The sequence below is a fragment of the Frankia sp. CcMO1 genome, from assembly GCF_977945845.1.
On sequence record NZ_CDWTMG010000019.1, the window covers coordinates 1 to 41,954 of the forward strand.

The following is a 41,954-nucleotide window of genomic DNA, read 5'->3' on the forward strand; positions in this document are numbered from 1 at the left end:
AACAGGCCCTAGTACGTGCACCCCGAGGTGAGATCCGCGGCCGTCGACGGTGAGGCGGGAGGCGGGTCCGCCGCGGCGGACCCGCCGGTCGCCCCGGCGGCTGTGCCGGTACCACCGGTCGATCCGGCGCCCCCGGCCGCTGGACTCGGGTTCACCCCGTCGTAGGACGTGCCCAGGACGAGGGTGATGTGGCCGGCGGGGACGGAGGCGTCCGCGCGCAACCGGCTGCCGGGCACGTCGGCCTGCACGGCATGGGCGGCGGCCTGTTCGCCCGGGCGATAGCGCACCTGTGTCGTCTCCACCACGCCGGCCTGCCACGTCTGCGGCGGGCCGACCCGGAAACCGGCCTGCCGCAGCTCCCCGGCGGCCGTGGCGGCGAGGCCCCCCACCCCGGCGCCGTTGTAGACGTCGATCAGCACCTGTGCCGGGTCGACCGTCGGGGTCGGGGTAACGGAGGATTCCCGCGTGTCACGGGCCCGCCCGCGCAGCGGAGCGAAGAACTTCTCCAGCGTCTCGGGGTCGTAGAGCTGTACGGAGCCGAACCTCGGCAGCTCCCCCACGGCGTTGCCGCCCTCGGCCGGCGTCGGGGCGTGCACGGGGATCGTCTCGAACCGGATCTGATCGGCGGACATCCCGCGCAGCCGTGTCGCGAGCGCGCGCATGTCGTTCATGCTGGTGCCGTCATCGATGGTGAGCGCCCTGGTCGCGGCCTGAAGCAGGTTCTCCAGCCTGACCGGGTTGGCGAGCACCCCGGTCGTGGTTGCCTGGGTGAAGATGGCGCCGATGAACTGCTGCTGGCGGCGGATGCGATCAAAATCGTTGTCGGGTAGGCCGTGGCGTTGGCGGACGAAGGCGAGTGCCCGCTCTCCGTTGAGATGATTTTTGCCTACCGTGCCCCGCCACTGCGACCACGGATCGTACAGATTGGACTTTCCGCCGTTTGGTAGCGGTTTGACGCAGACGGTGACGCCGCCAATGGCATCGGTCATCTCCTTGAAACCGGCCAGATCGACCGAGACATAGTGGTCGATCTTGATGTCGGTGAGATTCTCGATCGTTCTGATCAGGAGACTGGGCCCGCCGAGGGTGATCGCCGAGTTCAGCTTGCCGAGGCCGTGCCCCGGAATGCGCACGAGGATGTCCCTCGGAAAGGAGACCATCGTCGTGGTCCCGTCCACGTCGAGGTGGGCCAGCATCGTCGTGTCCGACCGTTCGCCGGTCACCGCTCCCTGGCTCTCGTACTCGCCGCCGGTGCCCGCCCTGCTGTCCGATCCGACCAGCAGGAAGTTCCGGGTGCCCTCCGCGGCCTCCGCCGGCCGGTCCCCGCCGAGCCCGAGGCGGATCCGGTTGATCTGGGTGTCAAAATACTCGTAGGCGGTCCAGCCGCCCACCGCGGCAAGGAGTACCACGGCGGCGAGTATTGCTGCGACTACCGTGAGCAGGCGGGATGCCAGAGACCGCTCCCGGCGAGTGTCGTGTTCGCCGTCGCGGTTCTGGTGGTCGTCGCGGTTCTGGTGGTCGTCCCGGGTCGGATACGGGCCTCGATACGCACGGGCAGTAGGATTCAGACGATTTCGTCGCCGCGGGGGCGGGCCCTGGGACCCCGCGGACAGACGCGGCGGCGCGTCGGTCACCGTGTCCCCCTCCCAGGCGGCCCGAGATGTCTCCTGGGTCTGGAACGATCAGATGCGCGGTAAGGTTTCCCGCCGGCTGGCCGCCCCGAACCCTGCGACTACCCAACGTACCCGTATCGGGCGGGGTGTACCTGTCGCCGGCCCGGTGCGCATGGAAATACCTGTTGCACAGGTGGGTGTTCGCGGTGACATGCGGGCAAAGGTGGATCGATCTGCCATGTGATAGGAATCACATTGGCGGTTACTTTCTGTTAGCTCAAAGCGGCACGATAGGGTTTCGGATCATGAAGGCCCTCGTCCTTGCCGGTGGTTCGGGAACCCGTCTGCGGCCAATCACCCACACCTCGGCCAAACAGCTTGTCCCAGTGGCGAACAAGCCGGTGCTTTTCTACGGCTTGGAGGCCATCCGTGACGCCGGTATCACCGATGTCGGGATCATCGTGGGGGAGACGGCCGACGAGATCCAGGCGGCGGTAGGTGACGGCTCGGCATTCGGGATCCAGGTCACCTACATCCGCCAGGACGCGCCGCTCGGATTGGCGCATGCCGTGCTCATCGCCCGCGACTTCCTCGTCGATGAACCGTTTGTCATGTACCTCGGCGACAACCTGATTATCGGTGGGATCTCCAGCCTGGTCGAGGAGTTCCGACGGACCACGCCGGACGCCCTGATCCTGCTGACCAGGGTCGACAACCCCTCCGCCTTCGGTGTCGCCGAGCTCGGTGCGGACCGGAAGATCATTCGACTGGTCGAGAAGCCGCTCGTTCCGCCGAGTGACCTGGCGCTCGTCGGCGTCTACATGTTCGGCACCCCCATCCACGACGCCGTGGGGGCGATCAAACCGTCGGCCCGCGGCGAGCTGGAGATCACCGAGGCGATCCAGTGGCTCGTCGACGGCGGATACGAGGTCGCCTCGCACCTGGTCGAGGGTTACTGGAAGGACACCGGCCGACTCGACGACATGCTCGAGACAAACCGCCACCTCCTCGAGTCGATCGAGCCGGCGATCCGTGGCAGCGTTGACGAGCACAGCACGATCGTCGGCCGTGTGGTGATCGAGGAGGGCGCCTCGCTGGTCCGGTCCACCGTGCGCGGGCCGGCCATCATCGGCCGGGACACCACCCTCGTCGATACCTATGTCGGCCCGTTCACCTCGATCTTTCACTCCTGCACCATCGAACGGACCGAGATCGAGTACTCGATCGTGCTGGAGCGGGCGACGATCCGTGGGATCGGGCGGATCGAGGACTCGTTGATCGGCCGGGATGCCGAGGTCGTCCCCTCCGCGGCCCTGCCCAGGGCGCATCGGCTCATGCTGGGCGACCACTCCCGCGTCTCGGTGGCTACGACGGGGACCTGAGGCCCGCTCGGAGCGGACCTCCCTTGCACATCCGCGACGGACTTCGTGGGGCGGGCGTCGGCCGGTGACCGCCTACGCCCGGACCCGATCCCGGACCCGATCCCGTGACCGCGCCCCCGCCCGCGCGCCCCCGGCTCCGCCCGCCCGCACCGCGACGGCGAGGCAGAGAACGACGAGCACCGCCGACAGCACGAAGACCGTGATCGTGACGCCGACCGGGAACGGCGCCCAGCGGCCGGCCCCCGCGACGACCTCGGGAACGCGAGCCGGGGTGAAGGACACCTGGCGCGGCAACCAGTAGTATGAACAGATCGCCAGCAGCCCCAGACCCTGCATCAGCAGCGCGCTGACCAGCGTGACGGCGGGTGCCAGTCGCTCCCGGCCGCGCAGCGCCGTGCGCAGGCCCAGAGCGAACACCACCCCCAGACCGACCAGTCCCAGGTAGAGATACCGGCCCTGGACGGCAATGCCGCGGGTGTACTGCTGGTACTCCGCCCAGCTGCGCTGCCCGACCATCAGGTAGGCGAAAGCGACCGGGAGCAGCAGTACCGCCGGCCCGGCATCGCTCGCCAGCCGGTCCGGCCGCGCGGCGCGGCGTGGTCCGGCGACCAGCGCGGCCGCGCACAGTCCGACGACCGCCCCGGTCGCCACGACGATGGCGACCGGGGAGAGCTGGGGCGGCTCGAACAGGCCGAGCCCGCCCCAGAAGCGGCTGATCATAGTCCGGAAGAAGTACCAGAACCAGGTGAGAAAGGAGTCCGGAAGCAGCAGTGGTTCCCGCCGCGGCGGGTTCGTCGCCCACCCGTTCGGCTGGACGGCGTCGTACAGGACGTAGTTCCTGATCCACCACCAGCCTCCCAGGGCGAGCCCGAGGCCGACCGCCAGCGTGGCCGGCGTCCATGGCAGGGAGCCAATCGCGCGACGCGACGCGAAAAGTCGGCCGGCCGGATACGCAGACCGCTCCGGTGCATGCCGGCCCGCACGCCGCAGGTGCCACCAGCCGACCAGATAGGCGGCGATGATCACGGCCGGCAGGGCCAGCGCGAACGCCTTGGACAGCAGGGCGATTCCCAACCAGATTCCGGCCCAGGCGGCTGCGCGGCGACGCATGTCGCCGCGCAGCACACCCACGAGGGTGACGGTCAGCCCGCCGGTGGCGAGCATCAGGATGCCGTCATTGTTGAAGGTGGCACCGACCCTGGTGAACCCGGGTACGGCGAGTGGCAGGGCCGCCGCGGCGAGAGCCGATGGTTGATCCAGTCCGAAGCGGCGTGCCGCCAGCCATGCCAGCAGGGGCAGCGGCGCGACCACCAGGATGTTCAACAGACGCAGGACGAAGACCTGCTGGTCATAGGCCCAGTGCTTGGAGCCCGGCAGGGCGTCGAGCAGCCTGGCGCCGACCACGTAGATCAATGGTGGATGCTGCACCATCTGGTTGGAGAGGCGGCCGTCGCCGACGGGGGTAACCCCACCGAGGGCGTCGAACGCCTGGCGCTGGCCGCGTGGCGTCGGATCGATCTCGGCGAAGGACGGGGAGCCCCGCTGTTTCCCACCGGCCTGGAACATGTCCTGGAAGCGGCCGCGGTCGAAGTCGTCAGAGGTCGCGGCTACACCCGTCGAGATGATCTTCTTGCCTGGTGCGGGCCAGCCGACTCCGTGCTGCAGGCCGTAGACCATGTCCACGTGCTGAGCCTCGTCGTATCCCGTCCAGGTCGGATACACGAACGCGTAGCTGAGCAGCAGGCCGAGGTGAACCGCCGTGATGAGGAGCAGTAACACCGGCACGCGCCGCGGACCGGGCATCGACACCGCCTCGGCGGCCTCGCCTCGCGCCTCGGTCGCCGGTTGGGTCCCCGCCGGCCGGGTCCCCGCCGCGGAATCAGGCGCGGGACCGGCGGTGTAGCTACGGTCGATGATCGGCGGTTCTGGGGCGTCCATGGTTGACGCCAGCGTAGACGACCGATGTGAGAGGTTCGGACGAGCTCGGCGTGGGGTAACCGTCGCCTGTCTGTTGCCCTCTTCTCGACACGGGCTGATCCTGGGTGGATCCTGAACCGGGCGGGTCAGGGTGTCTGCGACACTCGGAAGGTGCGTTTTCTCGTGACCGGTGCCGCCGGTCAGCTCGGGGCCGACCTTTGCCGGCTGCTCGAGGCTCGAGCCGCGGAACCGGACTCCGGGGTGTACGGCTGGGCCGGTCTGACCCGGGCGGAGTTCGACATCACCGATTCGGCCCGGGTGCGCGCCGTCCTGCGCGACCAGGCGCGTCCCGCGAAGACCCAGGGTGGGCTGGTCGTCTTCAACACGGCGGCTTGGACAAACGTCGACGCGGCGGAGTCGGACGAGGCTGGCGCCTACGCGGTCAACGCCACGGGGCCGGCGCACCTCGCCGCAGCCTGCGCCGAGGTCGGCGCGACCCTGATCCACATCTCGACTGACTACGTCTTCGACGGGCGGGCCGCCAAGCCCTACGAGGTCGACGATCCTACCGGTCCCGTCTCGGCATACGGCCGGACGAAACTGGCCGGGGAGGAGGCTGTCCGAGGCCTGCTGCCCGATGCCTCGTACGTGGTGCGCACCGCATGGATCTATGGCCGGACCGGCAGCAACTTCGTGAAGACGATCTCGCGACTGGCCCGTGAGCGGGACACGCTGTCCGTTGTGGACGATCAGGTGGGCTCGCCGACCTGGTCGGCCGATCTCGCGTCGGGGCTGATCGAGCTCGCTTCCTCGGCGGCACCGACCGGCGTCTACCACTGCACGAACGCCGGCGAGACCACGTGGTTCGGCTTCGCCCGCGAGATCGTCGCCGCGCTGGGCCAGGACCCGGCCAAGGTGACGCCGACGACGACGGAGGCATTTCCCCGTCCGGCCCGGCGCCCGGCCTACGCGGTGCTCTCCGGGCGGTCGTGGGTGGACGCGGGACTCACTCCTCCGCGGGCCTGGGACGCCGCGCTGTCCGCGACCTTCGTCGCGGCGGGCGACGCGCTGCGCGGCTGATCGTTCTGCCGGGTACCGATCTTTCTGCCGATCGTTGCGCGACCGGCCACCGTCGGCCCACCGCGCCCCCGGCCGCGGGCGGGGGCGGGGGCGTGTCTGACTCTCGCCTGGTTCTCGCCTGCTGTCCGGTCCCCCGCCCGGCCCCGTCTTCCCGATCCGCCCGGCCCTTCGGCGACGGTTCCCGGTGGGCGCCGATCGTGTTGACTGTCACAGTAGAATTTTGCAGGATGAGAATAAGTGCGTATACTACAAAGTTGTAGGGGGGTCCGGGGGAGCGGTGGCGGAGCGCCCTCCCGAGGAGGAGCCGCTGGCGGCGTTGCGGGCGGTCATGCTGGATCGGGCCGCCCTCGTCGCGCCCGATCAGGCCGAGCTGTGGCGCGTCCGGCTTGCGATCATCCGTGCCCATCTGCATCTGACCATGGCCAACGCGGCCAGCTGGAGTTCCTACGAACGCGCTCTCGCCGAGGCGATCGGCCGGCGTTGCGGGCTCGATCCCGATCGTGACCCCCACCCCGTCGTGCTGGTCGCGACGACGTTGGCCGTCGTGCGGACCCTGACCGTGCGGTGGCAGGAGTCCCCGGATGACGCCTCGTTGCCCGACACTCTCGGCCGCGCCTTCGACGCTGTCCAAGGGCTCGATGGCGGCGGGTTGATCATCAGTGTAATAACGATCATCAGTGATCTCGTTCCGCCGCGCGATCGAGGCCGTTACCAGGGGCTGTTCGGCGCGACGTTCGGCGTGTCGTCGGTGGTCGGTCCGCTACTCGGCGGCCTGTTCGTCGATCATCTCTCCTGGCGCTGGGTCTTCTACGTGAACCTGCCGGTGGGCGCGGTCGCCCTGGTGGTGACGGCGTTGGCGCTCCCGGCGACGAGGAACCGCATCAGGCACGTCATCGACTACCTCGGCACCGTGCTCCTGGCCATGGCGACGACCAGCCTCGTGTTGCTGACCAGCCTGGTTGGCACCACCTACGCCTGGGGATCACCGGAGATCATCGGGATGGGCGTCGCGGGAGTTGTGCTCCTCGTCGGGTTCGTGTTCGTCGAACGAGTGGCGGTCGAACCCGTGCTGCCGCTGACCCTGTTCCGGGTCCGGGTGTTCTCGGTGGCCGGCGCGGTCGGCTTCGTCGTCGGCTTCGCGATGTTCGGCGCGATCGTCTTCCTACCGCTGTTCCTCCAGGTGGTGAAGGGAGTCGACCCGACGGACTCCGGCCTGCAGATGCTGCCGGTGATGGGTGGGCTGCTACTCAGCTCGATCATCTCCGGCCGGCTCATCAGCCGGTGGGGCCGTTACAAGATCTTCCCGGTCGTCGGTACCGCGATGATGTCGATCGGCCTGTTCCTGCTGTCGTTCATCAGTCCCGACATCTCTACGCTGCAGCTCACGTTGTCCATGTTCCTTCTCGGGGTCGGGATCGGCGCGGTCCTGCAGGTCCTGGTCATGGCCGTGCAGAACGCTGTCGACTACCGGCAGATGGGCGTGGCCACCTCGGGTGCGACCTTCTTCCGGTTCATCGGCGGGTCGTTCGGTACCGCCGTATTCGGCGCGATCTTCGCGAACCAGCTCAGAGGTAACCTCGCCGAGCGGTTCGCGGGCATCCCGTTGCCACCCGGTCTGTCCGCCTCCGGTTCCAACATCACCCCCCAGGTGCTCCACAGGCTGCCCCCGACGATCCGGGACGGATTCGTCCAGGCGTTCTCGGACGCGATGCAGACCGTCTTCCTGGTGGCGGTGCCGATCGGTCTGTGCGCCTTCGCGCTGGCCTGGTTGCTGCCCGAGATCCGCCTGGGAAACACCGTCGGTGGCGCGCGGCCCGCGGCGCCGGGCTCGGCGGAGTCCGACGAGACCGCGGAGGTCCTCAAGTAGCCGCGATTCCGACCGCGCGTCGGCGCCTGCGCGGGACGCCCCGTCGGCACGCGGTCTTTCTGCTGCTGGTCGCCGCCGGGATCGCTGCCCGGGTCCTGGTGATCGTCACCTACCCGCCCGCGCTGATGTACCTCGGGGATTCGGCGGCCTACCTCGACCAGGCATGGCGGGACATCTGGCCGGGCGACTGGCGGCCGTCGGGCTACCCGATGTTCCTGCGGATCCTCGACGGGCAGGCCCACCTGACGCGGGTCGTCGTCGTCCAGCACCTGCTCACGCTGGGCGCGGTGGTGGCGCTCTATGCGGTGGCGTTGCGGGTTGCTCGCCGGCCGTGGCTCGCTGCCCTCGCCGCCACCCCCGCCTTGCTCTCCCCGTGGGTGCTGGACCTCGGCCAGTTCGTCCTCGCCGACAGCCTGTTCGGGGTTCTCGTCTCGGTCGGCGTGGCGCTGCTCGCGTTACCGGGACGCCCTCGGCCCGTTGCCTGCGCCGCCGCCGGCCTGCTGCTCGGAGCCTGCCTGTGCGTGCGGACGGTGGGCTACGGCCCGCTGGCGGTCGGCCTGGTCGTCCTGCTCGGCACCGTGCTGGCCGACCGGCGGCGCGCGACTTCCCGGGCCGGGTCGGTTGCCGCTCCTCGGGCGGCCCGACCCGTCCTCGCCTTCGCGCTGGCCGCCGCCGCGCCGATCCTGGCCTACTCTGGGTGGAGCGCCTCGGCGGGAGGGGGCTTCGCCGTTTCCGCGCACTCCGGGTTCTTCCTGTACGGGCGGGTGGCGCCGTTCGCGGATTGTTCCGCGCTGTCGCGAGCGGACCTGCGCACCCTGTGCGACCCACGGCCGGTCGACCAGCGCGGTTCGCCGGTTCGCTACCTGTGGCCGGCCGACTCCCCTCTGCGCCAGGGGCACCGGCACATCCCACCGGGACGGGAGGACCTCGCGGCCGAGTTCGCGGGCGAGGTCGTGCGTGACCAGCCGTGGATGCTGGTGACGACGTCGGCCCGGTACCTCGTCGGCTATCTCTCCCCGGTCCGGCATGAGACGACGAAGACCTCGCGGGCGGACACCTGGGAACTGCCGTCCAGCGTGACCAACGTGCTGACCCCGGACGATCCGCATGCCGACGACGGCTATTTCGTCGCGACCGAGGTGCACAACCCCGCGGCGGGCTGGCTGGCCGTCTACTCCCGCCTGGCCTACGCTCCGATGCCGCTCGTCGGCCTGGGCCTGCTGGCGGGTCTCGCGGCAGTACTGCTCGAGGCCGTTCGCCGGGTGCGCAGGAGCGGGGTGACGGCAGCGTGGCCGGGGGTCGGGCGGCTGTTCTGGCTGGCCGCCGGGGCCGGCCTGTCGACCCTTGTGCTGTCCGCGCTGACCTCCGGATTCGACTACCGCTACCTCGCCGCGGTCATCGGGCCGATCGGATCGGCCGCGATCCTGGGCGTGGCCGGATTCGTTGCCGCGCTCCAAACCCGGACCGCCGGAGAGCGCCGGCCGCCGGATAACGGACCGCCGGACAGCTGACGCCAAGCGGACGATACCGTCGTATCCGCCAAACGATCGTCGCTGATGTTCGACGGGCTGACCGGCGTTGTGGCGTGGTAGTCGGGGCGACACCGCCCGGCCGATGCTGAGAGGGTTGCCGACGTGCCTGGCGGGGATGCGTGGCAGGCGGTCGAAACCTCCACGCAGGTGCCTGGGACCGGTGCGGCGCCGGAGGCCTGGCGGGTGTCGGAGGTCCGGCGGGTGTCGGATCCGGGGCGGCGCTGGCTTGTGACCGGGGTGGTCGCGGCCGGCATGGTTTTCTCCGCGCTCGGCGTGCTCGTCGCCGCGGTCGTGCCTCCCTTCACCTCGGCCGACGAGGCACAGCACACCGCCTACGCGTTCGTCGTCGCTGACGGCTCGTTGCCCGTGCTCGACTCGCCCGTGCACTCCCGCATCCCGAGCATGCCGGGACTGCCCGCCGACTGCGTGGTGTCGCCGCAGCAGGCGCGGGCCGCGGTGGCCTCCCACGTCGATCGGCTCTGCGGGGCGCGCCTCGGCCGACCACTGACGAATGTCGACCTCACCTACACCGCGAACCATCCACCGCTGTTCTACGCGGTCGAGGCCGTCCCGCTCCGGACGGGCGTCGCGCTGGATCATCCGCTGGCCGGTTTCCGGGCCGCCCGCCTTCTCAACGTGGCGTTCGGGATCATCGCGGTGATCGCGACCGCGGCGCTGGTCCGCGGTGTGCTGCCGGGGCGGCCCGGTGTCGCCGTCGGCGCGGCGGCGATCGTCGGCGTGGTCGGCATGTTCGTCCTCATCTCCGGCCAGGTCTACAACGACACCCTGGCGGTGGCGACCATTACCGGCCTGCTCGCGGTGGCCGTCGCGATCATCCGCCGGGGACCGGGGCCGCGGACCCTGGCGGCGCTGGCGGTGCTCGGCCCGGCCGCGGCGGCGAGTCGGGCCAGTGGCGCGTTGGCCGTCGCGGTGGTCGTCCCGGCTCTCGGTGCCGCCGTCTCGATGCGGACGTCCGGTGGCCGGCTGCGGCGAGCCGGGCGTGGCCTAACGGCCGCGGTCACGCTCGTCGCGCTGACTTTCGCCGCGACCGGCTGGTTCTACCTGCGTAACGTGCGCCGGTACGGCGATCCCACCGCCTCGGGCCGGGTCGCCGAGATGTTCCCGATCCGCGATGGGCGGACGTCGGCCTGGCAGGTATTACGTGACAGCGACTTCTGGTGGCACGCCTACCGCGGGTTCTTCGGACGTCCCGTCCTGCTGACCGGTCACGCCCGGACGATCGCCGTCGGGGTCGCGGTCGTGACCGGCGCGGGCCTGGTGGCGGCGGGGGTTCGGGTCCTGGGCGCCCGGCTGCGGACCGCTGCACGCCCGGCCGCCCGGATCGCGGGTACCACCGAGGCCCGGCCGGTGGACGACGGGGTGGACGACGGGCACTCCGAGGCGGATCCGCCGGGAGGCCGGCTGGCCGGCAGCGTCGTCATCGGCCTTCTGCTCACCCTGCACTGCCTGCTCGTCGTCGCCACCCTGGTGGGATACGTCGCCGTCGGAGGCGCGCCGTTCACCCGGTACCTGCTGCCGATGCTGCCGATCCTCGCCTTCGTCGTCGCGGCCTGCTGCGGGTCGTTGCCGCTGGGCCGCCGCGGCCTGCCGACGGTCGCGGTCGTCGCCGCGCTGGCGGCGCTCACCGTGGTCATGCTCATCCGTGACCTGGCATTCAAGCGGCCCGCGCTCGCCCCGCTGGCGAACCTGGACCGGCTGCGGGCCGCCTGGGACCAGACGGCCCCGGGCCCGCCCGACCTCGGGCTGTCGTGCCTGGCGGGATGGGCCGTTCTCGGCGGTGTCCTGCTCGTTGTCGCGTTATGGAAGCTCGGTGACCCGGCGGTAGACGGCCGCGGTGAGCTGCGCGGTGCGCCGCCAGGTGAACGTGCGGGCGTGCGCCCGGCCGGCGTCGGTGTCGCCGGGGGAGTCGAGCAGCTCCAGGATCGCCTCGGCGAGGTCGTCGGCGAACGAGTCGCGGTCGGTCTGCCGAACGAGCCGCACCGGACTGCTGGGCCGGGTGATGGCCCGTCCGGGGGCCTGGCCAGGGGTCCGGCCGGCGGGGGCGGCGACGTCGACGAGAGCGGCGGTGACCTCCCGCACGGTCGGGATGTCGGCGGCGACCACCGGAGTCCCGGCGGCGAGCGCCTCCAGGGGGGGTAGACCGAAGCCCTCGTACCGGGACGGGAAGCACAGCACGCTCGCTCCGGCGACGGTCGTCCGCAGCGCCTCGCTGTCGAGGTAACCGGCGGCGACGACGGCGTCGGACGGCAGGTTCGCCAGGTCCAGCGCCGGTCCCCACCCCGGAGGCCCGACGAGCACCAACGGCGGAGCGTCGATTTTCGCCGCGTGCAGTCGGCGGACCGCCTCCAGCAGCGCCGGGAGGTTCTTGCGGGGCTCCACCGAACCGACGAACAGCAGGTACCGCTCGGGCAGGCCACGGGCCCTGCGCCAGGCGAGGCTCGGCTTCGCCGTGGTGAACCAGGCGTCGTCGACGCCGAGCGGCGTCGGGGTCACCAGTGCGGGGTCGAGCCGGTAGGCCGTCACCACCTCGTCGGCCACCGCGCGGCTGGGCGTCAGCACGGCGGACGCCCGGCGCAGGCCGCGGGGGACCAGATCGCTGTAGCGGGCGGACGCCCCCGTCACCGTGTCCGGGGTACGCAGGTAGGACAGGTCATGGATGGTCAGCACACCGCGGGCCCGGCGCAGGGGTGGAAGGACGAAGTTCGTCGCGTGCATGACGTCGGCGGGGCCGGTGAGCCACTCGACGGGCGGGTACTCCGAGCGGGCCCAGGCGTCCTGCAACAGCCGGGCCGGTGCCCGCCGGGCCGCCGTTCGCACCCCGGCCGGCAGCGCGCCCGGGAGCTCGCCCAACCCGCGCCAGGTGAACGCCGTCGCCGCGAGTTCCCACCCGGCCTCGGCTTCCCACCCGGCCCCGGCTTCCCACCCGGCCCCGGCTTCCCACCCGGGCTCGGTGGCGAGCCGGGCGAGCCCGGTCAGCAGATGCTCGGTGTAATGGCCGACCCCGGTGCGTTGCCCGAGCAACGGCGTGCCGTCCAGCATGACCCTCATGCCGGGATCACCCCCTCCTTTCCGGGAGTGCCACGCCACACCGCGCCGCTTCACCGCTCGTACAGCCCGTGCCGGGTGGCGATCTCCCGCCACTGCCGCGCGAACGCCGCATCGGAGAAGGTCTGGGCGCGTTCGATCGCCGCGGCGGCGAGCCGACCGCGCAGACCGTCCTCGGCGGCGAGCCGGCGAGTGAAGGAGGCAACCTGCTCCGAGCCGGTCCATCGGTAGCCGTCGACCCCGTGCCGGACGATTTCTCGCTGGCCGGCCCGGTCGATGACGACGGGAACGCAGCCCCCGGCCATCGCCTCGACGGTGGTCATCCCGAAGTGCTCCGCCGTCCAGGGACGCCGGTCGTCGTCCTCGCCGTACCCGGTGGCCGACCAGAACACCGAGCTGGTCGAGAGCAGCCGTTCGACCTCGGCGCGCGGGGCGTTGGGATGGATCTGCACCGGCAGCCCCGCGCCGGCCGCCCGGACCTGCTCCAGGTAGGGCAGTTGAGAGTCCTCACAGCCGCCGACGACGTGCATCGTCCAGTCGGGCAGGTCGCCCGCGCGGTACAGGTCGCCGAACCACTGCACCATCTCCAGCTGTCGCTTGGCGTGGCCGAGGCCGGGGGCGAAGAACCGGCCGACGGTGACGACGGCCTTCTCCCGCCGCGGCGCCGGATGCAGCCGTTCCACCTGGATGGGGGGGAACAGCAGGTCGGCGTCGCGCTTCCACAACCGGCGGATCCAGCCGCGGGTGAACCGCGAGTTGGCCATGACCACGTTGTAGCCGTCGAGGTAGCCGAGGTCGGCCGGGTCCCGCAGCAGCCAGGGGAAACGCAGCGGGAGCCGGGCGATCGGCCCCTCGCCACCGTCGGTGACCCGGGGCCGGCTCACCGCCACGCCGAGTTCGCGCACGTCCGCCGCGCCCGGCGAGAACGCGTCACTGACCAGGGTGAGCTCGGTACCGTTCGCCGACGGCGGCAGCGATACCTCGAACGGGGTGAAGTCGGTGCCGATCTGCAGCTTGGCCAGCACGCTGCCGTCGGCGTCGAGGAGGCGCAAGGCCGTGCCGACGGGCGCGCCGGGCCGGCCGATATCGGCGCGCAGGGTGCGCCGCTCGCCCGGGCTGACAGCGAGGATGCCCGCCCCGTTCGTCCAGGTCCACTGCCGGCGGCGGCCGCCCTCCGGCGGGTACCAGCCCTGGCCGAAGCTCACCGCCGGGCGAACCCCGCGCAGCAGCGGCCCGGCCGTGCGGACCGCGGCCTTACGCCAGGCCGCCATGTCGTGGTCGAACGGCGTCGGGAAGAAGCACAGGTACGCCGAGTGGCGGGCCTTCGGCATGATCCGGCTCATGTACGAACCGTTCACGAACAGGTCGTAGCGCCCGGAGAGGACGGCGATGGCCTCCTCGCCCCGGTCCGGCAACCGCACGTACCGGCAGCCGGCGAGATCCAGCCCGAGATGCTCGCCGAGCGCCGCGAGGTCGACCTCGGAGTGCCCGAGGAGGTCGACCGCGGCGCCCTCGGCGGCCAGTACCTGGGCGATCATGCCGTTGTGGCGTTCCCCGCCGCCCATGGAGTGCCAGAACCGGTTGTAGACCGCCGCCCGCACCCCGCCGGCCGGTCGGTCGCCCTCGGCCGGTGCGTCGCCGGCCGGTTGGTCGTTCTCGGCCGGTTGGCCGGCTCTCGCGGGATCGTTCATCGGGACACCAGCCAGCTTTGCAGGCTCGCCCGCCGTTGCGCGGCGCTGCGCCCGATCTCGCGCCGGGCCCGCAGCATGTCGGGCAGCAGCCGCAGGTAGGAGCCGTACACTCGCAGCCGCAGCAGGGTCGGTCGGATCGCGGGTCGGCTGCGCGCGCGCTGTGCCTGGCGCAGCGTGCGCACCGCGATCGAGACCGTGGTCAGCGGGTAGCGGATCACGGCGGCCAGCGCCATCGGCGCGGTCGCGTCCTTGGTGAGCATCAGCAGCCGGTTGCGGTCGGTGTGGAAGATGAACAGCGGTGACCATTCGACGCTCGACGCCGAGTGGATGTGACGCAGCACCGCCCCCGGGACGTAGCGGATGCCGTACCCGCGGGCCCGGATCCGCCAGGACAGGTCGGTGTCCTCGTAGTAGAGGAAGAACGCGTCGTCGAACCAGCCGAGCTCGTGGCCGAGCGGCGAGCGGATCGCCATCCCGTTCCCGCAGGCGGTGAACACGTCCTCCGGCTGGTCGAACTGGCCGGCGTCGACCTGCTGGTAACCGCGGTCGGCACCGTAACCGTCGGTCAGGACGATGCCGCCGACGTTGTTGATGACGTCCACCCGCGGCGCCTCACCGCCGACGGTCAGCGACACCGTCGTCGACTCGGGGCCCACCGCGAGGTCCGCCCGCCCTCCGGCCGACGTGCCCGTCGGGCCGTCCCAGCTCAGGGTGACCTGTTTGCGCGATTCCGCCGCCCAGGTGAACCCGAGGGTGACCGGGCCGCCGTCGGGGATCGGCACGCACAGTTCGCCGTCCCCTCGGGTCCAGAAGTACGGCGAGCCGCTCGGTCCCTCGGCACCGTAGGTGAGTTTCTCCCAGAGCACCTCGCGCAGCGCCTCGCGCCCGTTCACCGTCACCGAGGACACCCGCACTCCCAGCTCGCGGGAGTCGTGCGGACCCGGGACGAAGGTCGGCGTGTGCAGCCTGATCCGCAGGAACCGGGGGAGGAAGACGACCTTGCCGGTGGTGGCGCCGAGATGCCGGCCGCCGGGCTCGTCGAACGGCGCCAGCAGCGCGGCGAGCCAGGTGGGCTCGGGGATCGCGTCGTTGTTCACCAGGACCGCGAAGGGCGTCGTGACCTGGCGCAGCGCCAGGTTGTTGCCGCCGGCGAAACCGAGGTTGCGCTCCGCGGGCACCACGCGTACCCAGGGGTATCGCTCGGCGAGCAGCTCCCGTGAGCCGTCGGACGAGGCGTTGTCGACTACCCAGGTTTGGTAGGCGAAATCCGCCTCCTGCTTGGCGATGCCGTCCAGGCAGGCCGGGAGGAGATGTGCGCCGTTCCAGTTGACGATCATGATGGTCGCCAGCGGCTCGGCGGTCTTCGACTCGGCGGCCGATCCCGCCGCCGGCCGGGTCGGGCGTTCCTCGCTCATCCGCGCAACCTCGCATCGTAGTCGACCTTGAGCAGTCCGTCCGCCTGCGCACCACCGACGCCGAACAGCTCCTCGAACCGGCGGGTGGTGACCGGGGCGCCGGTGGCGGCGTCCGAGACGTGCACCTTCACCGCGAAGGCGCCGAGCAGTTCGGGCAGGCGTGGTACCGAGAAGTCGACGATGTGGCGGCCCGGCCCGATGGCGAGCCCGCCGGGTGGCGTCTCCATCATCCAGATCGGTACCTCGCTCTGGCCGACGATGTAGGTGTGCAGGTACACGTGCTCGGGGGCACCCTCGGTGACGTCGAACTCGACGCTGACGGTGAGGGACTCGCCGGGGCCGTACTGCACGGTGGGCAGTCCGCCCGGCTTGTGGCTGAAGGTGACCGACTCCGGCCTGACCGTGGCGTACTGGTAGGAGACCGGTTCCCCCGCGGGCAGGCTGCCCAGCTTCTGCCGCAGCAGTTTGGTACCCACGGCCGGCGGGCCGTCGAAGAACAGCGACCCGGACTCCAGGACCAGGATGCGATCGCACATGTTCTCGATGAGGTCGAGGGAGTGCGTCACGAACAGGATCGTGCGGCCCTGCGCCCGGAATTCGGCGATCTTGGCCAGGCACTTGCGCTGGAACGCCTCGTCCCCGACGGCCAGGACCTCGTCGACGAGCAGCACGTCCGGGTCGACGTGCACGGCGACGGCGAAGCCGAGGCGGACGTACTGGCCCGACGAGTAGTGCTTGACATCATCGTCGATCTTGTGGCGCAGCTCGGAGAAGTCGACGATGGAGTCGAAGAGCTGATCGATCTCCCGTTTGGACAGCCCGAGCAGGGACGCGTTGAGGTAGACGTTGTCCCGGCCGGAAAGCTCGCCGTTGAACCCGGCACCGAGTTCGAGCAGCGAGGCGATCCGACCGTGCACCGCGACCCGTCCGTCCGTCGGGCGCAGGATCCCGGTGAGCACCTTGAGCAGCGTCGACTTGCCCGAGCCGTTCGCACCGGCGAGACCGACCGTCTGGCCTCGCCCGATCGTCACGTCGATGTCGCGCAGTGCCCAGAAGTCGTCCCCGGCGGGGCCGCCCCGACGGACGAACCGTTCCTTCAGACTGGTCGCCCGGTTGTGGTAGGAGACGAATTTCTTGCTCACTCCGGCGGCCTCGATCACCACGGGCGCCTCGCGCGCCGGGCCGGGTGGCGTGGCGGCCTCCCTGCCCTCGGGCGGGGCGGCGGGGCTCGGCGGGTACGCGGACGAGTGTCGGGCCACTACTGCTACTCCTTGCTGGCCGCCTGCGGACGTCCCATCATGATCGCACCGCGGTCGGCGTGCTGGCTCCCGGGGCCTTCGGCGGGCGACGAGGACAGGGCCGGTCCGCCACGGGCCGACTACAGATCCTCGGCGAAGTCCGCCTGCAGGGCGCGGAACACGTGCAGCCCCAGCCACAGCAGGACGAGGGAGATCACTCCGGCGACGGCGAGATGTTCCAGGTAGAACGTGTATCCCGGGTTCGCCAGGATGGGGGCGGAACCCGTCGAGTTACCCGGGGGTGGATCGTAGATCGCCCGCTGGAACGTGATGACCACGACGGCCATCGGGTTGAGCAGGTACACCCAGGTCAGGTCGGCCAACCTGTTCTGGATGAGGCCGAAGGCGTACACCATGGGATTCAGCCAGAACCAGGCGAGCAGCGCCACGTCGAGCAGATGGGCGGTGTCGCGGTAACGCACGTTGAGCGCGCTGACCAGCAGGGACAGCGCCACGGTGAAGGTGAGGGCGACGGCTCCGGCCGGGACGAGCAGCAGCAGCTCGGGGCCGAGCAGGCTGTAGCCGAGCGCGAAGATCACCACGAACAGGACCAGCAGCTGCAGCAGGAAGTGCACCGCGGCGAAGCCGACCGCCGACAGGGGGAGCACGGCGAGGGGAAAGCGGACTTTCTTGACGAGGTTCGCGTTCGCCACGACGCTGCCGCAGGACGCGGACACGCTGCCCGAGAAGGCGTTCCAGACGAGCAGCCCGGACATCAGGTAAATACCGAAGCGGGGGATTCCTGATTTCAGCACGATCTGGAACACGAAGGTATACACGACGAGAAGGAGCATCGGATTCGCCAGTGACCAGGCGAATCCCAGCGTCGATCCCTTGTATTTGATCTTGAGATCCTTGCGGATGAGATTGCGCAGCAGTTCCCAGCGCACCCTCGTCTGGGCCCGGCTGCGACGGGCCAGCCGACTCGAGTCCAGCGCGTGATGGTGCTCCGGCCCGGGCGGCCCGGGCGGACCGGTCTCCGGCTCCGGGGCGGACGGAGCCATCGGCGCCCCCGCCGGCAGCGCGGCGTCAGCCAGATGTGACACGGCCCGCCCTCCCCGTCTCCCGAATGCGCGGGTACCGCTCGCCGCCATGGCGCGACTGGAGCTGCACCTGTCCGCTCCTCCTCGACACTTCGGCTCGACACTCCGGGGACCTGAACACTACCGAGACCGAGGCGTCCCTGGTTCGTCCCACGTCCAAGCGGGTTCCGCGACCCGGCCGGCCGTCTTTTCCGGCTACCGAGAGTATCGCCCTGCTTGTGGATGAATAATCAATGGTGTATAGGGTCGAACTGGCCCGCTTCTCGTCAGAATCGGACGGTACCGTGCCATCGCCGGGCGGGCGACGCCACCCACTCCGGTGGCCGACGGCCAGAGCACGGTTCATAGTATTGATCCGTCCATCTGGCTTCGGCCGGCCGAGGCCGCGCGGGAGAATCCCGACGCACGCCGGCCGTCGTGGCTGACCCGGCGGAGGCGGCCGTAACCGGCCGCATGGAGCGGTCGTAACCGGCCGCACGGAGAGGACGGTCGTGTTCACCGACGTCCGGCTACGCGAAGTGTGGTCGCACCTGGAGTCGGGCGGGGCACAGGCCCTGACTCTGGATGTCTTCGACACCCTCCTGTGGCGCATGGTGCCAGAGCCCGCCCATGCCTTCGTGCTGTTGGGCCGGCGGCTCGCGGACGCGGGCCACCTGCCCGCCAGCGTCTCCCCGGGCGAGTTCGCCCGGCTGCGGGTCCACGCCGAGCAGCTGGCCCGCCTGCACGCCAGGGCCACCCGCGGTACCCATGAGGTGCGGCTGGACGAGATCTGGCAGCTGCTGCTGCCGGCGCTGCCCGGTGCCCCCGGCGTCCAGGACCTCCTGGACGCCGAGGTCGCGGTCGAACGCGAGCTCTGCCGCGCCGACCTCGCCGTGGTGGAGCTCGCCGAGCTCGCCATGACGAAGCTCGGCCTGCCGGTCTACCTGCTGTCCGACACGTACTTCTCGGCCGGCCAGCTCGAACGGCTGCTGAACCGGCCGGAGCTGGCCGGCGTGCCCTTCACCCACATCTTCACCTCCTCCGACGCGGGGACGTCGAAGAGCGACGGGCTGTTCCAGCACATGCTCGCCGCGTCGAACCTGCAGCCGTCCCGGGTCGTGCACCTTGGCGACCACCCCGTCGCCGACGTCGAGGGCGCCCGCGAGCACGGGCTTGTCGCCATCCATTACCCGAAGTACTCCGGGGCGCTGGAGCAGACCCTCGAGCTCGAGGGTCTGCGTAAGGCGCCGAGCGACGACCTCCCGATCGACCCGGTGGACGGCGACTACGGGATGACCGCGTTGCGGGCCCGATCACTGCACCGTGCCGACGCCCTCGCGGTCCCCGCGGGGCTGCGCCGGTACTGGGAGGCCGGCGCGACGGTCTTCGGGCCGGTCTTCACCGGTTTCGCGGAGTGGGCCGTGGAACGGGCCCGTGACTTCGGCGCCGACCACATCCACTGCCTGATGCGGGAGGGTGACTTCCTTTCCCGCCTGCTCGTCGGTCCCGGCGAGGATGTCGGGGTCACCATTTCGACGCTGTGGGCGTCGCGGCAGGTGTGCGCGCTGGCCAACGTCTTCGAGGGCAACCCCGAGGAGCTCAGGAGCTTCCTGGTCCGTCGGCACGCGCCGAGTGTGGGGCAGCTGCTGCGCCAGCTCGGGGTCCGGCTGGAGAACGTCGCCGGCATCTCGGCGCTGGCCGACCGCCGCCTCGACGTGCCCGGCCTGCTCGACGACACCCTCGAGGCGCTCTGTTCCGATGAGCGGATCCGCAGCGAGATCGTGCTGACCGCGTCCCGCCTGCGTGAGCGTTACGTGCGCTACCTCGACAGCCAGCTACCCGAGAGCGGCCGGGTCGTCTTCCTCGACCTGGGCTGGGGCGGGACCATCCAGGCGCTGCTCACCCGGCTGCTCGCCTCCACCGGCCGCGGGCTGGACATCCTCGGCCTGTACCTGGCTACGAACCAGGCGGCGATGACGCACCGGTTGGCCGGTCTGGAGCTGGAGGGATATCTTGCGACAAGCGGTCAGCCCGAGACCCTGGCGAACCAGCTCATGCGTAGCCCCGAGGTACTCGAGCAGCTCTGCATGCCCGACGTCGGGTCACTGGTCTCCTTCGACGAGATGGGTAATCCGGTGCTCAGCATCGACCGGACCTCGCGGACGCAGGTCGCCCAGCGAGCCGCCGTCCAGGACGGCGTCCTGGCCTTCCAGCGGGAATGGCTGCGTTACCGGCGCTCGGAGACCCCGATGCCGTCGCTGGCCTGCGCCGGGGCGCGCCAGGCGGGGCTGCGGACGCTGACCCGCTTCGTCGCCCGGCCGACCGCGGTGGAGGCCGCGGCCTTCGGTGCCTGGGCGCACGACGACAACTTCGGCTCCGACGCCACCGAGGGCCTGCTGCCGCCGGAGCTGGTCCGCCGGATGCCGTACCTCACCCCGGCCGACATCGACCGGATCTCCATGCGTGAGCTCTACTGGCCCGCCGGGGTGGCCGGGGTCGCGAACCGGCCGCTGGCGGTGATCAGCGGGCTGGCCGCCGCCGCGGGCATCCCGCCGGAGGAGGTCTCGCCCGAGGCCGCCGCGGGGCCCGTGGAGGTCTACATCGACACGGGCGGGGACTTCGTCAATGGTCCGAAGGAGACGGCGGTCACCCGGTCGGCCCGCGACGGCCTGTCGATCGTCCGGCTCAGCCTGGAGGCGGTCGGGGCACGCCGGATCCGCATCGACCCGGCGGGTCGGCGCGGTCTGCTCCGCCTGGACTGGCTGACGCTGTCCTTTCATATCAACAACACCCCAGAGCCGGACAAGATAACCATCACCTCGCTGGACGATCCCGCCCAGCGGCTCGCACTCCTCGGCGGCCGGCTGCTCCAGCCGAACCTGGTGGAGATCACCGGGGACGACCCACAGTTCGTCTACACGATCGACCTCGCCACGCAGCCGCAGCTCGCCGGGGTCTACGCCCTCGACGTCGAGCTGGCGTTCGGCTGGATGGGCATCCGGGGTGATCCGCTGGCTCTGCCCGCGGCGGAGCCCGCCCGCGACGGTCTGCCGCTGCGGGCGGCCCGCAAGATCCGGCGCGAGCTCGGGGGACCGCGGTGACGGACCGCCCGGACTCAGAGCGCAGCGAGGTTCGGGACAGTTTCGCCGAGCTCGCCGCCGTCGCCGCCGGAATGGACGCCGGAACGGACCTCGAGGCCCGACCGGGCACCGGACCAGGCACGGCGCTCACCCGGCAGGGCGATCACGCCGTCGAGGTCGGGGACGCCGCCGAACCCACGCTGGCGCCCCTGCTCCTGCACTCCCTGTCCGATCTGCGCGAGATCTGGGTGCCGCTGCTGGAGGCGTCCGGGGCGCGCAGCATCGCGGAGATCGGTTCCGAGAGCGGAGTCACCACCTCGCTCCTCGTCGACCTGCTGCGCCGTGGCGGTGGCGGGCGGTTAGTGGTCATCGATCCCGAGCCCGGGGTGTCGCCGGCCTCCGGCGGGGGCCTCGACGTGCACGTGATCCGGGGGCACAGCCCGCAGGCGCTCGACGGCCACGCGCCGACCGACGCCTACCTCATCGACGGGGACCACAACTACGCCACCGTGCACGGCGAGCTCACCGAGATCGACCGCGCGGTCACCTTGTTCGGCCGGTCCTACTTTCCCTTGGTGATCCTGCACGACGTCGGCTGGCCGGCCGGCCGACGCGACCAGTACTACAACCCCGACCGCATTCCCGAGGACGCCCGGCAGCCGCACTCGTGGGACGTCGGTGTCGAGATCGACAACAGGGAGACGGTTCCCGGGGGATTTCGGGGCATGGGAGCCTTCGCCTGGGCGCTGACCGAGGGCGGTCCGCGTAACGGGGTGCGCACGGCCGTCGAGGACTTCGTCGCCGACCACCCCGACCTGCGTTTCTTCACCGTGGCACCGATCTTCGGGTTGGGCGTGGTGATCGACCGGCGGGCTCCCTGGGCGCGTCGCGTCGCCGACCTGCTCACTCCGTGGATGTCCAACCGGTTACTTTCCCGCCTGGAACGCAACCGCATCGACCTCTACCTGCACGTCCTGCGGTTGCAGGACACCGCGGCCGCGGTCGCCCGGGCGCGGCAGCGGGAGTGGGCGCGCCTGGACGACGAGCGCAGCCGGCTCGCGGCGATCGAGCTTGAGCACCTGCACCGCATCGCCCAGCTCGAGCAGGAGGTCGCCGAGCTCCGCCGGCACGGGCAGGAACGCGAGGAGCGGTGGGCCCAGAGCCACTGGGCGGCCGTGGACGTCGACGAGCCCAAGCTGATGCAGGTCGCGCGGATCGCGAACTCGGTGCTGCGGTCCCGGCTGAGCACCACCGGACAGGACCGCCTGGCGAGGGTGCAGACGCGGATCGCCGAGAGCGGTGTCGCGGGTCGTGGCGCCCTGCCCGCTCTGCGGCGCCGCTCGGCCGCCCCGGCGCCACCCCCGCCGGCAGCGCCGCCGGGCACGCGGCGACCGCCGTGGGACCGGACCTCGGACCGGACCTCGGGTGGTCAGCAGACCGGTTGGTAGGGCACGTCCGAGATGTGGCGCTGCCATTCGGCATCGGTGATCTGCTTCGACGGGTCGGCGCACGCGGCGGCGATCAGGTCGGCGTCACCGATCCGGCTGATGCGCACGGTGTAGTCGTCGCTTGCCGTGGCGATGCCCTGGCTGTCCGGTGTCCACGCCAGGGCCTGGACCCAGTCCCCGTGCCCGGTGATGGTGCCGATCGCCGGCGGCCGGCCCGGTTCGGTGACATCCCACAGGTGCACCGTGGTGTCCCAGCCCGCGGTGGCCAGGGTCCTGCCGTCCGGGCTGAACGCCACGTCGAACACCCATTTCTCGTCGGCAGGGAAGGAGGCGGTGGCCGCCGGCCGGGACGGGTTGGTGATGTCCCAGATTCGGGCCGTACCGTCATAGGCGCCCGTGGCGAGGCGCCGGCCGTCCGGGCTGAAGGCGACCGCCCACACGTAGTCGGTGTGCGCGGTGATGGCCGTGAGCGGTCGCGGCCGGCGCGGATCGGTGACGTCCCACAGCCGGGCCGTCCGGTCGGCGCTGGCGGTCGCCAACAGGTGACCGTTCGGGCTGAACGCGACCTCGTTCACCCAACTGGTGTGGCGGTCGAGCACGGACAGTTGACTGGGGCGGCGCGGATCGGTGACGTCCCACAGCCGGGCCGTGTTGTCATAGCCCGAGGTGGCGAGTACCTTCCCGTCCGGGCTGAACGCGGCGTCGAGCACCCAGCCGTTGTGCCCGAGGATGACGGAGAGTTCGACGGGGCGGCGCGGATCGCTGAGGTTCCACAGGATCACCGACCGGTCGTAGCTGACCGTGGCGAGCAGCCGTCCGTCCGGGCTGAACGCCGCGTCGAGCGTCCACGAGGTGTGCCTGGCCAGGGTGGCGAGCTTCACCGGATGGGAACGCGCGGAGATGTCCCACAGCTGGACGAGGTTGTCGGCACCGGTCGAGGCCAGCAGGCGCCCGTCCCGGCTGATGTCCATACCGAGCGCCGACTGCGTGTGCCCGTCGAGCACCGTCGCCGTCGCGGCGGCGAAGGAGGTGCGCAGCCCGGCGCGGGCCTCCCACACCGGGCTGATGCGGTAGGCCGCCAGGGACAGCCGGGCGGCCAGGTCCGCATCAGAGTTGCGGACGGCCTCGGCGGCCAGAGCGACGCGAGCGGCCGTCTCCTCCCGGCTCGGCCGCCGGTCACTGCCGGTGGTGAGCGCGAATGGCATGAGGGCCGCGATGAGCAGGACCGCGAGGACCGGGGCGGCCAGCAGCACGACGCGGCGCCAGTTCCACCGGCCGCGGTCCCGTGCCGACGGGTCGACGGGCGGCCCGGCGCCGACCGGCTCGCCCGAGGCAGACCCGCCCGGATCAGGGTCGACGGGCGTGAAGCCCCGGTTCGCCCTGCCTCCGGTCGCCGCTAGCCCGGTGGGTTCGTCCCCGGTCTCGTCACGACCCGCGCCGGGCGGTCCCTCCAACTCGGCCTCGGTGGGCGGATCCGATCTCTGTCCGGGCGCGGAGCGGTCCGGGTCGGTCCGTTGCGGGGGCGCGGGCATCGATGCCCCGGCACGGATGACGCGGGTCACCTCCGGGTCGGGATGCGTGGTCGGGCCCATTCCGACCAGACGAAGGAACAGTTCCTGGGCACTCGGCCGGGTGGCCGGGTCCTTGCGCATGGCCTCTTCGACGATCGGCCGCAGGGCTGGAGCGAGACCGTCGAGCAGTGGTTCGCGGTGTACGACGCGGTAGAGCTGCACCGGCGTCGGCCCGTCCCCGAAGGGGAAGGAGCCGGTGCCCGCATAGGTCACCAGGCCACCCCATGCGAAGACGTCCGCCGCCGCCGTCACCGGCTCGCCGTTGGCCTGCTCCGGGGCCATGAACGCCGGTGTACCGATCCGCTGGATCTCCTGGCTGAGCATCGTCGGGGCGTCCAGCGCCCGGGCGATGCCGAAGTCGATGACGCGGGGGCCCAAGGCTGAGAGCAGCACGTTGGACGGCTTGAGATCACGGTGTACGAGGCCGGCGCCGTGGATGGCGGTCAGCGCCGCGGCCACGCTGACCGCGACGCGCTCCAGGTCGGCCGACCGCAGTGGGCCGGCCGCGGCCACCGTCTGGGCGAGGGTGAGGCCGTCGATGTACTCGGTGATGAGGTAGGGCCGCCCGCCCGGCGGATCGACGACATCGAGTACCTCGGCGGTGCAGAAGCGGGCGACCCGGCGCGCGATGTCGGCCTCCCGGCGGAACCTGGCCCGGAACTCGGGCACCCGGGCCAGGTCAGGTCGAATGACCTTGACCGCGACGAGCCGGCCGGCGTACTCGGCGACGTCCGGCCTGCCCCGCCCGAGGAAGACGGTCCCCATCCCGCCCTCCCCGAGGCGCCCCAGCAGTGTGAACTGGCCCAGTTCGGTCGGGTCGCTGCTGTCGAGGGGCTCCATGGGCGGTGCCGTCAGACCGCTGCCGCCCACCGGGTCGAAGTCCGGCGCCGAGGGTGTCCCCCGTCCCGACCGAGCGACGGGCCCGGAGGGCGTCTCGGGCCCCAGGGGGTTCGCCCCGGAGGCGGGGCCGGGTGGAGCGGGCGATGCGGACGGGGGCGCCACCGTCCGCGCGCTGCCCGTCTCCCGCTTGCGGCGCAAGACCCCTCCCGAACCGAGATGGTTGACATCGCGGATCCTATGCGCCTCCGAATCACCATCCGAGGCCCCCGAGCTCCGATGCGCAGCGCCGCCGTGGCCGGTTGCGCCTTGTCCGAGGCTCGGGATTCAGTGTGACTCTCCGTGAGTGAACGCGCACGATGGTCGGATGGTTTCCGGTTCCTTGTCGGCGATGCCGGATCAGGGGGAGTGCGGAGGCCCCGCGGCGGAGGGGCCCTGGCCGGTGGGCTCCGGGCCCGTACCGGCCGCCGGGCCCGAGCCGGTGGTGGCATCCGGCGCGGCGGCGCGCCGCGGCCGTTCCGGCGACGGCAGGTGCGACGGGTACGGCGCGAGCGGTGGAGCCGGTCGCTGTCCCGTCGATGGTGACCGTCCCTTTGACGGGGCCGGACCGCCGGTGACAAGGACCCCGATGCAGCAGGCCAGGGCCGCCACGGCGAGGACGCACACCGCGCCGGCAAGCCATTTCGGGGTGCCCTCCGACCACGGTGCCCACGCCGCCATCGCGTCCCACGCGTCGCCGAGGTCGCCGCCCTCGAGTTGCCAGAAGTGCGGAAACACCATCGAGATCGCCCAGGCCTGCAGGGTGGTCGCGCCGGCCAGGAAGAGCAGCGGCATGATCCGGGAGAGATGGCGGCCGGTCGCCGCCGCGCCCATCCCGACCCCGATCGCCAGCGACGCCAGGCCCGCATACAGGTAGCGGCCGGAGATCCCGCTGACGTGGAAGTACCTGTCGAAGTTCTTCGCGGACTGCAGGGTCATCAGGCCGAACAGCGCCCAGGTGGGCCAGAGCAGGAACAGCAGGTCCACCCGGATGCGTCCGGTCCGGGCCCGGATGAGGGCGAGGGCGAAGAAGACGATGACGACGGCGGTGCCCGTGCGCACCGGGACCGTCGTCAGGTTGACCTCGAACCATCCGAAGGATCCCCACCAGCGCAGGATCGTCCCGTTGATCAGCAGCTCGGTGTAGGCACCCCAGTCGTCGCTCAGATACTGGCCGAGGGGGAATCCCGGCGTCTCCGGTTGGAAGGTGCCGTAACGGACGATGTTGACGATCCACCACCAGCCGCCGAGCGCGATCGCCAGCGCGCCGCCGAGCAGCAGTTGGCGCCAGGGCACGCGAAGCGCGGAGGCGGGTGGTCCCGTGGGTCCGGCCTCGGCGAGCAGGAAGGGCTCCGTCTCGGTGGGGTGAGAGCCGGTTGCATGTGGGCTGGTTGTGCGGGGGCTGGTTGTGCGGGGGTCGGCGGGGGGGTAAGGGGCGGCCGGGTAGGGGGCGATGGCGGCCGGTCCGGTCGCCGCCACGGCGGCCGCTGGTCCCCGCGCCCACGGAGCCCGGGCGTCGCGTCGGGCCCGGCCCCAGGCGACGAGGTAGGCCAGCGCCGCCATGGGGACCAGCATGATCGCCAGTGACTTCGTCAGAAGGGCGAGGCCGACGAAGACCCCCGTCCAGGCCGCGGTGCGCAGGGAGGTGTCCCCGCGCAGCACGTAGACGATCGAGACCGTGGCCAGGCCGCTGGTCAGAACCAGCAGGTTGTCGTTGTTGACGCTGGATCCGATGTGGGTGAGCTGGGGGATCCCGAGCGGTACCAGGGCGGCACAGATCCCCGCCACCCGGCTGCCACCGCTGAGCCGGTTCGCCCCGGCCCAGGCGAGCAACGGCAACGGCGCGACCATTGCCACGCTGACCAGGCGCAGGATCCCGATGATCTCGTCCCAGCGCAGGTGGTCGCCACCGCCGGGGACGGCCTTGAGAATCATGGCGTCAACCCAGTAGTACAGCGGGGGATGCTGCACGAGCTGCTGGATGCCGCCCTTCGGCGCCGGCATCCGGTCCAACTCCTCCCAGCTGGGACGATCGTGGCGGGGGACGGCGTCGGCCGCGGTGAACGGGCCGGCTGACAGGTCGCGGGGCCGCTCCTCGGATCCGTAGGGGGCGGCCATGATCGCCCCTACGCCACCTTGCGTCACGATCGCACGGCCCGGATACGGCCAGCCCTTGCCCTCGACGAGCCGCATCACAGCGTCCACGTGGTTCGGTTCGTCGGGCGCATGGTATTGCGGCATCATCACCGACCAGCCGGCCAGCAGCGCGGTGAAGAGCAGAGTGATCACCCAGATGGCCGCAGGGGTGGTGCGGAGAATCCCCCACGGCCGGAAGCGCGTCCCCATCGGGAACACGTCTCCGCCGGCCTTGGCGTCGGCGCGGGCCGTTGCGGTCGAATCCACAGAGTCACCCACGAGTGGCAGAGTCCCATCGGACGAAGGTGGAGTCATGCTACGGACCCCCGATTCCCCGTCGGCATCATGGGTGCCCTCCTCCAGTCAGCCCTGGTCGCGCACGGTGGTGCGGGTGCTTCCGGGCTGGTGTCCAGACCGTTGTCGCGGTGTTCCCGGACCGGCGGTGTCACAGCCTGCAACCATCATCGTGACCGCTCGAGGGCTGGTTCACCGTTATTGAATCGGGGGATCGAGGCGGATGCCTTCGGCTATCCGGATGCAAAGTCCGCCGGATAGCACGGATAGCAGGATCTGTCGAATAGCAGGATCTGTCGGATTTGGGCGAGGCGAAGATTCCGGTTTTAGGCGTGGCCGCGGAGCTGTCCGCGTGGCACGCGGGCAGCCGAGGCCCGACGTCCGGAGCGCGCGATCCGGGCGCCGGATCAGCGCCAGGAGTCGATGTGGCCGACGATCTTCGCGGGGGATCCGGCGGCGACGGCCTTGGGCGGCACGTCCCGGGTCACCACCGAGCCCGCGGCGACGACGGCGCTCTCGCCGATCGTCACGCCCTTGAGCACGATAGCCCCCGTGCCGATCCAGGCCCGGTCCTCCAGCACGATCGGCCCGCTCATCGGCTGCTCCACGCCGTCGACGACCATCGGATGGAAGTCGTTGTCGAGTAGCTGGGTGTCCCACGAGACGTTGCAGCAGGCGCCGATTGAGACGCGTTCGCGCACGAGGATCTTGGCGAACCCGTTGATGTTCGCCCCGGGGCCGAGTTCCAGTACGCCCGAGTCGACGACGATCCGCACGCCCCGCTGCAGCGACACGACACCTTCGCAGCGCAGGCGGCCCTCGGGATGCACCCGGATGATCGAGGTGTCGCGCCGGGTCGACAGTCCGAACGCGCCGAGCCCCACCCGTAGCGATGCGCCCTCGGCGAACTCGATGCGTTCCCGGCCTTCGATCACGGTGGGGGAACCGGTCCAGATCGGTTGTCTGTACGCGAGCGGGTAACGCAGCCCGGCCACGAACGAGCGGGCCGAGGTCTCCTGCGCCGCCCGCAGCGAACGAACGTGCCGCACATACTCCCGCAGATCACTTCTGAACGCACCCACGGAGCAACAGTAGGCGCTGCCCCGGTGGCCGGGACCGCCCGGCTGTCGGCTCGCCGGGGCGGGCATGCCACTCTAGAGTCGTGCGCGAGCCCTCGACGGAGCGTGCACCATCGCCACGGACCGGCGATCGGGGCGGGAACTGACGACGCCGGGCCGCCAGGACGCCGGCCCGGGACGCCGCTGGGCCGGAACGACGACCGGGAGCCACACCGACGTGAGTGTCAGCGCCATCCACCGACCTGAACATCCGCAGGCCGGCACCCCAGTGCGGGCGGCTTCCGGGGACGGCGTCGCTGCCGCCGGTCCGGACACCCCTTACGTGACCATCGTGCTGCCCTGCTACAACGAGCAGGACCATGTGGTGCTCGAACTCGAGCGCATCACCGCCGCGATGGACGCGAGCGGTTACTCCTACGAAGTCTTGGCGATTGACGACAAGTCGACCGACAACACGCTCGCGGTGCTGCGCGAGGTGGCCCCGCGGTTCCCGTGCATGCGGGTGATGCCGTTCCGCCGCAACGGTGGTTCCGGCACGGCCCGCCGGATCGGGACCCAGGAGGCCCGCGGCAAGATCGTCGTCTGGACCGACGCCGACATGACGTACCCGAACGAGCGCATCCCGGAGTTCGTCCGTTACCTGGACGACAACCTCGACGTCGACCAGGTCGTCGGGGCGCGCCGCACCGAGGAGGGCACTCACAAGTGGGCCCGGGTGCCGGCGAAATGGTTCATCCGGATAATCGCCCAGCGGCTGTCCGGCATGAAGATTCCCGACCTCAACTCCGGGCTTCGCGCCTTCCGCCGGGACGTTTCCCTGCCCTATCTGCGGCTACTGCCCCCCGGTTTCTCCTGCGTCACCACGATCACGATGTCCTTCCTGTCGAACCAGCATCCGGTGGATTACCTCCCGATTGATTACGCAAAACGGTCCGGAACGTCGAAGTTCCATCCCTTCCGGGACGCGCGGCGTTACATCCTTCAGGTGCTGCGGATGGTGATGTACTTCGATCCGATCAAGGTTCTCATGCCGGCCGCCCTGTGGATCATGGGTTTGGGTTTTGTCAAGCTGATCGTGGACGTGATCCGCTACGACTTCCATGTGGCGACGTCGACGCTGCTGGCGATTCTGGTCGGCTTCCAGATCGTCGTGCTGGCGTTGATCGGCGATTTGGTGGCCCGCTCGCGCAGCGACACCTGACCGGCGTGCGCATCGCGATCGTCGGTCCGACCCATCCCTACAAGGGGGGGATCGCGCAGCACACCACCGAGCTTGCGCACCGGCTGTCGGCGCGGGGCCACGAGGTGGCGGTCGAGTCCTGGTCGGCGCAATACCCCGCGCGGCTCTATCCCGGCGTGCAGCGCGTCACCGAGCCCGAGATGGAGCCGTTCGAGGTCACCCGCTACCCGTTGTCGTGGTGCAGACCGGATGGGTGGATCCGGCTCGGCAGGCGCCTGCGGCGGCAGGCCGACGCGGTGATCCTGGTCGTCGTCACCCCCGTGCAGGCCCCGGCCTACCTGGGCGTCCTCGGCGCACTGCGGGCCCCGGGGCTGCGGGCCCGGGGGCTGCGCGGCCGGGGCACGGGTTCCGGGCGAGCGGGTTCCGGAGGCGCGGGTCCCACGGTCGTGGCACTCTGCCACAACGTCCTGCCGCACGAGCGCCGGGCCGTGGACGAACCGCTGACCAGTGCGGTGCTGCGCCGGTCGTCGGCTGTTCTCGTCCACACGCCGGCCCAGGCGGAGCTCGCCGCGTGCCTCACCCCTGCTCCGGTCCTGGTGGCCGAGATGGCCACGCACCTGTGGTCCTCGCGTCTGCCGTCCTCGGGTCCGTCCTCCTCGGGTCTGCCGTCCTCGCCGCCCGGGCCGGTGGCCGGCCGCGGTGGGCCATCCGCCGACGTCACCCGGCGCAATCTGCTGTTCTTCGGGCTGGTGCGGCCGTACAAGGGACTGGACGTCCTGCTGCGGGCGTTGGCCCGCGGGCCGGCGGACGTTCGTCTCACCGTCGCCGGCGAGTTCTGGGGCGGGACGGGGGAGACCGCCCGGCTGGTCGAGGAGCTCGGCCTGGCCACCCGGGTGGACCTGCGGTCGGGCTATGTCGACGCGGCGGAGGTGCCCGCGCTGTTCGCCGGTGCCGACGCCCTGGTGCTTCCCTACCGGGCCGGAACGGCGTCGCAGAACGTCGATCTCGCGCACCTGCACGGCGTGCCGGTCGTGGCGACCACGGTGGGAACACTCGCCACCACGGTCCGCGACGGCGTGGACGGTCTACTCGTGCCGCCCGACGACGCGGAGGCGCTGGCGGTGGCGCTGCGGCGGCTCTACGAGCCCGGCGTGCTCGCCGGGCTGCGCTCGAAGGTCATACCGCCGGACATCGACGGGGCGTGGGAGCGTTACCTTGATGTGACGTTGGGCGCGCTTGGGCACACCTGAGCCGTGGCGTATGCGCGAGTCACGGCCCATCCATGGATCGTAGACCACGCGTGAATCGTGGACTCGGAAGGCGGACTGGAATGAGCAAGGCTGACCGGATGGGCGGGGCCGACCTGTGAGCCCGGTGCGGGACGACGCCCTCGCCTTCGTGGGCCATCAGGTACATGTCATGCGTCGCCGGGAGGTCGGCACCCTGCTGTCGTGGGCGGGGGAACTGGCCGGGCGCACCCTGCTCGATGTGGCCGGCGGTGACGGCTACTGGGCCGGCCAGGCCGTCCGTCGCGGGGCTCGGGCGGTGTGCCTCGACCTCGCCCGGCACAAGCTGCAGTTCGGTCGCCGGCTGCGCGGGCATCCCGGGCTCGTCGAGGGGGACGCCTTGGCGCTGCCGTTCGCCGCGGCCACGTTCGACGTCGTCATGTCGGTCTGCGCCATCGAGCACTTCGACGATGGGCCGGCCGCGCTTGCCGAGATGGCGCGGGTGCTGCGTCCGGGTGGCGACCTGGTGATGTCTGCCGACGCCCTCACCCGGGCGGCGTCCTGGCCGGATCTGTTCGACCGGCACCGCGAGCGATACCACGTCAGGCACACCTATTCCGGCGACCATCTCGCCAAGCTGCTCGACGATGTCGGGCTCGAGGTCATTCGGCAGACGTACATGTTCCGCAGCGAACGCGCCGAGCGGCTCTACCTGACCTTGTCCGCCAAGGGCGGCAGGACGGGATGGAACGCCGCGGCCGTGCTCTCGCCGGCCGTCGCCCTGTCGGACCGGCGGGCTCCCGACACCGCGGGCAGCGTCGTACTCACCCACGCCCGCAAACGGGAGGGCTGAACGATGGCGTCCGCCGGCCGGTCGGCACGCCCGGGCCCCGGCCGTGAACCGCGCCGGCAGCCGGAGCACGGGCCGCGGACGGGCCCGCCGCCGCCCCCCACCTCCCTGCGTAACCAGCGCATCCTCGCCGTCGTCCTGACCGTGCTGCTGTTCGGGCTGATCGTGGCCGGGATGGGTGCCGGGTTCGCGCTCTTCGGCCATCGGGGCTGGGGATACCTGGTCGGCGGGATCTCCTGCGCCGTGATGGCACTCGCGGCCCTGCGCGCCTGCGGCCGCTGACCCCGCCGGCCCACCGGCCCCGGCTGTCCGGGGACCGGGCCGGCTGTCCGGGAATGGAGGAGGCAGGGGCAGACTGTGACCCGTGCGTGTGGGTTTCCTTGTCGAGCAGCTGCTCGCGCCGGTTCCTGGCGGGACCGGGCGCTACTCCGCCGAGCTCGCGGCGGCGCTCGCCCGCACCGCCGCCCCCGAGGACCGGGTGACCGGGTGGTGTGCCGGGCGCCGGGAGGTCGGTCCGGCCGTGTTGCCCGGCGTCTTCGGTCCGTTCCGACTTGGTCTGCCTCGCCGCGCACTCGCCGTGGCCTGGGCGTGTGGCGTGGGCCCGGCTCCGACAGGGGTGGACGTCATTCACGCTCCGACCCTGCTGGTGCCACCCACGGGTGGCACCCGGGGGTTCGTGACCGGTTCGGTGGCGGACGCCCTGCACGGCCTCGACGACCGGACCGGTTCTCGGACCGGGTCCCGGCGCGGGCGACGGTCCGGTGACTCCCGGCGTTCTCCGGATTATCGGCGCTCTCCGGGTTATGTGGACTCATCTTCACCTTCCGGACTTTCCGGCGCGCCGCCCCGTCCGTCGCTGGCTTCCTGGGCCTCCGGAACCGTCGCGCCGGCCCTGGGTGATGCCCTGGACCGGCGCCGGCCGCGCCCGAAGCTCGTCGTGACGATCCACGACGCCGTTCCCTGGACGCATCCCGAGACCCTGACCCCGCACGGGGTCCGGTGGCACCGGCTGATGGGCGAACGGGCCGCACGCCACGCCGACGCGATCGTCGTGCCGACGCTCGCGGTGGCGGCCGAGATCGCCCGGCATCTGCCGATCCCCGAAGACCGCCTGCACGCGATCGGGGAGGGAGTCGCCGACGCCGTGGTCCGGGTTCCGCCCGATGCCGACGCCCGCGCCGCGCGGATGGGGCTACCCCCTCCAGGGCGTTATCTACTCACCCTCGCCACGCTCGAACCCCGTAAGGGCCTCGACACCGCGCTCGCGGCGCTGCGACGACCGGGCGATCCGGGCCTGCCGTTGGTCCACGTCGGCGCGACCGGCTGGGGTGGGCTGGACGTGCGCGCGGCGGCGGCCAGGCACGGTCTGGGCGCGGACCGGGTGCGCACCCTTGGGCGGCTCAGTGACGAGGATCTCGCCGTGGTCCTGTCCCTTGCGGGCGTACTGCTCGCGCCGAGCCGGTCGGAGGGCTTCGGGCTGCCGGTCGTCGAGGCGATGGCGCACGGTGTGCCGGTCATCGTCTCGGATGCCCCCGCGCTGGTCGAGGTCGGTGGGGGCGCCGCCGTGGTAGTCGGGGTGGACGACCCGGCCGCGCTGGGCGCCGCGGTGGCGAAGGTCATGGGCGATCCGGGCCTGCGGGGGCGGCTGTCGGAGTCTGGACGCCTTCGTGCCCGGTCATTTACCTGGAAAGGGGCAGCACTGGCGACGTGGGCGCTCTACCGTCGAGTCAGCGGTTCCCCCGCCGTGTCCGTCGCCGACGACGGGCGGGCGTAGTGTTGCCCCCGTTGAGAAGCAAGCGGTCACCGTGAAGCAAGCGACCACCCCGTCGCGGGTGGCGCGTCAGGGAGGGAGCGCCGTGGGACCCCGGGTGCTCGTCGACGCCACTTCGGTCCCGGCCGACCGTGGTGGCGTGGGGCGTTATGTCGACGGGTTGGTCGCGGCGCTGGGCACGACCGGCGCGGACATGGCGCTCGTCTGCCAACGGTCGGATGAGGAACGCTACAGCCGGATGGCTCCACACGCCACCGTTCTGTCCGGGCCGGCGGCCATCGCCCACCGGCCCGCGCGGTTGGCCTGGGAACAGACCGGGCTGCCACTGGTCGCCGAACAGGTGAATGCCGATGTCATCCATTCACCGCACTACACGATGCCGTTGCGGGCGCACCAGCCCGTGTGCGTGACGATTCACGACGTCACCTTCTTCACCGAGCCCGACATGCACACCGCGGTGAAGGGCACGTTCTTCCGGTCCGCGATGCGCACCGCGGTGCGCCGGGCGGTCCGGATCATCGTCCCCTCGAAGGCCACCCGGGACGAGCTGGTGCGGGTGCTCGACGGGGAGCCGACGACCACCGACGTCGCCTACCACGGCGTCGACACGTCGACCTTCCATCCGCCGACCGAGGAGGACAAGCGGCGGGTGCGCCGCCGGCTCGGGCTTGGCGACTCGCGCTACGTCGCGTTCCTCGGGATGCTGGAGCCGCGCAAGAACGTGCCGAACCTCATCCGGGGCTGGGCCGAGGCGGTGCACTGGCGGGACGAGCCGCCCGCGCTCGTCCTGGCCGGCGGCTCCGGCTGGGACGACGACGTCGATGCCGCCGTCGCCTCGGTGCCGAGCCACCTGCGGGTGATCCGGCCGGGTTATCTGCGCTTCTCCGACCTGCCGGGCTATCTGGGAGGTTCGTCACTGGTGGCGTATCCCTCGCACGGTGAGGGCTTCGGGCTGCCGGTGCTGGAGGCGATGGCCTGCGGCGCCCCGGTTCTCACCACGCCGCGCCTGTCGCTGCCGGAAGTCGGCGGCGATGCCGTCGCCTACACCCAGCCGGACGCCGGCTCGATCGCCCGGGAGATGGGCGCCCTGCTCGATGACGCCGAGCGGCGCAGGCAGCTCGGTCAGGCCGGTCTCGCCCGGGCCCGGGAGTTCACCTGGGCGGCCAGCGCCGAGGCGCATCTCGCGAGCTACGCGCGGGCGGTCGCCGAGCGCTGAGGCGCCCGTCGGCCCGGCCCCGGGGCGAGGAACGCTGCAAAGGGCGCGCTACGGTCTCCTCGGTGCAAGGTGCCGTGCGTCGTCACGGGAACGTGTCGGGCGACCAGCGGTGGGCGAGAACGGGCGGGCGAGACATGGGTGTGGATCCGGAGATCCGGGTTGTCGTCGTGACCTTCCGGTCCGGGGAGGTGATCGGCGCCTTCCTCGACTCGCTGGCGAAGGCGACCACGCGGCCCTACGAGGTCGTCGTGGTGGACAACTCGCCGCACCTCGACGAGGGCACGAGGGCGGCCGCCGAGCGGGCCGAGGTGCGCCTGGTGCGCCCGGGTCGCAACCTCGGCTACGGCACCGCGGTCAACCGTGGTGCCGCCGGAGCCCGCGGGCCCTGGCTGGTGATCTCCAATGCCGACATCTCCTTCGCGCCCGGTGCGGTCGACGAACTGATTGCCGCGGCCGACCGCTGGCCGGGGGGCGGGGCCTTCGGCCCGGGGATCATCAATCCGGACGGGGCGCTCTACCCCTCGGCCCGGGACCTGCCCTCTCTCGGCCGCGGGGTGGGGCACGCCTTGTTCGGCTGGTGCTGGCCGACGAATCCGTGGACGGCCTCCTACCGGCGGGAGCGGGGCCTCCCCCGGGAGATGACCGCCGGCTGGTTGTCCGGTTCCTGCCAGCTGCTGCGCCGGGAGGCGTTCGAGGCGGTCGGCGGGTTCGACGAGTCCTACTTCATGTTCATGGAGGACGTCGACCTCGGCCGCCGCGTCGGCGAGGTGTCCTGGCAGTCGGTGTACGTGCCGTCCGCGGTGGTCGAGCACCTCGGCGGGCACTCGACGAAGCGGTCGTCACGGCGGATGGTGCTGGCTCATCACCGCAGCATGTTCCGCTACCTGTCCCGGCAGTACCCCGGCAACGCGCGCGCGCCGCTGCGGCTGCTGCTCGGGGTCGGTCTCGTGGTCCGGCTGCTGCTCGCGCTGATCTTCGCCCGGGACAGCGCGGGGGCGAAGGCGACCCGTTCCGCCGATCTGCTTCCCCGGGGCGGTGCCGCGCGGGGCGCCTGAGCGGACCGCGGCCGGCCGATGGCCGGCAGTCGAGTCGCTGGTAGCCGAGTCGCTGGTAGCCGAGTCGCTGGTAGCCGAGTCGCTGGTAGCCGAGTCGCTGGTAGTTGAGGATGTCCTGGATGTCCGAGATGTTTGGGATATCCGGACGGCTCGGTGAACCCCGGTCCGACGCAACGTGTCGAAACCATGGCATGCCGTTCGTCGTATGGTCCCGACCCCGATCCGTTTTCAGCGCCCACCGCGTGTTCTGCGACACTGACGCCCCATGGACGCAGTGATGCTTGTCGGCGGTCAGGGGACCCGCCTGCGACCGCTCACGATGTCGGCACCGAAGCCGATGTTGCCGGTCGCGGGGGTGCCGGTCACCGCGCACATGCTGGCTCGCGCGCGAGACGCGGGAATCGACCGGGTGGTGCTCGCCACCTCGTACCGGGCGGAGGTCTTCGAGGAGTACTTCGGGGACGGCTCGGCGCACGGACTCCAGCTGGAGTACGTCACCGAGACCGAGCCGATGGGCACGGGCGGCGCGATCCGCAACGTGGCCGAGCGGCTCCACGGGGGACCGGACGATCCGGTCGTGATCTTCAACGGTGACATCCTCGCCGGTCTGGACATCCAGGCCCTCGTCGCGCGGCACACGGGGACCGGCGCGGCGGTCACCCTGCATCTGACCCGGGTGGTGGACCCGCGTGCCTTCGGGGTCGTGCCCGTCGACGACGATGGTCGCGTCACCGCCTTCCTGGAGAAGACCCCGGACCCGCCCACCAATCTGATCAACGCCGGGTGCTACGTGTTCCGGCGGTCCGTCATCGACACGATCCCGACGGGACGACCGGTCTCGGTCGAGCGGGAGACCTTCCCGGGACTGCTGGCCGCCGGCACGACGGTCATGGGTTACCCGGATGACACCTACTGGCTCGACCTCGGAACTCCCGCGGCGTTCGTGCAGGGCAGTCGCGATCTGGTGACCGGCCGGATGGCGTCGTCGGCGCTGCCGGGGCCGGTCGGGGACTGCCTGGTGCTGCCCGGTGCTGTCGTGGCCGCCGACGCCAAGATCGGTGGCGGGGCGACCGTCGGGACCGGTGCGTGGGTCGGCGCGGGTGCCGCGATCGACGGTGCCGTGCTGTTCGACGGTGCGGTCATCGAGGCCGGGGCGGTCGTGCGGGACAGCGTGATCGGTCGGGACGCGGTGATCGGCTCCGGTGTCGCGCTCGACGGGGTGGTCATCGGCGACGGGGCACGGATCGAGCGAGGCAACGAGCTGCGGTCCGGGGCGCGCGTGTTCCCCGGAGCCGCCCTCTCGGCGGGCGCTGTGCGATTCAGCTCGGACCGCACCTGAGCGCAGCCGACCGGTTGCGGGCGGCGGCGGACCACTGGTAGCGCCGCCGCCTCTCCTCACGACGCGGCGGCTGCGGCCCGTCCGGGCGGAGATCTCGCGGACATCCACGGACGGGGAACAAACACCGCCCGCTGAATGCGGCGATTCCGCGCCGTGGCCGAGGACAATCGCACTCATGAGGTTCAGCGTGGAACGCGACGCGTTCGCCGACGCGACCGGCTGGGCCGCTCGGCATCTACCCAACCGGCCGGGCCCGGCCCGGAACGTCCTGACCGGCATCCTGCTCACCGCGGGCCATGGCGCCCCGGCGTCGGCGCCCGCCGCGGTTCCCCTGCCGTCGGGTTCCGCGGCGTCTCCTGGTTCCGCGGCGCGCCAGGGGCCGGCCACGGCCTCGGTCCTGACGATCTGCGCGTACGACACGGAGGTGGCGGTGCGGGCTCCGGTCGCGGCCTCGGTGGACGAACCGGGGCGGGTGCTGGTGCCCGGCCGGCTCCTCACGGACATCGTGCGCAGCCTGCCCGCGACGACGGTCGACGTCGTGGTCGACGGTGACCGGCTGGTCCTGCGCTGCGGCAGCGTCCGTTTCACCGTGCCGTTAATGGACCCGGGCGACTACCCGAAGCTCCCCAGCTTTCCCGGACCGATCGGTGAGGTGGACACGCTCGGGTTCGCGTCCGCGGTCGGTCAGGTCGCCCCGGCGGCCGGCCGGGACGAGACCATGCCCGTGCTCACCGCGGTCCGGATGGAGATCTCCGGGCGCGGGCTGACCCTCGCCGCCACCGACCGGTACCGGCTCGCGGTACGCGGCATACCCTGGCAGCCGACAGTCGACGATCCGTGGGCGCTCGCGCACGTGCCCGCCAAGGTTCTCGCCGAGGTGGCCCGCATGCCGACGTCGGCCTCCCGCATCATGATTGGCCTGGACCTCGACGATCCGTCCGGCGCCCGGCTCGGCCTCGCCGCCGGCGGCCGGCAGACCATCGTCCGACTCATCGAAGGGACGTTTCCCAACTACCGCAAGCTCCTGCCCGAGGCGGCCGCGCTCGTCGTCACCGCGCAGACCGCGGCGCTCGCCGCGGCGGTCCGCCGGGTGGCTGTCGTCGCCACCCGCACCGGGCCGCTGCGGTTCACGTTCACCCGCGACCAGGTCGTCGCCGAGGCCGGGGACGGCGGTGGCGCACAGGCCAGCGAGACGATTCCGGTCGAGTACGCAGGTCCCGAGCTCTCGGTGCTGTTCAACCCGTCCTACCTGCTGGACGGGCTCGGTGCCGTCGAGGACGATCAGGCGACGATCGGGTTCGTCGACGCCGATCCGGCCGAGGCCGCCGCGAAACCCGCGGTGCTCACCGGCAAGGACAGCGGCCGCGGCGCCGTTGACGAGGGCGCCTACCGCTACCTGCTGATGCCGATCCGCCACGGCGGGAGCTGACTTGTCCTGTGCCGTGTCGCCGTGCCGGGGAGGGTCAGGGTGCCGGGGTCGGGGTGGTGGGCGACAGCGGCATGGTGCCCGCGCCGGGGAGCGGGGAGGCGGCCGCGCCCGGATCCACCAGGGGGCCGTCCGCCGTCACGTTCAGGGTGCCGCCCGCCGCGCCGGACTCCGGAGCGGTCGGTGAGTCCCAGGTGGCCCCGGCGGCATCCGGGTTCGCATGCTTGGTGACGAAATCCTTGATCACGTCCGCGGAGACCGTCGAGCATCGCTGGGTGCGGTCCCAGGCGGTCAGGACGAAGTGCTTGTTGTCGACGAAGGTGCTCCGGGTCCAGGGCATACCGATGAACCGCGGCCCGGCATTCGCCGCGAGCTTGCGCAGCTTGTCGACCTGATCCCCCGGCAGGCTCTTGTCGTACCAGCCGATCACGAAGCCGTGTTCGAGGTTGTGTACGGCACGTTCCGCCGAGATGCCCGAGTTCGGGTTGTAGAAGGGAATGCCGTCGGGCAGGGGGTCGGGGTTGTGGTTACCCGAGGACGGCGGTGACGCCTCGTACGTGACCGCTGTGCTGACGTGCGTCGAGCCGCGGAACGGGTCGTTCGCCGTGCCGGTGCACCCGGCCGCGGTGGCGGCCGCCGAGGCCGGCGCGACGTAGCCGACCTTGCGGGCCTCGTTCTTCGATCTACTGTCCGCGACGCTGTAGATGATGATGCCGACGAGGAGCGCGACGGCGACGAGCCCCGACGTCCCGTAGATGAGCAGCGCGCGGCGGCGTTCCCTGCGCTTCTGTTCACGGCGCAACTGCTCGAGCCGGGTGTTGCGTTCGACGCTCTTCTTACCCACGACAGCTGATCCTACGAAGTGTTGAACCACGTCGTCCGGGCAGGATGGATCCGACCCGCCGAACACCACCGGACACGCCCTGTCTCGCCACGCTGCACCGTGACCGTGGCGTCACGGATCATCCCGGGACCAGGTCATCCGGGACCGGGCCACCCGGGACGGGCCGGCCACGAGGTCAGCGGTGGAGGACGAACGCCGCGGTATCGCGGTCCGGTCGGGCGGGTACGGGCGCGGCGGCGTGCCCGACCCCGACCGTGCCCATCGGCGCCCAACCGGCCGGCAGGTCGAGCACCCGGGTGACCACCTCCGGGCAGAACAGCGTCGACGATACCCAGCACGACCCCAGACCCTCCGTGGCCAGGGCGACGAGCAGGTTCTGCACCCCGGCCCCGACGGAGACGGTGAACATCCGCTCCTCGGCGGCGGCGCGGCGGGCGTCCGGATAGGGATGCGCGCCGTCGAGGACCATGATCGGAACGATCAGCAGTGGGGCACGCCGCAGCACCTCGCTGCGCCGGAGCCGACGCTCGACGGCCGCCTCGCCGAACCCGTCGCGTCGTAGATCGTCCGCCCAGGTCTCGGCCATCGCGTCGAGCAGCGCCGCGCGTCGCTCGGTCACGATCACGAAACGCCATGGTGTGGTGTGGTGCGGGGCCGGGGCGGTGAATGCCGCCGCGATCGCCCGGTCAACCGCGGCCGGGTCGACCGGGGTGTCGGAGAAGTCCCGCACGGTGCGCCGCTCGCGCAGCGCCGCCCGGCGCGCCTCGAGGGTGCCGAGGCGGAACATGTCCTCACCCGCGGGACGCAGCAGTGCCCGCCCGCCGGTGCCGTCGTCGGGCAGCCGGCCGTAGCCGCGGACGACCGCCACCGGCGTGGCGCCCAGCTTGCCCTTGACGAGGTCGGCGGCCGCGGCGAGCTCGTCGGCCTCGGCCACCTCGGTCATCCCCAGCTCGTTGCCGTAGCCGTCGAGGTCGCCGACGTGGCTGCGCAGCGCCGCCATGCCGGCCACCCCGATGGCGATGTCGGTCAGGCCGCGTCGCCACGGCCGTCCGGCGGTATCGGTGACGACGACGGCGACATCCACGCCGAGCACGGTGGCCAGGCCCGACCGCAGCCGCCTGGCGCTGGCGTCCGGATCCACCGGGAGCAGGGCGAGGGAGTCCTTGGCGATGTTCGACGCGTCGACCCCCGCGCTGGCGAGGACGAAACCGTGGTGCGTCTCGACGATCCGGGTCGGGCCGCGCCGGGCGACCTCGCGCACCGATTCACTGTCGATCATGGCCTGCCTGGCTTCCTCGCGGTCGCCGGACACCGTGACGAGCCGTCCCTCGGCCTTCGAAACAATCTTTGAGGTGACCACGACGACATCGCCGTCGGCGAGTGCCGGGCCGTGCGTCCGGGCGGCCGAGGCCACCAGGACGGCGAGATCGTCGCCGGGACGGACCTCGCCGATGCCGGTGAGCGGGAACACGCGCAGCGCCCGTTCCGCGCTGCGCTCAGACACCGGCGAGCTCCAGAGCCGCCCGGACGATCGCCACCGTGGCCTTCAGATCGGTCATCAGCAGGGATGCCGCGGCCACGGTCGCGCCGGGAACGGTCGCGCCGGCGTCGGCGGTGTCGACGAGCCAGCCGTCGAGCAGTCCGTCCGCCGTCCCGGCTCCCGGGCGCGGGGCCGTCCCGTGCCCCGTCGCGGCGGTGCGCCCCCGGCCTCCGTAATGCACGCCCACCGCCTGGGCGGAGGTCTCGACGCCGATGGCAGCCAGGCAGGCGTCCGCCATCCCGCGCACGGCCGCACCGCCGATGATCGGCGACACCCCGACCACCGGCGCCGCGGTCTCGTGCACGGCCGAGCGGATCCCGGGAACGGCGAGGATGGTGCCGATCGAGACGACCGGATTCGATGGGGGGAGCAGTACGACGTCCGCGTCGGCGATGGCGGCCAGGACGCCGGGCGCGGGCTTGGCCTTTTCCGCGTTCACCGGGATGATCGCCTGTGCCGGCACGGCGGCACGCAGCCGCAGCCACCACTCCTGGAAGTGCACCGCGCGCTGGCCGTCGGCGTCCGAGATCACCACGTGGGTCTCGACCCGCTCGTCCGACATCGGCAGCAGCCGTACCCCCGGCTTCCACCGCTCACACAGTGCCCGGACCACGTCCGAGAGGGAGTAGCCGGCGTCGAGCATCCGGGTACGCACCAGGTGGGTGGCGAGGTCGCGGTCGCCGAGCCCGAACCAGGCCGGCCCGACGCCGTAGGCGGCGAGTTCCTCGGCCACGACGAACGACTCGCCCTCGCGCCCCCAGCCCCGTTCGGCCGAGATCCCGCCGCCCAGGGTGTACATGACGGTGTCGAGATCGGGGCAGATGCGCAGTCCGTGCAACGTGATGTCGTCGCTGGTGTTGCCGATTACCGTCACGTCGGCCTCCGGCAGTGCCGCGAGCACGCCGCGCAGGAACCGGGCGCCACCGATCCCGCCAGCCAGGGCTGTAACTCTCACACCGACCGATCCTGGCACCGCGCCCCGGCGGATGGGGCACCGGTGGGCGGTGGTGGATTTCCCGGCCGGGGTGATAGTGACCACTGCTCGGCCGCGGACGGATTTCTCCGGACCGGGGCGGGCGCGCCGGTCCGTGCTCCTGACCGAGCCTTGCTCGGGGTTCCTAACCGAGCCTTGGCCGTAAA

General features: G+C 71.5%; 28 protein-coding genes. 15 read left to right on the forward strand and 13 right to left on the reverse strand.

Annotation, left to right across the window (positions count from 1 at the left end):
• Nucleotides 1-8: 8 nt before the first annotated feature.
• Nucleotides 9-1,409 (reverse strand): LCP family protein, encoded by a 1,401-nt coding sequence (locus AC08OU_RS04580; protein ID WP_476604408.1) that lies wholly within the window; start codon nucleotides 1,407-1,409, stop codon nucleotides 9-11.
• Nucleotides 1,410-1,918: 509 nt separating this feature from the next.
• On the opposite strand from AC08OU_RS04580, the gene AC08OU_RS04585 reads away from it, so the two are divergent.
• Nucleotides 1,919-2,995 (forward strand): glucose-1-phosphate thymidylyltransferase, encoded by a 1,077-nt coding sequence (locus tag AC08OU_RS04585; protein ID WP_476595192.1) that lies wholly within the window; start codon nucleotides 1,919-1,921, stop codon nucleotides 2,993-2,995.
• Nucleotides 2,996-3,067: 72 nt separating this feature from the next.
• On the opposite strand, the gene AC08OU_RS04590 is transcribed toward AC08OU_RS04585, so the two are convergent.
• The gene (locus tag AC08OU_RS04590) at nucleotides 3,068-4,933 is read right to left on the reverse strand and encodes a glycosyltransferase family 39 protein (RefSeq protein ID WP_476601364.1); all 1,866 of its coding nucleotides are present in this window, start codon (nucleotides 4,931-4,933) and stop codon (nucleotides 3,068-3,070) included.
• 150 nt (nucleotides 4,934-5,083) lie between these two features.
• Here AC08OU_RS04590 and rfbD point away from each other — a divergent pair, with 150 nt between their 5' ends.
• From rfbD to AC08OU_RS04605, 3 genes are all read left to right on the forward strand, one after another.
• Complete coding sequence (gene rfbD, locus AC08OU_RS04595) at nucleotides 5,084-5,992, forward strand: dTDP-4-dehydrorhamnose reductase (RefSeq protein ID WP_476604409.1); 909 nt, start codon at nucleotides 5,084-5,086, stop codon at nucleotides 5,990-5,992.
• Nucleotides 5,993-6,269: 277 nt separating this feature from the next.
• A complete protein-coding gene (locus AC08OU_RS04600; RefSeq protein WP_476601362.1) occupies nucleotides 6,270-7,859 on the forward strand; it encodes an MFS transporter in 1,590 nt (529 codons plus the stop codon).
• A gap of 98 nt (nucleotides 7,860-7,957) precedes the next feature.
• A complete protein-coding gene (locus AC08OU_RS04605; RefSeq protein WP_476601361.1) occupies nucleotides 7,958-9,370 on the forward strand; it encodes a hypothetical protein in 1,413 nt (470 codons plus the stop codon).
• 1,839 nt (nucleotides 9,371-11,209) lie between these two features.
• On the opposite strand, the gene AC08OU_RS04610 is transcribed toward AC08OU_RS04605, so the two are convergent.
• From AC08OU_RS04610 to AC08OU_RS04630, 5 genes are all read right to left on the reverse strand, one after another.
• Nucleotides 11,210-12,460 carry a glycosyltransferase family 4 protein gene (locus AC08OU_RS04610; protein WP_476604410.1) on the reverse strand — a complete coding sequence of 417 codons (1,251 nt, stop codon included), beginning with the start codon at nucleotides 12,458-12,460 and terminating at the stop codon, nucleotides 11,210-11,212.
• 50 nt (nucleotides 12,461-12,510) lie between these two features.
• Nucleotides 12,511-14,148 (reverse strand): glycosyltransferase, encoded by a 1,638-nt coding sequence (locus tag AC08OU_RS04615; protein ID WP_462186849.1) that lies wholly within the window; start codon nucleotides 14,146-14,148, stop codon nucleotides 12,511-12,513.
• On the reverse strand, nucleotides 14,145-15,563 hold the full coding sequence (locus AC08OU_RS04620) for a glycosyltransferase family 2 protein (RefSeq protein WP_476598924.1): 1,419 nt from the start codon (nucleotides 15,561-15,563) through the stop codon (nucleotides 14,145-14,147). The genes AC08OU_RS04615 and AC08OU_RS04620 overlap by 4 nt, the downstream gene beginning before the upstream one ends.
• The gene (locus AC08OU_RS04625) at nucleotides 15,560-16,822 is read right to left on the reverse strand and encodes an ABC transporter ATP-binding protein (protein ID WP_476598926.1); all 1,263 of its coding nucleotides are present in this window, start codon (nucleotides 16,820-16,822) and stop codon (nucleotides 15,560-15,562) included. The genes AC08OU_RS04620 and AC08OU_RS04625 overlap by 4 nt, the downstream gene beginning before the upstream one ends.
• A gap of 119 nt (nucleotides 16,823-16,941) precedes the next feature.
• Nucleotides 16,942-17,907 carry an ABC transporter permease gene (locus tag AC08OU_RS04630; protein ID WP_476598928.1) on the reverse strand — a complete coding sequence of 322 codons (966 nt, stop codon included), beginning with the start codon at nucleotides 17,905-17,907 and terminating at the stop codon, nucleotides 16,942-16,944.
• Nucleotides 17,908-18,395: 488 nt separating this feature from the next.
• On the opposite strand from AC08OU_RS04630, the gene AC08OU_RS04635 reads away from it, so the two are divergent.
• On the forward strand, nucleotides 18,396-20,984 hold the full coding sequence (locus AC08OU_RS04635) for an HAD family hydrolase (RefSeq protein ID WP_476598930.1): 2,589 nt from the start codon (nucleotides 18,396-18,398) through the stop codon (nucleotides 20,982-20,984).
• Nucleotides 20,981-22,411, forward strand: coding sequence for a class I SAM-dependent methyltransferase (locus tag AC08OU_RS04640; RefSeq protein WP_476598932.1), 1,431 nt, complete (start codon nucleotides 20,981-20,983; stop codon nucleotides 22,409-22,411). Before AC08OU_RS04635 ends, AC08OU_RS04640 begins: the two co-directional genes overlap by 4 nt.
• Here AC08OU_RS04640 and AC08OU_RS04645 read toward each other — a convergent pair.
• The 3 genes from AC08OU_RS04645 to AC08OU_RS04655 form a co-directional block, all read right to left on the reverse strand.
• Nucleotides 22,393-24,822, reverse strand: coding sequence for a WD40 repeat domain-containing serine/threonine protein kinase (locus tag AC08OU_RS04645; RefSeq protein WP_476598934.1), 2,430 nt, complete (start codon nucleotides 24,820-24,822; stop codon nucleotides 22,393-22,395). The two genes, AC08OU_RS04640 and AC08OU_RS04645, sit on opposite strands and share 19 nt — an antisense overlap.
• A 396-nt stretch (nucleotides 24,823-25,218) precedes the next feature.
• Nucleotides 25,219-27,261 carry a DUF2142 domain-containing protein gene (locus AC08OU_RS04650; protein ID WP_476598936.1) on the reverse strand — a complete coding sequence of 681 codons (2,043 nt, stop codon included), beginning with the start codon at nucleotides 27,259-27,261 and terminating at the stop codon, nucleotides 25,219-25,221.
• A gap of 434 nt (nucleotides 27,262-27,695) precedes the next feature.
• Nucleotides 27,696-28,370 carry an acyltransferase gene (locus AC08OU_RS04655; RefSeq protein WP_476598938.1) on the reverse strand — a complete coding sequence of 225 codons (675 nt, stop codon included), beginning with the start codon at nucleotides 28,368-28,370 and terminating at the stop codon, nucleotides 27,696-27,698.
• Nucleotides 28,371-28,584: 214 nt separating this feature from the next.
• Here AC08OU_RS04655 and AC08OU_RS04660 point away from each other — a divergent pair, with 214 nt between their 5' ends.
• From AC08OU_RS04660 to dnaN, 9 genes are all read left to right on the forward strand, one after another.
• Nucleotides 28,585-29,568 (forward strand): glycosyltransferase family 2 protein, encoded by a 984-nt coding sequence (locus tag AC08OU_RS04660; RefSeq protein WP_476598940.1) that lies wholly within the window; start codon nucleotides 28,585-28,587, stop codon nucleotides 29,566-29,568.
• 5 nt (nucleotides 29,569-29,573) lie between these two features.
• Nucleotides 29,574-30,797 (forward strand): glycosyltransferase, encoded by a 1,224-nt coding sequence (locus AC08OU_RS04665; RefSeq protein ID WP_476598942.1) that lies wholly within the window; start codon nucleotides 29,574-29,576, stop codon nucleotides 30,795-30,797.
• Between the two features lie 115 nt (nucleotides 30,798-30,912).
• Nucleotides 30,913-31,626 (forward strand): class I SAM-dependent methyltransferase, encoded by a 714-nt coding sequence (locus AC08OU_RS04670; protein WP_476598944.1) that lies wholly within the window; start codon nucleotides 30,913-30,915, stop codon nucleotides 31,624-31,626.
• A 3-nt stretch (nucleotides 31,627-31,629) separates the two neighbouring features.
• Complete coding sequence (locus tag AC08OU_RS04675; RefSeq protein WP_462187458.1) at nucleotides 31,630-31,905, forward strand: hypothetical protein; 276 nt, start codon at nucleotides 31,630-31,632, stop codon at nucleotides 31,903-31,905.
• An 82-nt stretch (nucleotides 31,906-31,987) separates the two neighbouring features.
• Nucleotides 31,988-33,397 (forward strand): glycosyltransferase family 4 protein, encoded by a 1,410-nt coding sequence (locus AC08OU_RS04680; protein WP_476598946.1) that lies wholly within the window; start codon nucleotides 31,988-31,990, stop codon nucleotides 33,395-33,397.
• Between the two features lie 82 nt (nucleotides 33,398-33,479).
• Nucleotides 33,480-34,610: a glycosyltransferase family 4 protein gene (locus AC08OU_RS04685; protein ID WP_462187465.1), complete on the forward strand. Its 1,131-nt coding sequence runs from the start codon at nucleotides 33,480-33,482 to the stop codon at nucleotides 34,608-34,610.
• 134 nt (nucleotides 34,611-34,744) lie between these two features.
• Nucleotides 34,745-35,665 (forward strand): glycosyltransferase family 2 protein, encoded by a 921-nt coding sequence (locus AC08OU_RS04690; protein WP_476593616.1) that lies wholly within the window; start codon nucleotides 34,745-34,747, stop codon nucleotides 35,663-35,665.
• 277 nt (nucleotides 35,666-35,942) lie between these two features.
• Nucleotides 35,943-37,004, forward strand: a complete 1,062-nt coding sequence (gene manB, locus AC08OU_RS04695) for a mannose-1-phosphate guanylyltransferase (RefSeq protein WP_476598950.1) — start codon at nucleotides 35,943-35,945, stop codon at nucleotides 37,002-37,004.
• Between the two features lie 175 nt (nucleotides 37,005-37,179).
• On the forward strand, nucleotides 37,180-38,433 hold the full coding sequence (gene dnaN, locus AC08OU_RS04700) for a DNA polymerase III subunit beta (protein ID WP_476598948.1): 1,254 nt from the start codon (nucleotides 37,180-37,182) through the stop codon (nucleotides 38,431-38,433).
• A gap of 34 nt (nucleotides 38,434-38,467) precedes the next feature.
• Here dnaN and AC08OU_RS04705 read toward each other — a convergent pair whose 3' ends face one another.
• The 3 genes from AC08OU_RS04705 to cofD form a co-directional block, all read right to left on the reverse strand.
• Nucleotides 38,468-39,274: a DUF3105 domain-containing protein gene (locus AC08OU_RS04705; protein ID WP_476604411.1), complete on the reverse strand. Its 807-nt coding sequence runs from the start codon at nucleotides 39,272-39,274 to the stop codon at nucleotides 38,468-38,470.
• 175 nt (nucleotides 39,275-39,449) lie between these two features.
• Nucleotides 39,450-40,778, reverse strand: coding sequence for a coenzyme F420-0:L-glutamate ligase (locus tag AC08OU_RS04710; protein ID WP_476602282.1), 1,329 nt, complete (start codon nucleotides 40,776-40,778; stop codon nucleotides 39,450-39,452).
• Entirely contained in the window at nucleotides 40,771-41,769 is a 999-nt protein-coding gene (gene cofD / locus AC08OU_RS04715) for a 2-phospho-L-lactate transferase (RefSeq protein ID WP_476602281.1), read from the reverse strand. Before cofD ends, AC08OU_RS04710 begins: the two co-directional genes overlap by 8 nt.
• Nucleotides 41,770-41,954 lie beyond the last annotated feature (185 nt).

What these genes read in the sequence shown, in the direction of transcription:
- AC08OU_RS04690 (WP_476593616.1), top strand. Translation starts at nt 34,745, where the DNA reads ATGGGTGTGGATCCGGAGATCCGGGTTGTCGTCGTGACCTTCCGGTCC.
- AC08OU_RS04645 (WP_476598934.1), bottom strand. Translation starts at nt 24,822, where the DNA reads ATGGAGCCCCTCGACAGCAGCGACCCGACCGAACTGGGCCAGTTCACA.
- AC08OU_RS04620 (WP_476598924.1), bottom strand. Translation starts at nt 15,563, where the DNA reads ATGAGCGAGGAACGCCCGACCCGGCCGGCGGCGGGATCGGCCGCCGAG.
- AC08OU_RS04615 (WP_462186849.1), bottom strand. Translation starts at nt 14,148, where the DNA reads ATGAACGATCCCGCGAGAGCCGGCCAACCGGCCGAGAACGACCAACCG.
- AC08OU_RS04610 (WP_476604410.1), bottom strand. Translation starts at nt 12,460, where the DNA reads ATGAGGGTCATGCTGGACGGCACGCCGTTGCTCGGGCAACGCACCGGG.
- dnaN (WP_476598948.1), top strand. Translation starts at nt 37,180, where the DNA reads ATGAGGTTCAGCGTGGAACGCGACGCGTTCGCCGACGCGACCGGCTGG.
- AC08OU_RS04590 (WP_476601364.1), bottom strand. Translation starts at nt 4,933, where the DNA reads ATGGACGCCCCAGAACCGCCGATCATCGACCGTAGCTACACCGCCGGT.
- AC08OU_RS04585 (WP_476595192.1), top strand. Translation starts at nt 1,919, where the DNA reads ATGAAGGCCCTCGTCCTTGCCGGTGGTTCGGGAACCCGTCTGCGGCCA.
- AC08OU_RS04675 (WP_462187458.1), top strand. Translation starts at nt 31,630, where the DNA reads ATGGCGTCCGCCGGCCGGTCGGCACGCCCGGGCCCCGGCCGTGAACCG.
- manB (WP_476598950.1), top strand. Translation starts at nt 35,943, where the DNA reads ATGCTTGTCGGCGGTCAGGGGACCCGCCTGCGACCGCTCACGATGTCG.